The 56,314-nt window shown below is 64.4% G+C and carries 55 protein-coding genes and 1 pseudogene; 34 read left to right on the forward strand and 22 right to left on the reverse strand.

Annotated features, from left to right (window positions below; genetic code table 11):
* Window positions 1-227 precede the first annotated feature (227 nt).
* The 6 genes from ABID58_RS18840 to ABID58_RS18865 form a co-directional block, all read right to left on the reverse strand.
* Window positions 228-1,517: a M20/M25/M40 family metallo-hydrolase gene (locus ABID58_RS18840; protein WP_354033817.1), complete on the reverse strand. Its 1,290-nt coding sequence runs from the start codon at window positions 1,515-1,517 to the stop codon at window positions 228-230.
* 272 nt (window positions 1,518-1,789) lie between these two features.
* Window positions 1,790-3,445: a TRAP transporter large permease gene (locus tag ABID58_RS18845; protein WP_148753178.1), complete on the reverse strand. Its 1,656-nt coding sequence runs from the start codon at window positions 3,443-3,445 to the stop codon at window positions 1,790-1,792.
* Window positions 3,446-3,474: 29 nt separating this feature from the next.
* Window positions 3,475-4,056, reverse strand: coding sequence for a TRAP transporter small permease subunit (locus tag ABID58_RS18850; RefSeq protein WP_148753177.1), 582 nt, complete (start codon window positions 4,054-4,056; stop codon window positions 3,475-3,477).
* Window positions 4,057-4,228: 172 nt separating this feature from the next.
* Entirely contained in the window at window positions 4,229-5,263 is a 1,035-nt protein-coding gene (moaA, locus tag ABID58_RS18855; protein ID WP_354033819.1) for a GTP 3',8-cyclase MoaA, read from the reverse strand.
* Between the two features lie 150 nt (window positions 5,264-5,413).
* Window positions 5,414-5,896: a hypothetical protein gene (locus tag ABID58_RS18860; RefSeq protein WP_354033821.1), complete on the reverse strand. Its 483-nt coding sequence runs from the start codon at window positions 5,894-5,896 to the stop codon at window positions 5,414-5,416.
* Between the two features lie 132 nt (window positions 5,897-6,028).
* Complete coding sequence (locus tag ABID58_RS18865) at window positions 6,029-6,727, reverse strand: HAD-IA family hydrolase (RefSeq protein WP_354033823.1); 699 nt, start codon at window positions 6,725-6,727, stop codon at window positions 6,029-6,031.
* A gap of 166 nt (window positions 6,728-6,893) precedes the next feature.
* Between ABID58_RS18865 and rpiA the strand changes: the two genes are divergently transcribed.
* The 3 genes from rpiA (at window position 6,894) to gor (ending at window position 9,613) form a co-directional block, all read left to right on the forward strand.
* Complete coding sequence (gene rpiA, locus ABID58_RS18870) at window positions 6,894-7,619, forward strand: ribose-5-phosphate isomerase RpiA (protein ID WP_148753173.1); 726 nt, start codon at window positions 6,894-6,896, stop codon at window positions 7,617-7,619.
* A gap of 1 nt (window position 7,620) precedes the next feature.
* The gene (locus tag ABID58_RS18875) at window positions 7,621-8,133 is read left to right on the forward strand and encodes a DUF2059 domain-containing protein (protein ID WP_354033825.1); all 513 of its coding nucleotides are present in this window, start codon (window positions 7,621-7,623) and stop codon (window positions 8,131-8,133) included.
* A gap of 79 nt (window positions 8,134-8,212) precedes the next feature.
* Window positions 8,213-9,613, forward strand: coding sequence for a glutathione-disulfide reductase (gor, locus tag ABID58_RS18880; RefSeq protein ID WP_354033827.1), 1,401 nt, complete (start codon window positions 8,213-8,215; stop codon window positions 9,611-9,613).
* 50 nt (window positions 9,614-9,663) lie between these two features.
* Here the strand turns inward: gor and ABID58_RS18885 are convergent, their stop codons facing one another.
* From ABID58_RS18885 to ABID58_RS18895, 3 genes are all read right to left on the reverse strand, one after another.
* On the reverse strand, window positions 9,664-11,307 hold the full coding sequence (locus ABID58_RS18885; RefSeq protein ID WP_354033829.1) for a porin: 1,644 nt from the start codon (window positions 11,305-11,307) through the stop codon (window positions 9,664-9,666).
* A gap of 231 nt (window positions 11,308-11,538) precedes the next feature.
* Window positions 11,539-12,006 carry a hypothetical protein gene (locus ABID58_RS18890; protein ID WP_354033831.1) on the reverse strand — a complete coding sequence of 156 codons (468 nt, stop codon included), beginning with the start codon at window positions 12,004-12,006 and terminating at the stop codon, window positions 11,539-11,541.
* Window positions 12,007-12,137: 131 nt separating this feature from the next.
* On the reverse strand, window positions 12,138-13,277 hold the full coding sequence (locus ABID58_RS18895; RefSeq protein WP_354033832.1) for a hypothetical protein: 1,140 nt from the start codon (window positions 13,275-13,277) through the stop codon (window positions 12,138-12,140).
* Window positions 13,278-13,632: 355 nt separating this feature from the next.
* Between ABID58_RS18895 and ABID58_RS18900 the strand changes: the two genes are divergently transcribed.
* Entirely contained in the window at window positions 13,633-13,941 is a 309-nt protein-coding gene (locus ABID58_RS18900) for a hypothetical protein (RefSeq protein WP_354033833.1), read from the forward strand.
* A gap of 13 nt (window positions 13,942-13,954) precedes the next feature.
* Here ABID58_RS18900 and ABID58_RS18905 read toward each other — a convergent pair whose 3' ends face one another.
* Window positions 13,955-14,140 carry a hypothetical protein gene (locus ABID58_RS18905; RefSeq protein ID WP_148753167.1) on the reverse strand — a complete coding sequence of 62 codons (186 nt, stop codon included), beginning with the start codon at window positions 14,138-14,140 and terminating at the stop codon, window positions 13,955-13,957.
* 350 nt (window positions 14,141-14,490) lie between these two features.
* Here ABID58_RS18905 and nhaA point away from each other — a divergent pair, with 350 nt between their 5' ends.
* The gene (gene nhaA / locus ABID58_RS18910; protein WP_354033835.1) at window positions 14,491-15,726 is read left to right on the forward strand and encodes a Na+/H+ antiporter NhaA; all 1,236 of its coding nucleotides are present in this window, start codon (window positions 14,491-14,493) and stop codon (window positions 15,724-15,726) included.
* Here nhaA and ABID58_RS18915 read toward each other — a convergent pair.
* Both ABID58_RS18915 and pdxR read right to left on the reverse strand, forming a co-directional pair.
* The gene (locus ABID58_RS18915; protein WP_354033836.1) at window positions 15,723-16,349 is read right to left on the reverse strand and encodes an FMN-binding negative transcriptional regulator; all 627 of its coding nucleotides are present in this window, start codon (window positions 16,347-16,349) and stop codon (window positions 15,723-15,725) included. The two genes, nhaA and ABID58_RS18915, sit on opposite strands and share 4 nt — an antisense overlap.
* A 74-nt stretch (window positions 16,350-16,423) precedes the next feature.
* Entirely contained in the window at window positions 16,424-17,887 is a 1,464-nt protein-coding gene (gene pdxR, locus ABID58_RS18920; protein WP_354033837.1) for a MocR-like pyridoxine biosynthesis transcription factor PdxR, read from the reverse strand.
* Window positions 17,888-18,106: 219 nt separating this feature from the next.
* Here pdxR and ABID58_RS18925 point away from each other — a divergent pair, with 219 nt between their 5' ends.
* The 5 genes from ABID58_RS18925 (at window position 18,107) to ABID58_RS18945 (ending at window position 20,944) form a co-directional block, all read left to right on the forward strand.
* Window positions 18,107-18,487 carry a nuclear transport factor 2 family protein gene (locus ABID58_RS18925; protein ID WP_354033838.1) on the forward strand — a complete coding sequence of 127 codons (381 nt, stop codon included), beginning with the start codon at window positions 18,107-18,109 and terminating at the stop codon, window positions 18,485-18,487.
* A gap of 367 nt (window positions 18,488-18,854) precedes the next feature.
* Window positions 18,855-19,316 (forward strand): TerB family tellurite resistance protein, encoded by a 462-nt coding sequence (locus tag ABID58_RS18930; protein WP_354033840.1) that lies wholly within the window; start codon window positions 18,855-18,857, stop codon window positions 19,314-19,316.
* Window positions 19,317-19,318: 2 nt separating this feature from the next.
* Window positions 19,319-19,681 carry a hypothetical protein gene (locus ABID58_RS18935; RefSeq protein ID WP_187435061.1) on the forward strand — a complete coding sequence of 121 codons (363 nt, stop codon included), beginning with the start codon at window positions 19,319-19,321 and terminating at the stop codon, window positions 19,679-19,681.
* A complete protein-coding gene (locus tag ABID58_RS18940) occupies window positions 19,678-20,316 on the forward strand; it encodes a TerC family protein (protein WP_354033842.1) in 639 nt (212 codons plus the stop codon). The genes ABID58_RS18935 and ABID58_RS18940 overlap by 4 nt, the downstream gene beginning before the upstream one ends.
* A 43-nt stretch (window positions 20,317-20,359) precedes the next feature.
* Window positions 20,360-20,944, forward strand: a complete 585-nt coding sequence (locus ABID58_RS18945; protein WP_148753158.1) for a TIGR00645 family protein — start codon at window positions 20,360-20,362, stop codon at window positions 20,942-20,944.
* A 64-nt stretch (window positions 20,945-21,008) separates the two neighbouring features.
* Here the strand turns inward: ABID58_RS18945 and ABID58_RS18950 are convergent, their stop codons facing one another.
* Window positions 21,009-21,947 carry a LysR family transcriptional regulator gene (locus ABID58_RS18950; RefSeq protein WP_148753157.1) on the reverse strand — a complete coding sequence of 313 codons (939 nt, stop codon included), beginning with the start codon at window positions 21,945-21,947 and terminating at the stop codon, window positions 21,009-21,011.
* Between the two features lie 160 nt (window positions 21,948-22,107).
* On the opposite strand from ABID58_RS18950, the gene ABID58_RS18955 reads away from it, so the two are divergent.
* Window positions 22,108-22,680: a hypothetical protein gene (locus tag ABID58_RS18955; protein WP_354033843.1), complete on the forward strand. Its 573-nt coding sequence runs from the start codon at window positions 22,108-22,110 to the stop codon at window positions 22,678-22,680.
* 120 nt (window positions 22,681-22,800) lie between these two features.
* Here ABID58_RS18955 and ABID58_RS18960 read toward each other — a convergent pair whose 3' ends face one another.
* Both ABID58_RS18960 and ABID58_RS18965 read right to left on the reverse strand, forming a co-directional pair.
* Window positions 22,801-23,178, reverse strand: a complete 378-nt coding sequence (locus tag ABID58_RS18960) for a winged helix-turn-helix domain-containing protein (protein ID WP_354033844.1) — start codon at window positions 23,176-23,178, stop codon at window positions 22,801-22,803.
* Between the two features lie 74 nt (window positions 23,179-23,252).
* Window positions 23,253-24,335 carry a substrate-binding domain-containing protein gene (locus tag ABID58_RS18965; protein WP_354033846.1) on the reverse strand — a complete coding sequence of 361 codons (1,083 nt, stop codon included), beginning with the start codon at window positions 24,333-24,335 and terminating at the stop codon, window positions 23,253-23,255.
* A gap of 114 nt (window positions 24,336-24,449) precedes the next feature.
* Here ABID58_RS18965 and ABID58_RS18970 point away from each other — a divergent pair, with 114 nt between their 5' ends.
* Window positions 24,450-25,934 carry an aldehyde dehydrogenase family protein gene (locus tag ABID58_RS18970; RefSeq protein ID WP_354034080.1) on the forward strand — a complete coding sequence of 495 codons (1,485 nt, stop codon included), beginning with the start codon at window positions 24,450-24,452 and terminating at the stop codon, window positions 25,932-25,934.
* A gap of 189 nt (window positions 25,935-26,123) precedes the next feature.
* On the forward strand, window positions 26,124-26,387 hold the full coding sequence (locus ABID58_RS18975) for a hypothetical protein (RefSeq protein ID WP_354033848.1): 264 nt from the start codon (window positions 26,124-26,126) through the stop codon (window positions 26,385-26,387).
* An 8-nt stretch (window positions 26,388-26,395) separates the two neighbouring features.
* Here ABID58_RS18975 and ABID58_RS18980 read toward each other — a convergent pair whose 3' ends face one another.
* From ABID58_RS18980 to ABID58_RS18990, 3 genes are all read right to left on the reverse strand, one after another.
* Window positions 26,396-27,187, reverse strand: coding sequence for a COG4705 family protein (locus ABID58_RS18980; protein WP_354033850.1), 792 nt, complete (start codon window positions 27,185-27,187; stop codon window positions 26,396-26,398).
* Between the two features lie 18 nt (window positions 27,188-27,205).
* Window positions 27,206-27,544, reverse strand: a complete 339-nt coding sequence (locus tag ABID58_RS18985) for a hypothetical protein (protein ID WP_246230039.1) — start codon at window positions 27,542-27,544, stop codon at window positions 27,206-27,208.
* Between the two features lie 123 nt (window positions 27,545-27,667).
* Window positions 27,668-28,417, reverse strand: coding sequence for a COG4705 family protein (locus ABID58_RS18990; RefSeq protein WP_354034081.1), 750 nt, complete (start codon window positions 28,415-28,417; stop codon window positions 27,668-27,670).
* A 224-nt stretch (window positions 28,418-28,641) separates the two neighbouring features.
* Between ABID58_RS18990 and ABID58_RS18995 the strand changes: the two genes are divergently transcribed.
* Window positions 28,642-29,304 carry a response regulator transcription factor gene (locus ABID58_RS18995; RefSeq protein ID WP_148753150.1) on the forward strand — a complete coding sequence of 221 codons (663 nt, stop codon included), beginning with the start codon at window positions 28,642-28,644 and terminating at the stop codon, window positions 29,302-29,304.
* Between the two features lie 8 nt (window positions 29,305-29,312).
* Window positions 29,313-30,608, forward strand: a complete 1,296-nt coding sequence (locus ABID58_RS19000) for an ATP-binding protein (protein ID WP_354033851.1) — start codon at window positions 29,313-29,315, stop codon at window positions 30,606-30,608.
* A gap of 3 nt (window positions 30,609-30,611) precedes the next feature.
* Here ABID58_RS19000 and ABID58_RS19005 read toward each other — a convergent pair whose 3' ends face one another.
* Entirely contained in the window at window positions 30,612-31,508 is an 897-nt protein-coding gene (locus ABID58_RS19005; RefSeq protein WP_354033853.1) for an alpha/beta hydrolase family protein, read from the reverse strand.
* A gap of 181 nt (window positions 31,509-31,689) precedes the next feature.
* Between ABID58_RS19005 and ABID58_RS19010 the strand changes: the two genes are divergently transcribed.
* From ABID58_RS19010 to ABID58_RS19020, 3 genes are read left to right on the forward strand one after another with little or no spacing between them, the layout of a single operon-like run.
* Window positions 31,690-33,078, forward strand: coding sequence for a class II 3-deoxy-7-phosphoheptulonate synthase (locus tag ABID58_RS19010; protein ID WP_148753147.1), 1,389 nt, complete (start codon window positions 31,690-31,692; stop codon window positions 33,076-33,078).
* Between the two features lie 4 nt (window positions 33,079-33,082).
* Window positions 33,083-33,436, forward strand: a complete 354-nt coding sequence (locus ABID58_RS19015) for a diacylglycerol kinase (RefSeq protein ID WP_354033854.1) — start codon at window positions 33,083-33,085, stop codon at window positions 33,434-33,436.
* A gap of 24 nt (window positions 33,437-33,460) precedes the next feature.
* Entirely contained in the window at window positions 33,461-35,218 is a 1,758-nt protein-coding gene (locus ABID58_RS19020) for an NAD+ synthase (RefSeq protein ID WP_354033856.1), read from the forward strand.
* Between the two features lie 136 nt (window positions 35,219-35,354).
* On the opposite strand, the gene ABID58_RS19025 is transcribed toward ABID58_RS19020, so the two are convergent.
* Window positions 35,355-36,542, reverse strand: a complete 1,188-nt coding sequence (locus tag ABID58_RS19025) for a DUF2865 domain-containing protein (protein WP_354033857.1) — start codon at window positions 36,540-36,542, stop codon at window positions 35,355-35,357.
* A gap of 142 nt (window positions 36,543-36,684) precedes the next feature.
* Window positions 36,685-36,990 carry a hypothetical protein gene (locus ABID58_RS19030; RefSeq protein ID WP_148753143.1) on the reverse strand — a complete coding sequence of 102 codons (306 nt, stop codon included), beginning with the start codon at window positions 36,988-36,990 and terminating at the stop codon, window positions 36,685-36,687.
* Window positions 36,991-37,280: 290 nt separating this feature from the next.
* Between ABID58_RS19030 and cysS the strand changes: the two genes are divergently transcribed.
* The 4 genes from cysS to ABID58_RS19050 all read left to right on the forward strand — a co-directional run bounded on the left by cysS (window position 37,281) and on the right by ABID58_RS19050 (window position 41,284).
* On the forward strand, window positions 37,281-38,678 hold the full coding sequence (gene cysS, locus ABID58_RS19035; protein ID WP_354033858.1) for a cysteine--tRNA ligase: 1,398 nt from the start codon (window positions 37,281-37,283) through the stop codon (window positions 38,676-38,678).
* Complete coding sequence (locus ABID58_RS19040) at window positions 38,678-39,187, forward strand: GNAT family N-acetyltransferase (protein WP_354033860.1); 510 nt, start codon at window positions 38,678-38,680, stop codon at window positions 39,185-39,187. The genes cysS and ABID58_RS19040 overlap by 1 nt, the downstream gene beginning before the upstream one ends.
* A complete protein-coding gene (cimA, locus tag ABID58_RS19045) occupies window positions 39,184-40,782 on the forward strand; it encodes a citramalate synthase (RefSeq protein ID WP_354033861.1) in 1,599 nt (532 codons plus the stop codon). The genes ABID58_RS19040 and cimA overlap by 4 nt, the downstream gene beginning before the upstream one ends.
* A gap of 124 nt (window positions 40,783-40,906) precedes the next feature.
* Window positions 40,907-41,284, forward strand: coding sequence for a VOC family protein (locus tag ABID58_RS19050; protein ID WP_354033863.1), 378 nt, complete (start codon window positions 40,907-40,909; stop codon window positions 41,282-41,284).
* A gap of 3 nt (window positions 41,285-41,287) precedes the next feature.
* Here ABID58_RS19050 and ABID58_RS19055 read toward each other — a convergent pair whose 3' ends face one another.
* Window positions 41,288-41,893 carry an LOG family protein gene (locus ABID58_RS19055; protein WP_187435059.1) on the reverse strand — a complete coding sequence of 202 codons (606 nt, stop codon included), beginning with the start codon at window positions 41,891-41,893 and terminating at the stop codon, window positions 41,288-41,290.
* Window positions 41,894-42,093: 200 nt separating this feature from the next.
* Between ABID58_RS19055 and ABID58_RS19060 the strand changes: the two genes are divergently transcribed.
* The 12 genes and pseudogenes from ABID58_RS19060 (at window position 42,094) to ABID58_RS19115 (ending at window position 56,291) form a co-directional block, all read left to right on the forward strand.
* A complete protein-coding gene (locus ABID58_RS19060; protein ID WP_354033864.1) occupies window positions 42,094-44,049 on the forward strand; it encodes an ABCB family ABC transporter ATP-binding protein/permease in 1,956 nt (651 codons plus the stop codon).
* Window positions 44,050-44,106: 57 nt separating this feature from the next.
* Window positions 44,107-44,832 (forward strand): annotated as a pseudogene (locus ABID58_RS19065) (phosphatidylserine decarboxylase); the annotation flags it as partial.
* 87 nt (window positions 44,833-44,919) lie between these two features.
* A complete protein-coding gene (locus ABID58_RS19070; RefSeq protein ID WP_148753181.1) occupies window positions 44,920-45,801 on the forward strand; it encodes a CDP-alcohol phosphatidyltransferase family protein in 882 nt (293 codons plus the stop codon).
* Between the two features lie 120 nt (window positions 45,802-45,921).
* Window positions 45,922-46,641 carry an RraA family protein gene (locus ABID58_RS19075; RefSeq protein ID WP_354033866.1) on the forward strand — a complete coding sequence of 240 codons (720 nt, stop codon included), beginning with the start codon at window positions 45,922-45,924 and terminating at the stop codon, window positions 46,639-46,641.
* Between the two features lie 15 nt (window positions 46,642-46,656).
* Complete coding sequence (locus ABID58_RS19080; RefSeq protein ID WP_354033868.1) at window positions 46,657-47,481, forward strand: SDR family NAD(P)-dependent oxidoreductase; 825 nt, start codon at window positions 46,657-46,659, stop codon at window positions 47,479-47,481.
* A gap of 213 nt (window positions 47,482-47,694) precedes the next feature.
* Window positions 47,695-48,468, forward strand: a complete 774-nt coding sequence (locus ABID58_RS19085) for a motility protein A (RefSeq protein ID WP_148753133.1) — start codon at window positions 47,695-47,697, stop codon at window positions 48,466-48,468.
* 23 nt (window positions 48,469-48,491) lie between these two features.
* Window positions 48,492-49,319, forward strand: a complete 828-nt coding sequence (locus tag ABID58_RS19090; RefSeq protein WP_148753132.1) for an OmpA/MotB family protein — start codon at window positions 48,492-48,494, stop codon at window positions 49,317-49,319.
* Window positions 49,320-49,492: 173 nt separating this feature from the next.
* Window positions 49,493-51,391: a potassium transporter Kup gene (locus ABID58_RS19095; protein ID WP_148753131.1), complete on the forward strand. Its 1,899-nt coding sequence runs from the start codon at window positions 49,493-49,495 to the stop codon at window positions 51,389-51,391.
* 155 nt (window positions 51,392-51,546) lie between these two features.
* Window positions 51,547-53,475 (forward strand): potassium transporter Kup, encoded by a 1,929-nt coding sequence (locus ABID58_RS19100; RefSeq protein WP_354033870.1) that lies wholly within the window; start codon window positions 51,547-51,549, stop codon window positions 53,473-53,475.
* 171 nt (window positions 53,476-53,646) lie between these two features.
* Window positions 53,647-53,973, forward strand: coding sequence for a rhodanese-like domain-containing protein (locus tag ABID58_RS19105; protein ID WP_148753129.1), 327 nt, complete (start codon window positions 53,647-53,649; stop codon window positions 53,971-53,973).
* Window positions 53,974-53,980: 7 nt separating this feature from the next.
* Window positions 53,981-55,159: an aminotransferase gene (locus ABID58_RS19110; protein ID WP_354033872.1), complete on the forward strand. Its 1,179-nt coding sequence runs from the start codon at window positions 53,981-53,983 to the stop codon at window positions 55,157-55,159.
* A 7-nt stretch (window positions 55,160-55,166) separates the two neighbouring features.
* On the forward strand, window positions 55,167-56,291 hold the full coding sequence (locus ABID58_RS19115) for a polyamine ABC transporter substrate-binding protein (protein ID WP_354033874.1): 1,125 nt from the start codon (window positions 55,167-55,169) through the stop codon (window positions 56,289-56,291).
* The last annotated feature ends 23 nt before the right edge of the window (window positions 56,292-56,314 follow it).

Consider the following 56,314-nt stretch of genomic DNA (forward strand, 5'->3'; position numbering starts at 1 on the left):
CGGCGCTGCGCTAGCGCAGCGCCGGAGCCGACCAAATCATGAACAGTGTCACCCATCCATCCGGTCTGTTCTGTTACCAATCCATCCGCTGGACACGTCGCGCTAGCGGCGAGACGGGTGAGGGGTTCTCTCCGCGAGTCCCTCTCGCAGTTGAATTCGCCGATAGAACCCCTCATCCGGCGCTTTGCGCCACCTTCTCCCACAAGGGGAGAAGGAAGAAGGGGCGGCTATTTCAGCTTGCCGGTCGACAGATCCATGATCATGCGCGTGGTCAGATAGAGCCGCGGCACGATGGTATCGAGCTTCACATATTCGGCATCGTTGGAATGCGCGCCGAAGCCCGACAGGCCCATGCCTTCGACCACGGCGCCCTCGGTCTTGAGCGCGGCAAACGCGGCATCGGTGCCGCCGCCTGTCGCCTTCTCGTCGACCTTGAGGGGCATCCCGAGCTCCTGATAGATCGTCTTGCCGTAGGCCGCGACATGCCGCGAGGCGTCGTTGGCTTCCAGCGGCGGACGGCGCACCTCGAACTTCAGCTCGACCTTGGAATCGGGCAGCAGGCGATTCCTGATCTTGTCCTGCAGCGCCTTCTCCAGCTCGTCGAAATCGGCGACCTTGAGCGCGCGCGCATCGGCCTGGGCGGTGGCCTCGGCGGGGATCACGTTGCGGTTGGTGCCGGCCTTGGAGACGGTCCAGTTCAGCTTCAGGCCCTGCTCGGGCTTTGACAGGTCCTTCATCTGCAGCACCTGGTGCGAGAGCTCATAGAGCGCATTGATGCCGCCCTCCGGCCGCGCGCCCGCATGCGAGGACTTGCCGGTCACCGTGAGATAGGCCGAGCCGATGCCGCTGGTGGCGAGCCGCAGCGTGCCGTCGGTGCCGCCGCCCTCGAACGAGAACACGACGTCCTGATCGGCGGCGAATTTGGTGATGGTGCTGCGCCAGCCGGGCGAGGAGATCTCCTCGTCGCCATTGGTCAGCACGGTGAGCGTGCCGTAGTCTTTGAAGTTGAGCTTCTGCAGCATCGCCACGGTGTGGAGAATGAGGGCGACGCCTTGCTTGTCGTCGGCAATGCCGAGGCCGTAGGCCTTGTCGCCGTCGATGCGGAACGGCTGGTCCTTCAGCATGCCCTTCAGGTACACGGTGTCCATATGGGCGATCAGCATGATCTTCTTAGCTCCGGTGCCCTTGAAGACGGCGTGCACGGCCGGGCCGATCTTCTCCGGCGTGTCGTCGAGGCGATAGATGTCGGTGGGCTGCAGGATCTCCACCGTGCCGCCGATCTGCTTGAGCTGGTCGGCGACGCGGCCTGCGATCAGGTTCAGGCCCTCGACATCCTTGCTGCCGGATTCGATGCTGACGAGATCGCGCAGCGTGTCGAGCAGCGGCTGCTGCTCCTTCTGCGCCAGTGTATGGACATCCGCCACCGGCGCGGCATGCGCGACGGTTGCGGCGCATGCCAGCCAGAGCGACGCGATCAACGAACCAACGAACGATGGGGCAGGGAGCGATCGGAACATGCGCGGCGGTCCATTGTTGGAGGATGGCCCGGTATGCCTGCGTTTCCGGCGCTTGTCACGCCGCTGAGTGCGCGCCTCGTCCTTCGAGACGACCGCTTCGCGGTCTCCTCAGGATGAGGCTAAGCGGCATCGGTGCTCGTCAAAACTACGGCCGCACACCCGGTCCTCATCCTGAGGGCCCGCCAACGGCGGGCGTCTCGAAGGATGGCCACACGGGAATCGCTCCCATATGTGATTGCCCTGGAACGCAGAGGCCAGACGGTCCGCGTCAGCTACTTCTGTGGCTGGCCGAAATCGAGTGGCGGCAGATCGATTTGCGGGATCTCGATCTTGATGGTGTTCGGATCGACGGTCGACTGCACGCCCTTGTAGTGCATCACCATCGACGGGAACATGATCACCAGCACGACCATGATGACCTGGATCACCACGAATGGCACCGCGCCCCAATAGATCTGGCCGGTCGTGACCGGCTCCATGCGCTTGCCGGTGACGCGGTCATTATAGCGCTCCTTCGGCGCGACCGAGCGCAGATAGAACAATGCGAAGCCGAACGGCGGGTGCATGAACGAGGTCTGCATGTTCACGCCGAGAATGACGCCGAACCAGATCAGGTCGATGCCGAGATGCTCGGCGGCGGGGCCGAGCAAGGGGATTACAATGAAGGCGAGCTCGAAGAAGTCGAGGAAGAACGCCAGCACGAACACGAAGGCGTTGACGAAGAGCAGGAAACCGATCTGACCGCCGGGCAGCGAGGTCAGGAGATGCTCGACCCAGACGTGGCCGCTGACGCCGTAGAAGGTGAGCGAGAACACGCGCGCGCCGACCAGAATGAAAACGACGAAGGCAGACAGCTTGGCCGTCGATTCGGTGGCCTGGCGAACCAGGTCCCAGTTCAGCCGCCGCTTCGCGGCACCGAGAATCAGGGCGCCGGCGGCCCCCATCGCGCCGCCTTCTGTCGGGGTAGCGATGCCGATGAAGATCGTGCCCAGCACTAGGAAAATTAGGAACAGCGGCGGCACCATCACGAAGGTAGTCTGCTGCGCCATTTTCGAAAGGAAACGGAAGCCCGTGAGCTTGTCGATGATCCAGTTCACGACGGCGACGGCGAACGCGAAGATGATGCCGAAGAACATGCTCAGCACGACGAAGTCGGCGCCATGCGTCTCCGAATTCCGCATCATGAACCAGCCGAAGACGCAGCTCGCAAGGAACAGCACGCCGAGCGACGTCAGGCCGCGGCTGCCGCTGTCCTCCCGGAAGCCGATCGCCTCCTTCGGAAGACCCGGCACCGCTTTTGGAAAGATCAAGCTGACGAGAAAAGCGTAGCCGGCATAGAGGCCTGCGAGCACGAGACCCGGAATGAATGCACCCTCGTACATGTCGCCGACCGACTTGCCGAGCTGGTCAGCCATCACGATCAGAACGAGCGAAGGCGGGATGATCTGCGCCAGCGTGCCGGACGCGGCGATGATGCCGGTCGCAACGCGGCGGTCGTAGCCGTAGCGCAGCATGATCGGCAGCGAGATCAGGCCCATCGAGATCACCGATGCGGCGACCACGCCGGTCGTGGCCGCGAGCAGCGCGCCGACGAAAACGACGGCATAGGCGAGGCCGCCGCGGATGGTGCCGAACAATTGGCCGATCGTATCGAGCAGATCTTCGGCCATGCCGGAACGCTCCAGCACCAGCCCCATGAAAGTGAAGAACGGAATAGCTAGCAGCGTGTCGTTGTTCATTACGCCGTAGACGCGCTCGGGCAGGGCCTGGAGAAAGTCCGGATGGAATTGACCGAGCTCGATGCCGATCACGGCGTAGAACAGGCCTACGGCACCGAGTGAAAACGCCGCCGGATAGCCGAGCAGCAGCACGAACACCAGCGACGCAAACATGATCGGCGCCATATTGGCGATAATAAACGCGGTCATTGAATCTCCCTACGAAGGCCGCTCGCCAACTACTTTTTTTCGATCGCTTCAACGAGGTGCTCGACTTCGGCCTCCAGCGCCGAAATCTGCGACTCGTGCGGATCCGGAATCATGCCGCGCATGATGGCGACCCGTTTAATCACCTCGGAGATGGCCTGCACGAGCAGCAGCGCGAAGCCGATCATGACGAGTGACTTGGCCGGCCATTGCGGGAGGCCGCCGGCATTGCCTGATTGCTCGTTGATCTGGAACGAGCGCAGGAAGAAAGGCACGCCGGTGACAAGCATGACGACCGTCAGCGGGATCAGGAAGAACAGGTGTCCGATCACGTCAATGATGTTGCGAACCGGCTTCGGTAGCATGGCGTTGACGATATCGATCCGGATGTGCTCGTTGTCGAGCAGCGTCCAGGATGAGCACAGCAGGAACACGATGCTGAACAGGACCCACTGTAGCTCGAGCCAGGAATTGGACGAGGTGTCGAAGGCCTTGCGCACGATCGCATTTGCCGCCGAGATGATGACGGCGACCAGAATCAGCCAGGCTAGGCGCTTGCCGGTCCAGCGTGTAAACGCGTCGATCCTGCCGCTCAATTTCAGGAGCGCTGTCAATGATAGGTCCTCCCCGCTTGTGCCCCGGCCGTCTTGTCTGCGCCGACTCGGCGCGCTCGGCTTGTCTCGCCGCGCAGGCATGAGGCCGCCGCACAAAACCAGCGGGCGTGCCGTCCGTCAATTGGAAGTTTGCTGATAGTTAAGGGAAATTGCCCGGGCGTCGGCGGGTCAACTAGCCGCCGGTCACGCTCATGTGCCTGCTGACGCTGGGACGGTCGTGGCGGCGGTCGATGATGAAGTCGTGGCCCTTGGGCTTCAGCCCGATGGCGCGATCGATCGCAGCCGCAAGCAGCGTGTCGTCGTCGGATGCACGCAGAGGTTTGCGCAAATCGGAGGCATCCTCGTGGCCGAGACAGGTGTGCAGCGTGCCCGTGCAGGTGATGCGTACCCGGTTGCAGGATTCGCAGAAATTGTGGGTCATCGGCGTGATGAAGCCGAGCTTGCCGCCGGTCTCGGCGACACTGACGTAGCGCGCCGGGCCGCCGGTGCTTTCCGCGAGGTCCGTCAGCGTGAACTGCTGGGCGAGCCGCGCGCGCACCAGCGACAGCGGCAGATACTGGTCGATACGGCCCGAACCGATCTCGCCCATCGGCATGACCTCGATCAAGGTCAGCCCCATGCCCTTGCCGTGGGCCCAGCGCATCAGATCGGGGAGCTCGTCCTCGTTGAGGTTCTTCAGCGCCACCGCGTTGATCTTCACCGCGAGGCCAGCGGCGCGCGCGGCTTCGATACCCTCGTGCACCTTGTCGATCTCGCCCCAGCGCGTGATCTCGCGAAACTTCCTGGGATCGAGCGTGTCGAGCGAGACGTTGATGCGGCGAACGCCACAATCGGCGAGCTCCCGGGCATGTTTTGCGAGTTGCGTGCCGTTGGTGGTCAGCGTCAGCTCGCCCAGCGCGCCGCTGGCGAGATGGCGCGACAGCGAGCGCACCAGCGACATCACATTGCGCCGGACCAAGGGTTCGCCGCCGGTGAGCCGCAGCTTCTTCACGCCCTTGGCGATGAAAGCGGAACAGAGCCGGTCGAGTTCCTCGAGCGTCAGCAGGTCGGCCTTGGGCAGGAACGTCATGTCTTCCGACATGCAATAGAAGCAGCGCAGATCGCAGCGATCGGTGACGGAGACGCGCAGGTAAGTGATGGTCCGCCCGAACGGATCGGTCATCGCGCTCGAGAGCGCGGAGCGGGAGGTCGCGGGAGATCCGTTCATACCAACTGCCTTGCCAACTGCCTGGTCACTTACGGCGACGGACGCATCTTTGCTTCAGCGATGCTCCGGACGCAATCTAAGCATCGCGCAGGCAGAGGACAATCGGGTGGTATACATAGATTAACAACGCTTGGATCGACAACGCTTGGATTAACGCTTGCCCGCATTCGGATCGGGGAACGCAGAACCGGCTGCGGGCGCTGCAGCATCGGCCGGCGCCGCGGCGGGTGCGGCTGCGGCCGGTTTCGGCCTCTTCGGCCGGTGCGGCTTCTTCTTCGCGGGCTTGGGCGGCACCGCCGGCTGAAGCTCCGCGAACACCGGGTTTGGATCGGTGGTTACCGAGGCGGGCGTGGTGAAATCGCCGGGATTCTTGATCACGTTCACCGGCACGCTGGTCGGCTGGTACTTGTTGAAGACGTAGTCGACCGTGAACGGGGCCTCCGGCGCGGGAACCGAGACCGAGCAGGGGGTCTTGCAGCCCGGTCCGAGCGACGTCCTGGCGTCGGCCCCCGGGGGATTGGATTCGAGCCGGACCTGGACCGTTGGCGGTGCCGATTTGAACATGTCCCAAGACATCGAGGAGCAGCCACCCAGGCTCGCTCCTGCTAGCGCAATCGCGATGACACGACGCATGACCATCCACTTTACTGCGACGAACCGCCACATAACCCCGTCCGGACCTTAGGAGCGTCGCCTGAGGCAAGCAACCGGCGGAGCGCGCATAGTTAATAGATGGTTAACGCGGGGTTCCATGGAATAACCCAGCTATATCAGGGCCTTGCCTGGCGCCGAAACCATCATCAGGCTGTGGGCGGCGGCCGGCAGGTCGCGCATGTGATGGATCAGCCGGTCCGGCTTCAGCTCGGCGATTGGCACGTCCGTGTAGCCGAAACTGACCCCGATCACGGGCACCCCGGCACGCCGGGCGACGCCGACATCGGTCCCGGCGTCGCCGACCATGATGCTGGCTTTGACCTCGCCGCCGGCCCGCGCCACGGTCTCGCGGAAAATGGTCGGATCGGGCTTCTGGACCCCAAAAGTGTCCGCGCCGCAGATCGCCGCGAACCGCCGGCTCAGGTCGAGCTGGTCCAGGAGCCGCTTCGACAGCCATTCCAGCTTGTTGGTGCAGACCGCGAGACGATGGCCCTGGGCCGCAAACAGGTCGAGCGCGTCCAGCAGCCCCTCGAACGGCTGCGATTCGACCGCGATATGATCGGCGTAATAGGCGATGAAATCTGCCGTCATCCGGTCCATGTCGGCCGGCGTGACCGTGCGGCCCTCGGCCTCCAGGCCCCGCTCGATCAGCTTGCGGGCGCCGGCGCCGATCATGTTGCGGGCCGAGGCCATCGGCACCGGCGGCAGGCCTTCGCGGTCGAGCACGTGATTTAGCGCAGTGATCAGGTCGGGCGCCGTATCCACAAGCGTGCCGTCGAGATCGAAGACGAGGGTGTAGGGGGAGGTCATGGTCCCAGCGCTAACGGCCCGGCCGTACCGGCGCAAGGGGCGGGATCATAAGATCGGCTTATAGGCCTGTTCCCAGACCCTGTTCTCCGGGGAAAAACGAGGCTACATAGGCCCGCCGCGGCCGACGATACCTGCGGCACTCCTGATTTGAGAGGCGAGCCCAGACGTGAACATGGACCAGTTGAAGCGGCAGGCTGCGGCGCGCGCGTTGGAAGAGGTGCGTGACGGCATGCAGCTCGGCCTCGGCACCGGCTCGACCGCCAAGCATTTCGTCGAGCTGCTGGGCGAACGCGTCGCCGCCGGACTCAAGGTGATCGGCGTGCCGACCTCGGAGGCGACCCGCGCCGATGCGGAGCGTTGCGGCGTGCCGCTGACGACGCTGGATGAGATCGAGCATCTCGACATTACCGTCGACGGCGCCGACGAGATCGATCCCGAGCTCAACCTGATCAAGGGCGGTGGCGGTGCGCTGCTGCGTGAGAAGATCGTGGCGGCCGCCTCGGATCGCATGATCGTGATTGCCGACGACACCAAATGGGTGCCGACGCTCGGCGGCTTTCCGCTGCCCATCGAGGTCATTCCGTTCGGGCTCGGCGCGACGCGTCGGGCGATCGAGAAGGCATTTGCGGAATGCGGCGTTTCCGGGCAAATGGCGGTTCGCAAGGCCAAGGGCGGAGACAAGGATGGCCACGTTTTCGTCACCGATGGCGGCCACTGGATCGTCGATGCCCAGCTCGGACGTATTGTGGATCCGCCCAGCCTCGCCAGGGCGTTGAGCGCGATCCCCGGCGTGGTCGAGCATGGGTTGTTCATCGGCTTGGCCAGCTCGGCTGTTTTGGCGGGTGGCGAGGGAATTCGCGTGATTGAACGGCGAAAGCCGAAAGGAGACTAGAATGAAGAGTGTTTTGAAGATCGTGCCTGCTGCGTGCCTCGCCTTCGCGCTCGCACTGGGGGCAGCGCCTGCGATCGCGCAGCAGCCGGCAGCACCCTCTGCGGCGTCGATTGCGGCGGCGAGGGAGATTTTGACGCTGAAGAATGCCAGCGCGATGTACGCCAACGCCGTGCCCGGCATGGTGGAGAAGGTCAAGGGCACGCTGATCGGCCAGAACCTCAACTACCAGAAGGATCTCAACGAGCTCGCCCCGATCATCACCAAGCAGCTTGCCGGCCGCGAGCAGGAGATCGGCGATGGCATGGTGGGCGTCTATGCCGGCGAGTTCACCGAGCAGGAGCTGAAGGATCTCGTCGCGTTCTACAAGTCGCCGCTCGGCCAGAAGCTGATCACCAACGAGCCCAAGGCCATCAGCCTCAGCATGCAGGTCATGAACGCGTGGGCGCAGAACTTCTCCGAGGTCGTCGCGAGCGCGTTCCGCGCCGAGATGAAGAAGCGTGGCAAGGAAATGTGACAATACCTATCTGACAGGATAGCTGATCAGGAAGCCCCAAAGCGCGTCGCGGCTTGGGTTGAAGAGGTCGGAGTGGATAATGGCTGAATTCGACGTCGACCTCTTTGTCATCGGTGGCGGTTCGGGCGGCGTGCGTGCCGCCCGTATCGCGGCCAGCCACGGCGCCCGCGTGATGATCGCGGAAGAGTACCGCATGGGCGGCACCTGCGTGATCCGCGGCTGCGTGCCGAAGAAGCTCTTCGTGATCGGCTCGCATTTCCGTCAAGAGCTCGAGGATGCCGCCGGCTTCGGCTGGACCGTTCCGTCCGCCACCTTCGACTGGCCGACGCTGATTGCCAACAAGGACAAGGAAATCGCGCGGCTGGAGGCGGCCTACACGGCCAACGTCGAGAAGTCGGGCGCGCGGATCGTCAAGAGTCGGGCGCTGATCGAGGACAGGCACACCATTCGCCTGCTCGCAGACGACAGGAAGATCACCGCAAAATACATTCTGATCGCCACCGGTGGCGCGCCCAATCACGGCGCGGCGATCCCGGGCATCGAGCATGTGATCTCGTCCAACGAGGCATTTCATCTGAAGAAGCTTCCGAAGCGGATCGTGATCCAGGGCGGCGGCTATATCGCGCTGGAGTTCGCCGGCATCTTCGCCGGCTTCGGCTCCGACGTCACCGTGATCTATCGTGGTGACAACATTTTGCGCGGCTTCGACGAAGACGTCCGCGCGCATGTCCGCAGCGAGATGGAGAAGCAGGGCATCACCATTCTCACCGGCTGCACAGTGAACAGGGTCGATCGCCATTTCGATCGCAATGGCGAGGAATTCACCACGCATCTGTCGAACGGATCGAGCCTCGCGTCCGACCAGGTGATGTTCGCGATCGGCCGTCATCCGGCGGTGGCCAATCTCGGCCTGGAGAAGGCCGGCGTCGCCATCAACCCGAAGAATGGCGGTATCGCGGTCGATCATTTCTCGAAGAGCTCGGTCGACAGCATCTACGCGATCGGCGACGTCACCCATCGCCACAATTTGACGCCGGTCGCGATCCGCGAGGGCCATGCCTTTGCCGACACCGTGTTCGGCAAGCGTACGGTGCAGGTCGATCATTCCACCATCCCGACCGCGGTGTTCTCGCAGCCGGAGGTCGGCACCGTCGGCCTGACGGAAACCGAAGCGCGCGCGCAGTTCAGCCACGTCGACATCTACAAGACGACGTTCCGCCCGATCAAGGCGACGATGTCGGGCCGTGATACCCGCGTGCTGATGAAGCTCGTCGTCGATGGCTCGACCGACCGCGTGCTTGGCTGTCACATCGTCGGCGATGGTGCCGCCGAGGTCACGCAAGTCGTCGCGATTGCGGTGAAGATGAAGGCGACGAAAGCCGATTTCGACGCGACCATCGCGCTGCATCCGACCGCGGCCGAAGAGCTGGTGACGATGCGCACACCGACCGCGCGCCACGTGCGCCAGGCGGCGGAGTAGGCGCTCACGACGGGGAGCCGCGACCGGCTCCCCGCTGTCCGCTCTTCAGGTCAGAAGTCGAACGTCATGCCAGTGGTGACCGCTTCGGCCTTGTTGCCGGCAACGACGTTGTTGTTGGCGTCGCGTCCGCAAACGCCGTAGCCGTGTCCGCTGACGCCGAGGCAGTAATGTGCGCCGGGTCCGTTGCGGAGATAGCTGCCCACCAGGTACCAGCTCACGAACGGGCTGAAGTGATACTTCACGCCGAGTGCGTACTGGTCCGCGCTTGAGTCCACACTGTTGAGCGCGAAGTCGGCGGCACCGGCTGGAGCGGAGACCACGACCCCGGGGGTGGGATAGGCATTGAGGACGCCGGTGCCCGGCGAGCCAGGCGACGCATTGGCGTGAGCCCATGATGCGCTGACGTCCCATTTGTCGACCGTTTGGGTCGCGCTCACGAAGTAGCCGTCGCGCGAGCGCTCGTTGAAGGCGGCAACCGTGTGCTCGCGGCGCATGATCTCGTAGATGCCGTAGAGCTGCAGGCTTCCGATCATGTCGTTGAACTTATAGCCCGCGCCGACTTTCGCTGCCCATTCGTTGGCGATGCCGACTGCGCCCGCCGGCACGGTCAGAACGCCGCCGTTGCTCAGGGGTGTCACCGCCTCGTCGCCGGTTCGGTTGGTTCCTTCGTGGAATTCGTAGGCGGCGACCCCCGTGAACCCGGCCTGATTGTAGGTCAGCGACGCGCTGTAGAGATTGCCGTAGGAGCCGTCGGTGCAGCCTTCCGGCGCCGATGTCAGCGGGAAGCCCGAGCCGCTACCGCGCGACGATGTCGCAGGACAGTTGAAATCGCCGAGCGCAAAGTCGCTGTTGTCCCTCGCCGTGTTCTGTCCGGGCGACAGCATGACGGTGGCCTGGAAGCCGTTCCACACCGGCGATTCATACCAGATCGCATGCGCGGCGCGCCAATCGAACTCGGCGCGGAGGTCGCCGCCGGTGTTGCCCATGATCGAGTTGTAGTCGCCGAGCGTGGCCGAGAACGGATCGAACTTCGCCGTCGCCTTCTTGTAGGGCGTGTCCGCCTTGCCGGCCTTGATCGCGCCCCAGGGGCTTTCCATGCCGAGGAAGCTGTCGCGCGTGCCGAACGCCGCGCGTTCGGTCGGAACGGCCGCGACTTCCACAAGGGATTCGAACTGCGCGATGGCCGCCCATCCGGGATAGCCATAGGGATCGAGGTTGTGCCGCGCGCGAACGCCGAAATAGGTGAGGTTGCTGGAGACCCCGAATTTCGTCCCCTGGTCGTAGACGCCCGCATTGAAGATGTCGCCCGAGAGATCGACGTGGCCGTAGAGCGTCACGGTCGTGTTGTCCATGAACGGATTGGCGCCGGGCGCCTTGCTGTAGAGCGGAGCGCCGCCGATGCTGACGACGGTGTGTTCAGGCGCAGGCGCTGGTGAGGGCGCGACCGCCGCGTGCAGAACCGGATTGCCCTTCGGCGAGGCCGGGGCGACGGCTGTCACCGCGGTCTTCGACTCGCCGATGTGATTGACGCGTTCGCGAAGCTGCGTGTTCTCCTTCGCGAGCTTGGCGTTGCTGCGCTCGAGCGCATCGAGGCGCGCAATGACGTCATCCATGGTTGCAGCATTCAAGGGATGGCTAATTGTGGTTGCACAAAGTGCCGCAAAGCCTGTGCCGAGCAGAAAGGCCTTCCTCATCGTGTTTCCCCTCTATCGCCGCGGACTCTCAATGGGCCCGGGATAAAGCGGAAGCTAATGTATGCCAGATACCATATACAACCGGGCTGTTGTGGTTTAGCTCGCTTTCCGGCCCGACTGTGTCTGATCAGCAACTATTCCCGACAAAGCGTGTCGCGCGGCGATCTGCCGCATTGTGGTGCGCCGAACTGGTTCCTTGTCAAAAAGGCGAGCGGCTTCCGGCCCTTGGGGTCAATCGCCCCACGGCGTTTCGCCGCGCGCGAGACGGCTGGCGATGTCGGTCTGGAACACGGGTGGTCCGAACGCGAACCACTCATCGCTGATCTGGTAGACGAGCAGCCGTCTGTTCTCGGCGCAAAATCGCGTCAGCCAATCCAGCGCCTTCTTCTTTGGCTGCTCACCGACAGGCACCACGACGTCAACAGGCAAGCCGCGCCAGAAGAAATTGGCGGCCAGCATGATCATGCTGGATTGATCCGGCCGCATCCAATCCGGCAGCGGGCTCGATGCGACCAGCCAGCCGCAGATGAATTCGCGGCAGGGATGCTGCGGGCGCTCCGGATAGATCGAACAGCACCGGGCGATGCTGAAGGGGCACGGTTGCCCCTTGCGTACCTTGTGACCGCGCACCTCGATCTGCAGCCAGCCATCACAGCAGGCGGTGCAACTTCCGCAGGTTCTGGTGATTTCGGGGCTCACGGGCGAAGCTGGTGCTCCAGGCGCATCTCGATCGCCTATGAACTACCAGCAGCATTCGCGGAGGGGCAAGCTCTCTTCAGCAGACAAGACCTGCGGCGCAGAGAACCGGATGCGTTGCGTCGGCCTCGTGCCTACGCGTACAGATAGCCGACCGGCTTGCCTTCGGTGCGCAGGGGACGAATGTCCTTCTGCGTGATGATCTGACCGGCCAGGCCATCGATCTCGTCGCGTTGCGTCGGCGTCCAGCTGCGAAGATCGTTCATGCCTTTGAGCAGGCCGAGCCGCAGGACCTGGGTGTTTTCGCCGACGCCGACGAGGCTGATCGAATCCTTGCCCGCCGTCACGACATCGCCGGCTGCGAGCTCAAAGGTCTCGCCGGCCTTCTTCCTGAATTCGGCCGTGCCGCGAATGACGCGATAGATCACGACCTCGCCCTTGGCGAAGCAGTCGGCATCCGCGGCGATCGACGCGCTCTTCGGCAGAAGCGAGTGGCCGCGCGGGTCGGTTGCGATGATGTGGCCGGTGACGAGATGGCCGCTTGGAGTCTCGATCCCGATATCGCGCACATAGACCGGCAATGCGGATTTGATGGGGCCGTCGACGAGCGGCTTGAACAGTGCATCCAGTGCGAGGGGATCCTGAAGCCAGAAGCCTCCATCGGCCGGGCGATCGTGCAGAGGATGGTTCCAGGCCACGCGCGGCGTCTCGGCTTCGTCGATCTGATCCGGGCCGACGATGGTCGGATTCGGAAAGGTGGTGGGATCGGTGATGAAGGCTTCGAGGAATTTGCCGGAATAGCCCATCGAGATCGGATCCGGCACCACCGTCTGCGGCGTCTTCAAATTCTCTTCGGTCGACAGGCCCGACCAGGTGTAGAACAGCTGGCGATGCACGATCGCGCTTTGCAGCATCACCGCGCCCGGGCCGACATTATAGAAACGACCGTCATAGTCGAAGGTGAAGGCGCCCGAGGTGACCAGCACGAGCTGAAACCCGCCCGGCGGCAGATGCAGATGGAAGTCGGTGGGGCCGGTGTCGGGGCGGTAGATCGGCAGATTGGTCGCGACTTCGTGCAGCAGGAAGGTTTCGTTGTTGGCGTGAAAGCCTTCGTTGGCGCGGTTGTAGAGGGCTTGCGGACGATACGTCGCTTCGAACTTCGCATTCCGGTCGCGATCGATCGCCACAAAATCCCGGGTGTTGAGGCGGAGCGGCGCGCCATTCGGATGAGTGAGGCCGGTCGTCCTGAGATCGCCCGCAGCATGCACGTTCATGACGTTCTCCGCTCTGCGCCATTGCCAGCTTGCAATGTCACTGCGAATTTTGGGCCAGTTGGTTTGCGGATCAGCAAACGGGCCCGCGCGGTGACGCGGCGAGCCCGGCCAGGAAAAAATCCGGTGGTTGCACACTAGGTTAGATCGCCCGATTGGCTTGACCGTCCGGCGCAGCGTCAGCGCCTCGCGCTTCCAGGAGAGCGGCTCGAGCTGGCTAATTTGTCAGCAAGCCTCGCCAGTGTGCGGGCAGTTGTGCCTTCTGTGGATCGGGGGCGACGTCGCAATTCGTTAGGACGGCGATTGACAAGATGTTCATGTTTTGTTCTTATGCTGCGACCGAGATGGAGAGGCAGCCATGGACAACCGCATCAACGATATCCGCAGAACGATCAGAGCGCTCCGCGTCAGCATGCGCGAGGCTGAAGCGATCATGCATGAGCAGATCAATCGCGAGGAGGACTGCAGCTTCGTGGCGCAGGACCTCATCAAGATGCGCTTGGTCATGAGCGGGCTGGTGAAGGAGCGAACCGCGCTCGGCGACAACGAGCCGATCCTCGTCAACAGCTTCTTCATCCCGCGGCGCCGGCCGATGCGAAAGCCGGTCGCTGCTGCTGCCCCGACCGTCGCGTCTGTGTTCGGTCTACGCCTGGTGGCGAGGGCTTGACGCAGAGCGTGGCTCAATCAATGGAGTGCGGCGCGGCCCGATCCGGTTTGCCGGCCGGGCTGTCCGCCCACTTCGCCATCTCCATGGTCCGCGCGTCGATGCCCTCGCACCAGAAGCAGCTCGGCGTTGTCAGGCCCTGCTCGGACAGGATCGGGACCAGGCTGTGGCCGCAACCGGCGCACCAGGCGATGTCAGTCATGCATTCCCCTATGGCGTAGCAAGTTCAGAACAGACGTTTTCGTTGGCGAAGCTTGTGCGGAGCGGATGCTCCTGCGCGATCAAGCAATGCTCGGGCTCGATGACATGGGGTTCGAACGAGTTCGTCTCCGGTATGCGATCCAGCGGCACATGGAGTTCCCACCTGCAAAGTGTCGTGAGGAGCGCTAACCATCCGCACCGCGTCGGGGTTCCGGCCGTCGCTGACACGGATGGCACCGGGCGGGGGTTGCGTTAATCGCAGCACGATATAGAACGGGCCCGGGTGCTCGCTGCATTGGGGCAGCGACAGGTCAAGCGATGGTCGGGCCGCCACGCAGGATGCGTGCGCCCATGAACGATCAGCTGCCCGGCAGGCACCTGCCCAAATCCCCGTTTTTCGTCGAGCGAACGCTCACGGCGCTCCAGCAATTCCTGCATGTCGAGGCCGTCAGTGGCGTCGTGCTGCTGATAGCTGCGGTTGCCGCATTGCTCTGGGCCAACTCGCCATTCGCCCATTCGTATCACGACGTCTGGAACCTGCCGATTTCACTTCGCCTTGGCGAGCTCGGCTTTGTCAGACCTCTGGATTTCTGGATCAACGACGCGCTGATGACGGTCTTCTTCCTGGTCGTCGGCATGGAGGTCCGTCGTGAAATCCACGAGGGCGCGCTGAGCAGGTTCGATCAGGCCATTCTGCCGGTGCTGGCCGCCGTCGGCGGTGTCGTCGTCCCGGCGCTGATCTACCTGAGCTTCAATAACGTCGCGAACCGCATTCAAGGCTGGGCGATTCCAACTGCAACGGACATCGCTTTTGCAGTCGGTGTGCTCGCCCTGCTAGGACGATCAATCCCCGCCAATATCAGGGTCTTTCTGCTCGCTCTGGCCATCATCGACGACATCATCGCAGTTCTCATTATCGCGCTGTTCTACAGCAATGGACTCGATCTCAACGGCTTTGTTGTTGCATTGCTCGGTGTTCTCATGGCGCTGGGATTTCAACGGCTCGGCTTCGGCTCGGCCTTTGCCTACGTCCTGCCAGCCCTCCTCGTCTGGGCAGGGTTCCTTATGGCCGTCGTGCATCCGACGCTTGCGGGTGTCGTGCTCGGCTTGATTACGCCGGTCCGCTCGGCGGATCCCGAGACAGTGCCGCCCGTCATCCGCGTGGAGGCGGCGCTGCATCCCTGGGTCGCTTACGCAATCATGCCGCTGTTCGCGCTTGCCAATGCCGGCGTCGACCTCAAGAGCACCGAATTCACTGGCGGCGCGCAATTCGTGGCGCTCGGCATCGGGCTTGCGCTCTGCGCCGGAAAGCCGATCGGCGTGATCGGTGCGACCTGGCTTGCGGTGCGCGCGGGTGGATGCCGGCTGGCGCCGGGCGTATCCTGGGGCGGCGTCTGCCTCGTCGGGCTGCTGGCCGGCATCGGCTTCACGATGTCGATCTTCATCGCCATGCTCGCGTTTACCGACGAGAGGCTGCTTGACGCCGCGAAGTTCGGCGTGCTGCTCGGCTCGCTCATCTCCGTGACGCTCGGCCTCGGATGGGGCGCCGAATACGCCCAGCGGCTGCGCAAGCAGACCGGAGACTAGACCGGAAGCGGGATCAGGGCTGCGACCTCGCGATCACCAAGGTTCTCGCTCGCCGCGAGACCTTGCGCGACGCCGATGCGGTCGGCGTCGGGCCGGTTCTGGCTCATCTTGCGCTTGCCTTCGAACCGCACCACGGGGATGCGCACGCCGACGATCCCGCGCAGTTGCGCGGCGACGAAATCGGCAGGGGCATCACTGACCGCCCACGGCTTTGCACGCGCGCCTTCCTGCTTCTTGGTCAGCCGCGTCACGGCCTCGAGCAGGCGCTCCGGCTCCTGGAAGAATTCCACCGGGCCATAGGCATGCACGGCGATGTAATTCCAGGTCGGCACGACCTTTTCGGTCTCCTGCTTGGTCGCGTACCAGGACGGCGTCACATAGGCGTCGGGACCGCTGAAGATCGCGAGTGCATCGCCGATCGGCGGCAGCTTCCATTGCGGGTTGGCCTTCGCCAAGTGACCGTACAGCACGCCGTAATCCCCCTCGCTCTCGTCGAGGAACAGCGGCAAGGGCGTGGCGACCGGACCTTCGGTGGTGGCCGTGACCAGGCTCGCAAGGCGGGCGGCGCGGATGGTCGCGCGGATGCTCTCGATGTCGTCGATAAAGGCGGGGGGAATGTACATGGCGTGTCTCCGTTCTGACTGCAGAGATAGCCGCAATCTGGACTATAAGAAACTGCCAGTTTTATATGATTATATCAGTCCAGTTCGGCGACCGCCTGCGCCAGGAGCCTGCAGCCCCGTTCGATTTGCGCGGTGTCCAGCGCCGAATAACCCATGACAAGGCCGACCGACTTCCGTGCTCGGGAGCCGGCGAACAGCGCCGAAACTGGATAGATGCCGACGCCCTTGGCGCGGGCCGCGTTGATCAATGCATCCTCCCGCTTCTGCGGCACCTCGTCGAACCAGGCCACTACATGCAGGCCCGCGGCCGCGCCCTCGATCCTGATACGATCGCCGAAGCGGCGGCGAAGGGCGTCGAGCAGCGCCTGCTGCCGCTCGGCGTTGCGCCGGCGCACGCGCCTGACATGGCTGTCATATGCGCCGCTCTCCAGCATCGCCGCAAGCGCCTCCTGTTCGATCAGCGGCGTGTGCCGGTCCATGATCTGCTTGGCGGCGGCGAACAGGGATCGCAGCGCCTGCGGCACCACGAGATAGCCGATCCGCAAGGTCGGCGACAGCGTCTTCGAGACTGTGCCGAGATAGATCACGTTATCACTGTCTTCCAGCGCATGCAGCGGCGGGATCGGCTTGGTGTCGTAGCGGTACTCGCTGTCGTAATCGTCCTCGATCACGTAAGAGTCGTTCTTGCGCGCCCACGCCAGCAATTGATGCCGACGGCCGATCGGCATGACGCCGCCGAGCGGATATTGATGCGACGGCGTGACATAGGCGAGGCGGGCCGCGATGCCGTCGAGCCGCTCGGTCTGAAGGCCTTCGGCATCGACCGTGACAGGCACCGTGACCGCGCCGGTCGCCGCGAAGGTGTGCCGCGCCATCTGGTAGCCGGGATCCTCCATCACGAAGCGGTCGCCGGCATCGAGCAGCAGGCGCGCACAGATGTCGAGGCCCTGCTGCGAGCCGTTGACGACGACGATCTGGTCGACGTCGCAGCGGACGCTGCGCGATCGCCACAAATAACCTTGTAGCGCAGTCCGCAGCCGCAGCGCACCGCAGGGATCGTCATAGGCGAGCCGCTCGGGCTTGCGCGCCATGGCAGCCGTCACGGCCTTCTTCCATGCCAGCACCGGGAAGTCCGACGGCGACAGCTCGCCATAACGAAAGTTCGCGACAAGCCCGCACGGCGGCGCGGACCAGTGAGGCGGGTCCTGGCGCAGCCGCTCGCCGAAGGTCGAAAGCCGCGCCTTGCGCGTCGATGGCCGGGACGTCGCGCGCGTGCGTCCGCGCTCCACCACCGCGCGCGCCACGCGCGGCCGGGCGCCATGGCGCGTCTCGATAAAACCTTCGGCGGCGAGCTGCTCGTAGGCAATCGTGACGGTCGAGCGCGCCACGCCCATCTCGTCCGCGAGCGCCCGCGATGACGGCAGCAGGCCGTCAGTGCCGTAGACCAGCGACATGATCTGGTCGCGCAGCGCCTCGTAGATCTGGCGTGCGCCCATGCGGCGCGCGCGGCGGCCCGGATTGGTTCTCTTCTGCATCATCCACATTCCAGGCCGGCATTGGTACGGCCGACGAGGGTCGGAAATGTGGTTCTAATCCCGTTCGCCGGGCGTTTCGACGTAAGCCTTGCCGTAGGGATAAAAATTCTCCCTTGCGGCCCATTTTTGCACGTTAGTCGTTGTTAGACGTTGCGAGGCCGCCTTGCCGCGGTCTGTCTGCGCTCCGACCTAAAGAGCAGGAACCGCAAGAGGGAGATCTCGATGGACGATCAGGCGAGGCTGACGGCGCTCCAGCATCATTGGGACGCTTCGGACGCAAACGATTTCGAGGCCGAGCATGACATCTATCGCGAGGATGCCGTGCTCGATTATCCGCAGTCCGGCGAGCGAATTCGCGGCCGCCGCAAGATTCAGGAGAGCCGCTTCGTGCAGCCGAACAGAAAGCGCTTCACGGTCCGGCGGATCGTCGGCGGCGGTGATCTCTGGGTGAGCGAATTCATCCTGACCTATGACGGCGTGCCGTCCTACGTCGTCAGCATCATGGAATTCCGCGACGGATCAGTGGCGCACGAAACGCAATATTTCGGTGACCGGTTCGATCCGTCACCATCGCGCGCGCATCTTGTGGAGCGCGTCGGGTAGGACCGATGCTCGCGCCTACACTCCGTCATTGCGAGCGCAGCGAAGCAATCCAGACTCTTTCCGCGGAGGGATTCTGGATTGCTTCGCTGCGCTCGCAATGACGGCGCGGACGGAACCCCGATGCGGCTGCTGGTCGCACTCTTGTCGCCTTGATTCTGGCTCACCCGGCTTTATGTCTGGGGAGAACAAGAATCCGGGCCCCTCTGGCGAGGACGCTGACTGTGTCAGCAAAACCTCGCGATGTCGGATGACCTGTCCCGCGCGAATGCGATGGATCGGCCGATCGTCGGGCCCTCTTAAGTTCTCTCCGACCAAATCGTCCCCATCGAAGCTCCGCGCGGTCATTTCGCAAGATAACGGAGCGACGATGTCTGACGCCAACACTTCCAACTCGATCGAACTCGAGATCACCGAGCCGCGTAGCTTCAACGAGCAGGCTGCGGTGGCGCTGGTGATCGCCGGTGCGCTGGTCGCCGTGGCCGACCGGCGCGTGTCGCCGGTCGAGCGCGATGAGGTGATCCGCTTCATCAGGGAACGCGGCTTGGCGCCGCACATCAGCGAGGAGCGCCTGTTTTCGATGTTCGACGAGCTCGCCGAACGGCTCGAAGAGCCTGATTTCGCCAATGTGGTGATCGACACGCTGCGGCCGGTCTCGGACCAGTCGCTGTCCTCTCATCTTCTCGAACTGTCGGAGCGCGTCGCGGCCGCGGATGAGGACGTGCATCCGCACGAGGTGCAGGCGATCAAGCTGTTGCGCCTGCTGACGCTGGTGTTGCCGCGCGCGAAGCCGGTCGGGCCGGCTGCCGTCAGCGCCGCCGAGAAGGCGTGAGCATGAGTGCTGCTTCGGACGAGCAAAGGACGAGAGGCGAGGGCGCCAGCGGTCAACCGGCCGGTGGCGACCCGCGGCTTGACGCGCTGGTTCAGCGGCTGCCGCCGCGCCTTGCGAGCAGCGTCGACTATCTCCTGCAACCGTCCAGCCGCTGGGTCCGGATTCCCTCGGGCGCGCTGCTCGTCGTCGGTGGCGTGCTGTCCTTCCTGCCGGTGCTCGGCATCTGGATGCTGCCGCTCGGCCTCGCGCTGCTCGCCGAGGACGTGCCGGCGCTGCGTGCGTCACGCTCAAAGGTCTTCGACTGGATCGAGCGCCGCAAGCCGCACTGGCTGGATCCGTCCGTACCGAAAAATGATCGAACATGACTGAATTCATCACCCCCGACGCGCTAACCGCGCTGCTGCAGGTCGTCCTGATCGACCTCGTGCTCGCCGGCGACAATGCCGTCGTCATCGGTCTCGCGGCCGCAGGCCTTCCGGCCGATCAGCGCCGCCGCGCCATCGTCGTCGGGATCGTCGCCGCGACCGCACTGCGCATCGTCTTTGCCGGCGTCGCGACCCAGCTCCTGCAAGTGATCGGCCTGCTGCTCGCCGGCGGCGTGCTGCTGCTGTGGGTGTGCTGGAAGATGTGGCGCGAGCTGCGCGAGCAGGCTGCGCATGCGAACCGGCCCGCGTTCAGCCATGCCGGTGGGGCGACCGCCGCGCCGGCGCCGCGGAAAACGTTCGGGCAGGCTGCGCTGCAGATCGTCGCCGCCGACGTCTCGATGTCGCTCGACAACGTGCTCGCGGTCGCGGGTGCGGCGCGCGAGCACCCCTATATCCTCGTCTTCGGCCTGGTTCTGTCGGTCGCGCTGATGGGCGTCGCCGCCGACCTGCTCGGCCGCGTGCTCCAGAAGCAGCGCTGGATCGCCTATGTCGGCCTCGCCATCATCGTCTACGTCGCCATCGAGATGATCTATCGCGGCTCGCTCGAGCTCGCGCCGGTTATCGCAAGTCTCTAAGTCCTGCTTTCGTTTTCCTGCCTTTGTTTCCCGGGAGTGATCCATGTCGTCTGAACCCCAAGCAGCTTCGGTCGCGCCTTCGCCGCAGCCGCAAATCGGCCCGTTCGCCCAGCTGATCTTCGGCTCGCGCTGGCTGCAAGTGCCGCTCTATGTCGGCCTCATCATCGCGCAGGCCGTCTATGTGCTGCTGTTCCTGAAAGAGCTCTGGCACCTGGTTGCGCACTCGTTCGACGCCAGCGAGCAGCAGATCATGCTGATCGTGCTCGGGCTGATCGACGTCGTCATGATCTCGAACCTCCTGGTGATGGTGATCGTCGGCGGCTACGAGACGTTCGTGTCCCGGCTCAACCTGAGCGGCCATCCCGACGAGCCGGAATGGCTCAGTCACGTCAACGCCAGCGTGCTCAAGATCAAGCTGGCGATGGCGATCATCGGCATCTCCTCGATCTCGCTGCTCAGGACCTTCATCGAGGCAGGCAATCTCGGTACCACCCGCAGCAATTTCACCGAGACCGGCGTGATGTGGCAGGTGCTGATCCACCTGACCTTCATCATCTCCGCGATCGGCATCGCCTGGGTCGACCGCCTCAGCGAGAACGGACATCGCAAGGAGAACGGTCACGCTTGAAGGCGTGGCCCGGCCTGATCAGAGACGCTGGCTCCGTGCCAGCGGAAACGACAGCGGCGCTTCATCACGCTCCTTGCGGATAGGCCGCGTTCTCGCGCCGTTCGCGCTCGCCGAGCTCGCGTACGAGTTCCTGGAGGAAGGACTCGGTGAAGGCTGGCAGGGTGCGCTCGGCGCGGACATAGATGCCGAGATCCGACCACACCGGACTTCCCGCATTGTCGAGCGGCAGGAACACGAGCTGCGCGTCGCGCGACAGCCGGCCGATGCCGAGCTGGGTCTGGAAGGCGACGCCGACGCCGCGCGCGGCGAGCTCGCGCATCAGGTCGATTGAGTTGGCTTGGATCGCAGGCTCCGGCGTCTCGGAGAGCTGCGCGATCAAGGGCTGGAGCAGATGGTAGATCGACAGCTCCGGCAGCGCCTGGATGACGGGGAAGGCGAGGCATTGCTCCAGCGTCACCGTCTTGCGCCGCGCCAGCGGATGCTCGCGCGCAACGAGCGCGCCGAGGCGAAACCGTTTCAGCGCGACCTGCCGCAGGTCCGGAGGATGCCTGAGCGCGATGGCGATGCCGATATCGGCCTCGCCCCGGCGCAAGGCTTCGAGCACGTCGGACGATCCCATGATTTCTGCGGTGAAGCTGACGCGCCGGGCACGGGTCCGGTGCGAGGCGATCAGATCCGGCAACACCGACTCGGTGATGGACTCGATGCAGGCGATGCTGACAGTGCCGTGCCAGGCGCCGGACAGGGACGCCACGTCCGAGCGGAAACGGTCGAGGTCCTGGAGCACGTTCATGACGTGGCGGGCGAGCATCTCGCCGACCGTCGTCAGGGTCAGGCCGCGCGCATTCCGCTCGAACAGGGGCGATCCAACCTCTTGTTCAAGCTTGAGAATCTGGCGGCTGACGGCGGACGAGGCGACGTTCAGGAGGCGCGCTGCGGCGCGGATCGAGCCGGTGCGGCGGACGGCATGGAAGTATTGGATGGAAGGTGAGTGAAAGCGCATGGGACCCCCGGCGGCACTATAGCCGTTGCCGAAACGGCAGCAACATGTGCGAATTTCTCTGCCTTTTGAGAGCGCTGGTTTCACCCTAGTGTCATGTGCCGTCGGGCCCTTTCGGGCCCGCGCGGCGATGCGCCGCAACGATGCGGCAGGGGATTTTGGGGTGAACGAGAATATCGCTTGCGAGCTGGAGCACGGGCGGGACGCCCGTCTCGTCGATCGCCGCCGCGCTGCCGCCTATGTCGGCGTGACCGCCGGCCGCTTCGAGCAGCTGGTGCGCGACAATGTCGTGCCGCCGCCGGTCATGGTCGACAACAAGCGGCGTTGGCCGATCGCGTTGCTCGATGACGCCAGGGAAGCGGTCGGCAGCAACATGCCGTCGCCGCCGGCGGTGCGAGCCGATGTCGAAGCGCGGCCCTGCGATCGTGACGCCGCGCCGTCTTCGCGTGAGCTGCCCGATCCAGCCTGGTTCGAGCAGCGCGCGAGCTTCGTGCAGCGCGTCCGCCGCTCGCTGCTCTCGGGCAACGAGATCCGCTTGCTGCGCGAGTTCAAGCTGCTCGGGCAGAACCAGATCAGCATGTACGGCTACTATGGCAGCTTCGAAGCGCTGATGGTGCGCGGCCACATCGTCGAGACCGACCGCAAGCCGCCATCGAGCCGTCCGCTGGTGACCTACCGCCTGACGGCGCAGGGCGAGCAGCTGATCACGGCGCTGAAGGACGAGCCGGTCTTCTGACCGGACGTAATAGTTCGGAGTCTCGCAGGCTGTCGAAATGCGATTCGATGTCTGGCTGCGTGTCGACGGCCGAGACAACGTGCCACCACGCCTCCAGCGCGCTGCGCTCGCAACTGACCTCTACGAGGATTTTCGTGAACGTGCGATGTCGCTCTTGAGCGCTTCCAGATCCTTGTGCACCGCGCGTGCGGCGTCGCGCTCGATCCTCCGGTAGCGCGCCACAAGCTTTTCGCCGAACGGCGTCAGCATTGCGCCGCCGCCGTTCTTGCCGCCGGCCTGGGGCTCGACCGCGGCATGTCCGCAGATTCGGTTGATCTCGTCCACGAGATCCCAGGCGCGCTTGTACGACATGTCCATGGCGCGGCCGGCCCCGGAGATCGAGCCTTGCGCGCGGATCTGCTCCAGAAGCTCGATCTTGCCGGGCCCGATCCGATCCTCGCCGTCGAGGTCGATGCGAAGGCTCAGCTGGGGAAGGGATTTGGCGCTCGCGCGCGACATGATGATGTCTCTTGTGCTCTGGCTTGGCAGATTGCCACTCTTGTCCGTCGTGGACAAGGCGAGCGCGCCATGCGTCATCGCACCGCGTGCATCTCCAGAAACGCCTTCACGCCGGTCACGGTACCGGTATCCGATGGCACGTAGCCGGGCAGGGTGGCGACGGCGGCACGAAAATCGGCGCTGCGCATGATCTCGAGGATGCGTTGCATCGGCGCAGTCTCAAGGAAGGCGCGCTTGCAGACGAAGAAATAATCCTCGGTGAGGATGCGGATGAAGTCGAGGCCGAACTGGCGGGCGGCCGCCTCGACACCGAAGCTTGCATCGGCCATGCCGCTCGCGACATAGGCTGCGACCGCCGCATGGGTGAACTCGATCTGCTGCGCGCCGTTGATCCTGCTTTCGTCGATGCTATGCGCGGCGAGCAATTGGTCGAACAAGAGGCGCGTGCCGGAATCATGGTCGCGATTGACGAAGCGGACGTTGGGCCGGGTGAGGTCATCAAGCGAGGCGATCCGCCGCGGATTGCCGCGCGCGACCATCAGACCCATCTCGCGCGTCACAAAACTGATGATGCGGTCCTCGCGCGGATCGAGCCATTCGCGCGCGGCCTTGATGCCCTGGGCGCGTAGCGCGCCATGCGGCAGATGCAGGCCGGAGAGGTCGCAGGCGCCCTGCGCCAGCGAGACCAGCGAATGCTGATTGCTGACATAGCGTAGATCGACGCCGATGCCCGGCTCGCGATCGAGGAATTCGCGCAGCTTGGCGACCGCAAAGCCGTGGCTGGCATGGACGCGGATCACGGAGGGCCGCTGTTCGAGGAACGGCTTGATCTCGCTCGCGAGCTCCTGGGCCAGGTTTTCGAGCTGCGGTCCGAGCCGGGCCTGCATGCGCTCGCCGGCCCACACCAGCCGCTCGCCGAATGGCGTCAGCTTCGAGCCCTTGCCGCGCCGGGTTTCGACCAGGGGCGTGCCGAAGAACTCGGTCCACTGCTCGATCAGATTCCAGACGTGCCGGTAGGACAGCTGCGCATCGCTGGCCGCGCTCGTGATCTTCCCGGTCTTCCGGATCTCGTTGAGCACGCCGATCATGATGACGGCGGTGCGCGGACTGCCTTCATGGCGAAACCGCCAGACAGCCTCGATCTCGATCTGAAGCATCGGCTCTCCTTATGAATTACGCTTCATATGCGGGGCGTCCATCGGCACATCATATCATATTTAACTCCGGCCAATAGGCGCCTAGTCTGGCATACCAGAACCGGAGGAAATATGATGTCTGTTGCATATGACTTTGCCCACTCGCCGGCCAGCGAGTTCATGTCCCGGCCGCAGCATCTGCTCATCGACGGCCGCCGCGTCCCCGCGAGCTCAGGCCGCACCTTCAAATCTCTCAACCCCGCCACCGGGCGGGTCATCGCCACCATCGCCGAGGGCAACGAGGCCGATGTCGAGCACGCCGTGGCCGCCGCCCGCCGGGCCTTCGAAGGCCCGTGGCGCACGATGCGCGCCTCCGAGCGCGGCCAGATTCTGCTGCGCTGGGCGGACCTGCTCAAGCAGCACGCGGAACAAATCATCGAGCTCGAGTCGATCGACGCCGGCAAGCCGATCTCCGCGACGGCGCGCCAGGACTTCCCGGCTGCCGTCGACACGCTGATCTACTACGCCGGCTGGGCCGACAAGATCAGCGGTGACGTCGTGCCCGTGCGCGACGATGCCTTGACCTACACCGTGCGCGAGCCGGTCGGCGTGGTTGCGGCGATCGTGCCGTGGAATTTCCCGCTGATGATCGGCATGTGGAAGCTCGCACCTGCGCTGGCCTGCGGCTGCACCATCGTGATGAAGCCGGCCGAACTGACCTCGCTATCGGCGCTGCGCATTGCGGAGCTCGCGCTTGAAGCGGGCCTGCCGGCGGGCGTCTTCAACGTCGTCACCGGGCCCGGTCGCGTCGTCGGTGACGCGCTGGTCAATCATCCCGATGTCGACAAGGTCACCTTCACCGGCTCGCCCGGCGTGGGCCGTGGAATCATGAAGGCCGCGGCCAGCAACTTCAAGCGCGTCTCGCTCGAGCTCGGCGGCAAGTCGGCCAACGTCATTTTCGACGATGCGGATCTTGAAGCGGCTTCCAAGGCTGCGGCCTCCGGCATCTTCTTCAATGCCGGCCAGGTGTGCTCGGCCGGCTCCCGCGTGCTGGTGCAGGAGAAGGCCTATGACGAAGTCGTCGAACGCCTCGCCGCGCGCGCGAAGTCGATCAGAATCGGCGACCCGCTTGACCGCAAGACAGCGCTTGGTCCCGTGATCTCCGAGAAGCAGATGAGGTCGATCCTCGACTATGTCGATATCGGACGGGCAGAGGGCGCGACCCTCGTCACCGGTGGCGAGAAGGTCGGAGATCGCGGCTATTTCATCAGCCCAGCGGTATTCGCGAATGTCGAACACGAGATGCGGATCTCACAGGAGGAGATCTTTGGCCCCGTCGTCAGCGTCATCAAGTTCAGGGACGAGGCCGATGCTTTACGGATCGCTAACGGCACGGCCTACAGCCTCGCTGCCGGCGTCTGGAGCCGCGATATCGGCAAGCTGCAGCGTTTCGCCAAGCGGGCGCGCGCCGGCACGGTCTGGATGAACACCTATGGCTACACCGACGTGCGCCTGCCCTGGGGCGGCGAGCGCGACTCCGGCCTCGGCCGCGAGCACGGCACTGCTGCGCTCGACAATTTCACTGAGCCGAAGGCTGTCTGGATGAATTTGGCCGTCTGATACCTCCCGAGCGGCCAATCCTGGAGCCCGCCTGATCCGTCCGGTCAGGCGGGCTCTCTTTTCGGGGATCGATAAAAGTGTCTGCAATCCGCTCACGCGCGGCAAACCCTGCGGACAAGAACCGAAGCGGCTTAAACCTCCGCTTTGGAACCGACATGCATCCTGCCTGCAAAAGGTTGGGGCATCAGCATGTCAGTTCTCAAGGAGATCGTCGCTGCGGTCGCAGGAGTCTACGCGCTCCTGTTCGTCTGCGACGCAGTGTTCGGCGTCGGCGAGGCGCGCTTCGACGACGCCTATTACAGCGCCAGCTACTACGCGCCGAAACCGAAGGAATTCCGCTTTGCCAGCGACACGCCACCGGCGACCCGCGTCAGCGAAGCCTTCGCGCAGTTCTCGGCGGCCGAAGCCAGGCCGAACAAGCGCTACTCGTCGCTGACGACGATCATCCGGTAATCGATTTTTCAGGTTTGCTCCGCTGTTCGACTACCGCCTGGATGCTGTCCCGCGCGTTGAGGGATCAGCAGCAGGCAGCCCACCATGAACGCCGCGATCACGGCCGAGGCCAGCGGCCGGCTCAGCGCGAGGCCGCCATGATCGAGCGGCTTGTCGAGGAAGTCGCCGACGGTCGCACCCAGCGGTCGCGTCAGGATGAAGGCGGCCCAGAACAACGTGACGCGAGAGACGCGGGTCCAGAAATAGAGTGCGGCGATGACGGCAAGCCCGGTTGCGAAGATCAGCGCGCCGCCGCGATAGCCCATGTCGCCGGTATCCGCGATCCAGTCGCCGAGCGCGGTGCCGAGCGTCTGCGAGAAGGTGATCGCTCCCCAATAGAAGACCTCGACCCGCGGCGTGCTGACGCTGTTGACCGAGATCGTTCCCTCGGTGCGATACCAGAGGCCAAGCACCAGCACGAGGCAGGTGAGAAGGAGCGTCGCGCCGCCGGTATAGCCGATGCCGAGCGAGCGGTCGGCGAAGTCGGCCATCGTGGTGCCGAAGGTGGTCGAGGCCACGATGGTCGTCCAGTACAGTGATGGATGGAATTTGCGCGCGCGGATCTGTGCGGCGACCAGGACGATCATCGCCGCCAGGAACAGGCAGGTGCCCGCGAGATAACCCCAGTTCAGCGTCATTGTGACGGTGTCGCCGCCGGTCTCGCCGAGAGTCGTGGCGGCGATCTTGATGATCCAGAAGCCGAGTGTGACTTCAGGGACCTTGCTCTCGCTGACGAGGTTGCTCTTCGTGTAATCTTCCATGGTGTCCTCGTTGTCGTCTCAGGCCTTGGCGACGCTATCCATGATCGCGAGCAGATCGGCGATGGCCTGCTTGCATTTTGCAGCGTCCGGCGTGCCAGCGCGCAACGCCTCCAGCGCGCGATCGATCGCCTTGTCGACCGTGTGCCAGTCCGCCGCCGCACGCGGCTTCAATCCGGCTTCGGCCTCGTCCCATTTGGTCTCGAGATCCTTGATCCTTGTCTTGGCGCCGGGCAGGTCGCCCTTGTCGACCAGTGCGGCGACATCGACGACGATGCTGCGGAACGGCGTGAGATCGCCGAGCTTGGCGGTCGCGGCCTCCGCGAGCGGCACGAAGGTGAAGCGTTGGCTCGCATGCATGTTCGGTTCGCCCGTGAAGGTCGTCAGCAGGCAAACGACGACGGCGGGAATGAGTTTCATCATGTGGTTTCTCCTGGTGTGGCTCCTGCGTCCGTGCAGGCTGCGTTGAAACTGTGATTGGCGTTATTGCGCAGGACCGGCGCGGCGCGCGCCGTCGCCTTCGAACGTCACCCAGGCAACGAGGCCGACGATCACGGTGAGGAAGGCGATGCTGGTGTGGATCGTGCCGAGGCCCATGCCGCCATACTCGCGCGATTGTGACAGCAGATCGCCGAGCGAGGCGCCGAGCGGGCGAGTGAGGATGTAGGCGAGCCAGAAGGTGAGAACGGGATTGGCGCCGATGGTGTAGGAGAGGGCCACCGCCACGATCAGCGCGCCGAAGGCGACGACGCCGAGCTGAAAGCCGAGACCGAGTGCTTCGGTCGCAAGATCGCCGGCGGCGGTGCCGAGTGCGAAGGTGAACAGGATCGCGGTCCAGTAGAACAGCTCGCGTCGCGTCGTGACGATGCTGCGGATCGACAGTGTGCGTTCGACGCCGAACCAGACCGCAAAGGTCGCAGCCAGCGCGCAGGCGAAAACGGCGGTGCTGACATAAAGGCTGATCTCGAGCTTGTCTGTCAGCAGATCCGTGAGCTGCGTGCCGACGATACTGACGAGGACGACGGTGAGCCAGTAAATCCAGGGTACATAAGCGCGGCGGTTCAGTTGCAGCAGCAGCGCGGCAATCAGCAGGCCGGTCATGCAGATCGCGGTCAGGCTGGCGCCAAGGCCGACATGCACCGCGAGATAGTCGGCGCCGGTCTCGCCGACCGTGGTCGAGAGGATCTTGATGACCCAGAAGGTCGCGGTGACCTCCGGAACCTTGTTCAGCATCCGCCTTGCGCCAAAGCCTGAATGTTGCGACACGCCCAAATCTCCCAAAGCCGAAGTGATGTCGGAGCGTCGCGCAGGGGACTTAGCCCCGGCTTAGGGATGAGAAAATTCCGGGCAGGCTGGCCTTCGCCGCAATTTGGGCCTGCTGGCGTTTGCTAACTCTGCGCTAAGCCGGAATGGCCATGATCTTGACGGCCGGATGGCCAGCGGTTGAGGATCGAGTCTTGCGGGTTCTGCTGGTCGAGGACGACAGGATGATTGGCGCGGCGATCGAGCAGGCGCTGAAGGATGCCGCTTACGCCGTCGATTGGGTCAGGGACGGCGAGACCGCGCTGCTCGCCGCGGAAAGCGAATCCTACGAGGTGCTGCTGCTCGATCTCGGTCTGCCGAATACCGACGGCCGCGATATTTTGCGGCGGCTGCGTGCTGACGGCCGCAAGCTTCCCGTCATCATAGTGACGGCGCGCGATGCGCTTGACGACAGGATCGAAGGGCTCGATCTCGGCGCGGACGATTATCTCGTCAAGCCGTTCGAGATCCGCGAACTGCTGGCGCGGATGCGGGCGGTGCTTCGCCGTGAAGGCAGCGGTGCGCCCGCTGTGCTTGGCAACGGCAAGCTCAGTCTCGATCCTGCGACCCGCGAAGCCTCGCTCTACGGCCAGACGTCCATTCTGACCGCGCGCGAGTTCGCGCTGCTCCAGGCCTTGCTGACGCGGCCCGGGACTATCCTGTCGCGGAGCGAACTCGAGCGGCAGCTTTACGGCTGGAACGAGGAGGTCGAAAGCAATGCAGTCGAGTTCCTGATCCACTCCATCCGAAAGAAGCTCGGCACGGAGGCGATCCGTAACGTGCGCGGGATGGGATGGATGGTGGATCGGGGGCCATGACTAAGTCGTTGCGCGGCCGGCTGTTCATCAGCTTGACGACGATTGTCCTGCTGACAGGTCTTGTTGGGGGCGTGTTTGCGCACCGGTGGGCATTCGACGAAGCGATCGAGACCCAGGACTCCGTCCTGATCCAGATCGCAGATCTCGTTCAGGGCGGTGGTCTCACGGGAACTCAGGACCTCCATGGGGTCGATGAAGATTCCGAAGTCTGGTTGATGGAATTGGGCAAGGCGCCGCAAGGCACGCCCGAGCAGCGCCAGCTGTGGCGGCTTCAGGACGGGATGCGCGACGCGACGCGAAACGGAAAGCCGATCCGCGTGGTGTTGCGGACGCGGTCCGATGGCAGCCGCTTTGCAGTGGCCCAGAGCACGGGCGTTCGTGATGAGATCGCGGGCGACATGGCGTTCCGCACCGTGCTTCCGATTGCAGCGCTCATCCCCTGCCTGATGCTGGTGATCGCCTTCGTCATCGCGAGATCGCTGCGCCCGATGGTGCGTCTGGCAGACGAACTCGATGCCCGGCCCGCGGATGACATGACGGCGCTCCCGCTTCACGGCCTCCCGAGCGAACTCAACCCGTTCGTGTCCTCGATCAACGGCTTGCTGCGCCGCGTGCACGACATGATGGAGCAGCAGCGCAGGTTCGTCGCCGATGCTGCGCACGAACTGCGCACGCCGCTCACCGCGCTGAGCTTGCAGGCCGAAAATCTCGATCAAGTCGAACTGCCGCCGGCCGCGCGCGAGCGCCTTGCGGCGCTTCGGCAGGGCATGCGTCGCAGCAAGCATCTCCTGGAGCAGTTGCTGGCGCTGGCACGGCATGACGTAACGCCCTCCGACCGCGTCCAATGGGAGGTCGTGGAGCTCGATCGCATGGCGAGACGGGTGATCGCTGATCTGTTGCGGGAGGCGATCGGCCGCGGCGTCGATCTTGGCTTCGCACGAGCCGAGCCTGTACCGGTGCGCGGTGAGCCTATCATGCTCGCCGCCATGATCCGTAATCTCATCGACAACGCGCTCCGGTTCACGCCGGAAGGTGGCAGGATCGACGTGGCGATTTACCAGGACGACACGACGGCCGTGCTTCAAATCGAGGACACCGGGCCCGGCGTTTCCCCCGACGAGATCGGCCGGATTTTTGAGCCGTTCTTCCGTGGTCAGCGTCCGGAAGGCGATGGCGTCGGTCTCGGCCTCTCGATCGTGAAGCGGATCGTCGATCGGCTCGGTGGGACGATAGAAGCGGTGAACATGACGGAGGCTGGACGAACAGGGCTGCGGATCGTCGTCAAACTGCCCGCGGCCGCCTGACGATCACTCCCCCTGAATCCATTCCGCCAGGCCGCGCCACAGCGTGTCGCGGTGCTCGGTGCGGAAGAAACCGAAATGGCCGATCGCCTTGGCGCCGACGTCGGACGGCTTCACCGTCAGCACCTCCGGCTTGATCGCTGTGAAGCCTGCCGTGAGCAGCTCGACCGCCGGCCGCGTCGCCCAGGGATCGTCGGAGAAGCACAGCGCGCGCAGCTCGCCCTTGAATTTTGCGAAATTCGCCAGCGCCGGCAGTTTGGAATCGAACAGATAGCGCGGGCTCGAGACCCAGTCCGCCCATTGCAGGAAGACACCCTTGGGCAGATCCTCGCCGATGCCGACCCAGCCCGGCGCGTAGCCGAGTGCGTGGACCAGCGGAACGCCGACGAAATTCATGAATGCGAAGACGCGGTATTTCTCCGGCGACGTCATCAGCCGCCAGGTCGCGGCCTGCGAGGCCACGAACGCGGCGCGCGAGATGTCGGTGTTGTTCGCGATCAGCCCGAGCGCCTGGCCACCGAAGGAATGGCCGAAATAGGCAAGGGGGAGCGTGTTGTAACGCTCGCGCATCCAGCTCACCGCGGCGGTGATGTCGAGCGCGGCCCAGTCCGACATCGAGGCCTTGAAGCCGACCAGCGATTTCGGCTGGTTGTAGCCGACCATGGCCGGCAGGCGGGAGTCGCCGATGCCGCGATAGTCGTAAGTGAGGACCGCACAGCCGCGATGGGCGAGATAGGAGGCGAAGCCGCGATAGATTTTTCGCGGGACGGCGGTCGCCGAATTGATCAGGACGGCATGGCGCTTGGCGCCGCGCGGCAGGAACAGGGTGCCGGTCAGCGCATACCCGTCGGTCGCCGGGAAGCTGATCTCGTCGATGAAAACGTCGTCCAGTGCCGCGTCCATGGATCGAAGCTGTCTTGCCGGTTTCCTCTGCCACCCCCAGCAAATGCGAATTCGGCTTTGCCCGCAAGGGTTTGCATTGCGGAATGGATTTACAACTGGCGGTGTCGCGCCAGCCTGTGTATAAGGCGGCCCTCGCAACCCACAGATCAGGTTGCACTTTTTGCTTCACGGAGAGATTGCGATGTCCGAGCGGTGGACGCCCGAGTCCTGGCGCAGCAAGCCGGTGCTACAGGTGCCCGATTATCCCGACGCCAAGGCTTTGGCCGACGTCGAGGCGCAGCTTGCAACCTTTCCGCCGCTGGTGTTTGCCGGCGAGGCGCGCAATCTGAAGAAGGCGCTGGGGCGCGTTGCGGCCGGCGACGCCTTCCTGCTGCAGGGCGGCGATTGCGCCGAGAGCTTTGCCGAGCACGGCGCCAACAACATCCGCGACTTCTTCCGCGTGCTGCTGCAGATGGCGGTGGTGCTGACCTATGCCGGCGCGGTGCCGGTGGTGAAGGTCGGCCGCATCGCCGGCCAGTTTGCAAAACCGCGCTCGTCGCCGACCGAGAAGATCGACGGCGTCGAGCTGCCGAGCTATCGCGGCGACATCGTCAACGACATCGCCTTCACCAGGGAAGCGCGCGTGCCGGATCCGCAGCGCCAGCTGATGGCCTATCGCCAGTCGGCCGCGACGCTGAACCTGCTCCGCGCCTTCGCCACCGGCGGCTTCGCCAACCTCGGCAGCGTGCATCAGTGGATGCTCGGCTTCCTCAAGGACTCGCCGCAGTCCCGCCGCTACAAGGAACTGGCCGACCGCATCTCGGACGCGCTCAACTTCATGCGTGCCTGCGGCCTCGATCTCGAAAGCCATCCCGAGCTGCGCGCTACCGATTTCTACACCAGCCATGAGGCGCTGTTGCTCGGCTACGAGCAGGCCATGACCCGCGTTGATTCCACGACCGGCGACTGGTACGCGACCTCGGGCCACATGATCTGGATCGGCGACCGCACCCGCCAGCTCGATCACGGTCACATCGAATATTTCCGCGGCATCAAGAACCCGATCGGCCTGAAGTGCGGCCCGTCGCTCAAGCCCGACGAGCTGCTGAAGCTGATCGACGTGCTCAATCCTGACAACGAGCCGGGCCGGCTGACGCTGATCAACCGTTTCGGCTCCGACAAGGTCGCCGACCATCTGCCGGGCCTGATCCGCGCGGTGAAGCGCGAGGGCAGGGTGGTGGTCTGGTCGTGCGACCCCATGCACGGCAACACCATCACCTCGACGTCAGGCTACAAGACGCGGCCGTTCGACCGCGTGCTGTCGGAGGTGAAGTCGTTCTTCACGATCCACGCCGCGGAAGGCACCCACGCCGGCGGCGTGCATCTGGAGATGACCGGCCAGGACGTCACCGAGTGCATCGGCGGCGCCCGCGCCATCACGGACGAGGATCTCAACGACCGCTACCACACGGTTTGCGATCCCCGCCTCAATGCCGAGCAATCCATCGATATGGCTTTCCTGGTCGCCGAACTGCTGAAGCAGGAACGCGCCGGCAAGGTCAGGCCGATGCCGGCTGCAGCGGGGCTCTAAATCCTTGCTGCGGATCTGGAAGGCCACGATCAACTCCCGCAACGGTCTGGCCTTTGCGTTCCGCTCGGAGCAGGCCGTCCGCGAGGAGATCTTTGCGCTGCTCCTGTCGCTGCCGGTGGCGTGGTTCGTCGCCGCCAGCGCGACGCGCGCGGTCGAGCTGGTCTGCTCGGTCGCCTTCGTGCTGGTGGTCGAGTTGCTCAACACCGCGATCGAGAAGCTCGCCGATCGCCTGACCATGGATCACGACAAGCAGATCGGGCGGGTCAAGGACATGGGCTCGGCCGCGGTCGGCGTCGCGCTGCTGATGGCCGGCGCGTTCTGGATCATCGCGATCATCGAGCGTCTGGGATTCCTCTAGCCACGAAATTGGAGTGCGGTGGCCATGACCGAACGTCTCGACGCATTCGCGGTCACGCTCGCCCAGCTCAATCCGACCATGGGCGATATCGATGGCAATGCCGCGAAGGTTCGCTCGGCACGCGAGCGAGCGATCGCCGATGGTGCCGATCTGGTGCTGTTTCCGGAATTGTTCATCGCCGGTTATCCGCCGGAAGATCTGGTGCAGAAGCCGGCCTTCCAGGCCGCCTGCCGTTCCGTCATCGAAGCGCTAGCGCGCGAGACCGCCGACGGCGGCCCGGCGCTGCTGGTCGGCACGCCCTGGGTCGAGGACGGCAAGCTCTACAATGCCTGTGCGCTGCTCGACGGCGGGCGCATCGCCGCGTTGCGCTTCAAATGCAATCTGCCGAATTACGGTGTGTTCGACGAGAAGCGGCTGTTTGCGCGCGGGCCAGCTGCTGGTCCGGTCACCGTGCGCGGCGTGCGGATCGGCGTGCCGATCTGCGAGGACATCTGGCTGGAAGAGTCCGAGGACTACGAGAACGTGATCGAGACGCTGGCCGAGACCGGCGCCGAGATCATTCTGGTCCCGAACGGCTCGCCCTATGGCCGCGACAAGAACGATGTGCGTCTGTCGGTGGCGGTCGCGCGGGTCACCGAGAGCGGCCTGCCTCTGGTCTATCTCAACCAGGTCTGCGGCCAGGACGAGCTCGTGTTCGACGGCGCGTCTTTCGCGCTCAATGGCGATCTCTCGCTTGCCGCGCAACTGCCCGCGTTCGAGGAGAACGTCACGACGTTGCGCTTCATCAGAAACGGCGGCGATTGGCGTTGCACGGGTCCGATCGCGGAGCAGCCCGAGGGCGATAAGGCCGACTATGCCGCCTGCGTGCTGGGCTTGCGCGACTACGTTACCAAAAACGGCTTTCCCGGTGTGCTGCTCGGCATCTCGGGCGGCATCGATTCCGCACTCTGTGCGGCGATCGCGGTCGACGCACTCGGCGCCGACCAGGTGCACGGCGTGATGCTGCCTTATCGCTACACGGCGGCACACTCGATTGCCGATGCGGGCGAGCTCGCCGGCCATCTCGGCATCCGCTACGAGGTGTTGCCGATCGCGGAGGCGGTGAATGGTTTCGAGACCATTCTGTCCGGCATCTTCAAGAACCTGCCGCCCGATATCACCGAGGAAAACCTCCAGGCCCGGACCCGCGGCACGCTGCTGATGGCGATCTCCAACAAGACCGGGCTGATGGTGGTGACGACAGGCAACAAGTCGGAAATGTCGGTCGGCTATGCCACGCTCTATGGCGACATGAACGGCGGCTTCAATCCGATCAAGGACATCTACAAGACGCAGGTGTTCCGGCTGGCGGCGCTGCGCAATGCATGGAAGCCCGACGGAGCACTCGGACCGGCGGGCGAGGTGATCCCGCCCGATATCATCACACGACCGCCGACTGCGGAGCTGCGTGAGAACCAGACCGATCAGGACTCACTGCCGGCTTACGAGGTGCTCGACGCGATCCTGGAGCGTCTGGTCGAACGCGAGGAGCCACTCGACCAGATCATCGCCGCGGGCTTCGACCGCGAGACGGTGACCCGCATCGACCATCTTCTCAACGTCGCCGAATACAAGCGCCGCCAGGCCGCCCCCGGCGTGAAGGTGACGCGGAAGAACTTCGGCCGCGACCGCCGCTATCCCATCACCAACCGCTTTCGCGACAGAGGCGAGAAGTTGCCCGCGCCCGACGAGACGCTGGTCTCGCCCGGCAGCAAGGCGTCGATCGACGCGTTCGAGGGGTAGGCGATCCATTCCGCTGTCATCATCCGCGAAGGCGGATGATCCAGTACTCCGCGGCGGATGTTGTGAGAACCGGCCGGCGCTGCGGTGTACTGGATGCCCCGCATTCGCGGGGCATGACACTGAGTTTTGGAGCCGCTTACTTCTGCTGCTGCGGCAGGAAGCTCGGGCCGACCGAGCGGATCGGCTTGTTCTCCGACGTGGCCGCGGTGCTCGCATCCGCAGGCGGCGTGGCGGCCGGTGCCGTGGCCGTCGTCGGCGCAGGAGCTGCGCCCTTCTTGGCATTCGCCGGCGCGCCCTTGGTGAGCTGCCGCTGCTGCATCTTCTTGGCGCTCTCTTCGGTGACGATGATGTCACCCTGCTGCTCGGCGGCCGCCTTGTCGTCGGCCGATTTCAGCGCATCGGCCCAGGTCTGGCCCGCCGCTTTGCACGAGCAGGACGGGTTGAACTCGCTGCGGAATTTGAAGGCGGTCGGCAGCGCCGTGTAGGGCTGGCCGCTGATCGAGACCGCGGAGCTCATGTCCTCGCCGGGATTGCGGTGGGCGTAGAGCGCGGCTTCGGCCGCCGGGCACAGCGCCTTGCAGGTCCTCTCGTCATCGGGGAAGCGCGCTGGCACGGTCGCAAACGAGATCGGGAAATACGCGCCGTCGCAGGTGCGCACGCAGACGGTGCGGTAGGTGCCGGATTGCGGGCCGCCGAGATCGGAGGGCGGCGCGCCCGGCGGATTGTTGGCGTTATTGCCGCCGAACAGATTGCTCAGGAAGTTGCCGCCCTGCGACTGCACGGCGTTGGCGTATTGCGGGCCGCAATTGTTTTGCGTGAGCGCAATCAGCACCGAGCGGCGCTGGCTGTCGCGCTCAGGGCTGCCGCCGGCACCGCCGCCGCGCAGGCGTTCGAGATTGCCGGTGATCTGGTCGAGATTGGCACGCATCTGCTGGATCTGGGTGTTGACCGGACCGCATTGCGCCGACTGGCCGTTGAACAGCGAGAAGAAGCCGGAGGAATCGCAGCCCATGCGCTTGGCCTGCATGGTGACGCGGTCGAGCTCGGCTTGCTGGCGGGTCTGGGAATCCTGGTAGCGGCGGATCTGGTCGTCGCGCGCGGGATCGCCGCTCGCCCCACCGTTGAGCGCGGCGAGTTGTCCTTCGAGCCGCACGCACATCGGGTTCGGCCCGAGCCCGCCCTGGGTGGGCGGAGGCGGCGGTGCTCCGGGCGGGCCAGCCTGTGCAAAGGCGTCAGTGGCGAGCACGATCGCACTCAGAAGCACGGTGCAGGCAAGGAAGGAGCGGCGACGGGACAGAGACAAAAATTCAGGCATATCCGCCATTCTAGCGAGGTCACGGCCCCAAGTGACTTTTCAACGTGATTTGGGGGCCGAAGCGCGCCCTCCAATAGCCGCTTCCTGCGGCAGCGTCACGTCGTTTCAGGGGCGGTAAACGGGTCCTAAGGTCCGCCAGCTCCGAGCGAATTCAGCGCTGGCAGGTGATTGCGACATATTCGTCGCAATGGCCATGGGAGCAGTTTGCGCCGGATTTGGGGACAGAGCCGGTAATTTCGTCGGGATCGACCCGGCGGTAGCTTGATGCCTGTGCAAAGTCCCGTGACTGGCAGTAGGTGCGGGCGACCTGCGCGCCGCACTTCTCGCCCTTGGCCAGGCACTGGTCGACGCCGTAGCCGTCGGCCTGGTTGGCGATGATGAAGACGCGGGTCTCGGCGAAAGCGCTGGATGCCGCGAGAAGAGAGGCACAGGAGACAAGCGCGAGCAGGGATCGCATGGGTGCACCGGGGGCTGGGGGGACCACCGGGTTCCGAATTAAACCCAAAAGGTTAAGGATGACGAACCATCAAGGCGGTGCGGCCGCGCATTGCGGAAATAAAGCGGCATTTTCGCGGCTCTCTTGACGAAAGGCGCCTTCGTGGCCCATATGTCGCCGCATGAACGGTCTCCTCGCCATCTGCATTATTTGCCGCGAGATTACGAGCTAGCGATTCGCTGGCTGGAGCCGTCTTTTCTCAAAACCATTGAGAGCACTGGACGCCCGGCCAACAGCCGACGGGTATCCATATGGAATTGCGTCTTTACGATACGATGACGAAGGAGAAGCGCACCTTCGTGCCGCTTAAGCCAGAGAACGTCCGCATGTACGTCTGCGGACCGACCGTCTACGACTTCGCCCATATCGGCAACGCTCGCCCGGTGATCGTATTCGATATGCTGTTTCGGCTGCTCCGCCATCTCTATGGCGAGGCGCACGTGAAGTATGTCCGCAACATCACCGACGTCGACGACAAGATCAACGATCGCGCCGCGCGGGATTTTCCCGGCTTGCCGCTGAACGAGGCGATCCGCAAGGTCACCGAGCAGACCGGCAAGCAGTTTCACGCCGACGTCGATGCGCTCGGCGCGCTCCGGCCGAGCGTCGAGCCGCGCGCGACCGAGCATATCGGCGAGATGCGCGAGATCATCGAAAGGCTCATTGCCGGCGGCTTTGCCTACGCTGCCGAGGACCACGTGCTGTTCTCGCCGCAGGCGATGAACGCGGCCAATTCCACGCTGCCGCGCTATGGCGCGCTGTCGAAGCGGCCGCTCGACGAAATGATCGCCGGCGCGCGCGTCGACGTCGCTCCCTACAAAAAGGATTCGACCGACTTCGTGCTGTGGAAGCCGTCCAAGCCCGGCGAGCCGTCCTGGCCGTCGCCGGCCGGCATCGCCGCGCAGGGACGTCCGGGCTGGCACATCGAATGCTCGGCCATGGCCTGGAAGCATCTCGGCGAGCAGTTCGACATCCATGGCGGCGGCATCGATCTCGTGTTTCCGCACCACGAGAACGAGGTCGCGCAGACCTGCTGCGCCTTCCACCAGCAGCGCATGGCGAACTACTGGATGCACAACGGCTTCCTGCAGGTCGAGAGCGAGAAGATGTCGAAGAGCCTCGGCAACTTCATCACCATCCACGAGCTGCTCGCGGACTGGCCGGGTGAGGTGCTGCGCCTCAACATGCTGAAGACGCACTACACCTCGCCGATCGACTGGACCATGAAGTCGCTGGAGGAGAGCGCCAAGACGCTCAACGATTGGTATCGCTTTGCCGCTGACGTCGCGCCGTCAAAGCCGGCGGCATCCGTGCTCGAAGCCCTGCTCGACGACCTCAACACGCCGCAGGCGATCGCGGCGCTGCATGGTCTGCGCAATTCGTCCGATGCGGCGGGTCTTTCCGCGTCGCTGCGTCTGCTCGGCTTCCTGTCCGAGAGCGTGGCGCAATGGGAGGGCCGCAAGCGCCAGGCGAGCGGCGTCGATGCCGGCGAGATCGATCGCCTGATCGCGGAGCGCACGGCTGCGCGGGCGCGAAAAGACTTCAAGGAGTCCGATCGCATCCGCGACGAGCTCGCGGCCAAGGGCGTCGTCATTAAGGACGGCAAGGATTCCGACGGCAAGCCGGTGACGACCTGGGAGCTCGCGTGATGGCACAAGCGCATCCCAAACCCGGCTTGCGGCCGTTTTTGCCTGATGACGTTCCGATGCTGGCCGCGATCTTCGCCGCCAGCATCCAGGAGCTGACCGGCGACGACTACAGCGAGGCGCAGCAGGAAGCCTGGATGGCGGCGGCCGAGACCGAGGAGTTCGGCAAGCGGCTGGCGGCCGACCTGACGCTGATCGCCACGCTGGATGGCTCGCCCGTCGGTTTCGCCTCGCTGCGCGGCAAGGATCACATCCATATGCTCTACGTTCATCCGGCCGTGGCGGGGCAGGGCATTGCGACCATGCTGGTCGACGCGCTGGAAAAGCTCGCCGGCGGCCGTGGCGCGGAAAAATTGACGGTCGACGCCAGCGATACGGCAGAAGGCTTCTTCGCCAAGCGCGGTTATGTCGCCATGCAGCGCAATAGCATCACCGTCAACGACGAGTGGCTCGCCAACACCACCATGCAGAAAACGTTCGGCACCGGACCCGCATCGGGAGCGCTGCAATGAGCAAGGAGCGTCTGTATCTGTTCGACACCACGCTGCGCGACGGTGCGCAGACCAACGGCGTCGATTTCACGCTGACCGACAAGCAGGTCATCGCGGCGATGCTCGACGAGCTCGGCATCGACTATATCGAGGGTGGTTATCCCGGCGCCAATCCACTCGACACCGAATTTTTCGGCAGCAAGCCGAAGCTGAACCATGCGCGCTTCACCGCCTTCGGCATGACGCGGCGGGCAGGGCGCTCGGTCTCCAACGACCCCGGCGTCGCCGGGCTTCTGGAAGCGAAGGCGGACGCGATCTGCTTCGTGGCAAAGTCCTCGGCGTATCAGGTGCGCGTCGCGCTGGAGACGACGAACGAGGAAAATCTCGCCTCGATCCGCGACAGCGTCGCAGCCGCGAAGGCCGCGGGCCGCGAGGTGATGCTCGACTGTGAGCATTTCTTCGACGGCTACAAGGAAGATGCGAGTTTTGCGCTCGCCTGCGCCAAGGCCGCCTATGAGGCCGGCGCGCGCTGGGTGGTGTTGTGCGACACCAACGGCGGCACCATGCCGAACGAGATCGAAGCCATCGTCACCGAGGTCACAAAACACGTCCCCGGCGACCATCTCGGCATCCACGCCCATAACGACACCGAGCAGGCGGTGGCGAATTCGCTCGCCGCGGTGCGTGCCGGGGCGCGGCAGATCCAGGGCACGCTGAACGGACTCGGCGAGCGCTGCGGCAACGCCAACCTCTGCTCGCTGATTCCGACCTTGAAGCTGAAGCGGGAATTCGCCGACGCCTTCGAGATCTCGGTCACGCCGGAGAAATTGGCGACGCTCGTCAAGGTCTCGCGCACGCTCGACGACATGCTCAACCGCGTGCCCAATCGCCATGCCGCCTATGTCGGCGAGAGCGCCTTCGTCACCAAGACCGGCATTCACGCCTCCGCCGTGATGAAGGATCCGCAGACCTACGAGCATGTGTTGCCGGAGACCGTCGGCAATCACCGCAAGGTGCTGGTGTCCGACCAGGCCGGCCGCTCCAACGTCATGGCCGAGCTCGACCGCGCCGGCATCGCTTACGAGAAGCGAGATCCGAAGCTGACGCGACTGGTCGAGGAATTGAAAGAGCGGGAGGCTGCCGGCTACGCCTATGAATCCGCCAACGCCTCGTTCGATCTGCTGGCGCGCCGCACGCTCGGAAAAGTGCCGCAATATTTCGAGGTCGAGCAGTTCGATGTCAATGTCGAGCAGCGCTACAACGCGCTTGGCGAGCGCGTCACGGTCGCCTTGGCCGTGGTGAAGGTCGACGTTGCAGGCGAGCATCTGATCTCGGCAGCCGAGGGCAACGGCCCGGTGAATGCGCTCGACGTCGCGTTGCGCAAGGATCTCGGAAAATACCAGAAGTACATCGAGGGCCTGACGCTGATCGATTACCGCGTGCGTATCCTCAACGGCGGCACCGGTGCGGTGACGCGCGTCCTGATCGAGAGCGAGGACGAGACCGGCGATCGCTGGACCACGGTCGGCGTGTCCCCGAACATCATCGATGCATCGTTTCAGGCGCTGATGGATTCGGTGATCTACAAGCTCGTGAAGTCGGGCGCGCCGGCGTAGGGCGCGGCGGCGCTACAAACGCCGTCATTGCGAGCGTAGCGAAGCAATCCAGACTGTCACCGCGGAAAGACTCTGGATTGCTTCGCTTCGCTCGCAATGACGAGGAGAGAGGGGAGCGCTAGCAATGATCGACCACATCTCCGTCGGCGTCAGCGATATCGTGCGCTCCGCCGCATTCTATGAAGCCACGCTCGCCGCCCTCGGCCTCACCTGCCTCGTCACGCGGCCGCGCACGGTCGGCTTCGGCAAGGCCTATCCCGAGTTCTGGATCAATCTGCGCGAGGCCATGCCGCCTGTGCCGCCGGAGAGCGGCGTGCACATCTGCCTGCGGGCGAAGACGACGGCCGAGGTCGATGCATTCCACGCTGCCGCGCTTGCGACAGGCGGCGCATCGGATGGCGCGCCGGGCATTCGCCCGCACGACCGCGTGCGCTACTACGCAGCCTTCGTCCTTGATCCCGACGGCAACCGGATCGAGGCGGTGACGTTTCCGAGCGAGTGAGGCTTAAAGCTTGCGCGCCACTTCCGGGGCGAGCTGCTTTTCCGCCTCGGCGAGCTGGGCCACGGCGGCCTTCAGCTTCGGCAAGATGTCCTCGACGCGATCGGCCTTGAGGATATCGACCGAGAGGCCGGCGCGGATGAACTCGGTCTGGCGCATATGCGACAGCAGCGAGAACAGCGGCTCCCAGAAATTGTCGAAATTGGCGAGCAGCACCGGCTTGGCGTGACGGCCGAGTTGCTTCCAGGTCAGCTGCTCGACCAGCTCCTCCAGCGTGCCGACGCCGCCCGGCAGCGCCACGAAGGCGTCGGAGCGCTCGAACATCAGCCGCTTGCGCTCGTGCATGTCGGGGGTGACGATCATTTCCTGCACGCGGGTCAGCGCATTCTCGCGCTTTCGCAGGAATTCGGGAATGATGCCGGTGACGGTGCCGCCGTGATCGAGCACGGAGGTCGCGACCGAGCCCATCAGGCCAAGCGAGCCGCCGCCATAAACCAGGCGGATGTTGCTCTCGGCGAGCGCCTTGCCGAACGCCTTGGCGCCTTCGGTGAAGTGGGGATTGGTTCCGGGACCGGAGCCGCAATAGACACAGACGGTTTTGATCGTGCTCATTGGCGCCATGATGCATTGCAGCGAATGGGCGTCAAGCCCAATCGGTGATTCGGACCGCCCGCAAATCTACCGGTAAATGGCGACAAACAATCGAAGATTCGCCATCTGGCGGGGTGCGCTGGCCCCCGGAAGCTTCTATATGACGAGCGAAAACAGTTAATCGCAACGCGCCCGCATCCGGCGGGCCTTCAGGTTTCTTGATGAGCCCACCTCATTCGCCAGACGTCCCCGACGTGCCTGATCCCTCAGGCGGACCGCTGGAGCGGGCCACCCTGATAGGCACACTGGCGCATCTGTGGCCCTACATCTGGCCGGGCGACCGCGTCGACCTGAAGATGCGGGTGGTCTGGTCGATGGTGCTGCTGCTCGCCGCCAAGCTGATCACGTTGACGGTGCCGTTCAGCTTCAAATGGGCGACGGATGCGTTGACTGGCGCTAACACCGCGCCGGTGCAGCCTGACAATTGGCACCTCTGGGTGATCGCCTCGCCATTGCTGCTGACCGCGAGCTACGGCGTCATGCGCATCGTGATGGCGGTGCTGACGCAATGGCGCGACGGCATTTTCGCGCGCGTCGCCATGCACGCGGTGCGCAAGCTCGCCACCATCACCTTCGTCCACATGCACGAGCTGTCGCTGCGATTCCATCTCGAGCGCAAGACCGGCGGCCTGACGCGCGTGCTCGAGCGCGGCCGCGAGGGCATCGAGGTCATCGTGCGCATGGTGATCCTGCAGCTGATCCCGACCATCGTCGAGGTCTCGCTGCTGCTGGCCGTGCTGCTGTGGCAGTTCGACTGGCGCTACGTGGTCGCAACCCTGATCACCGTCACGGTCTACATGTATTACACCTACGTCGCTACCGAATGGCGGATCGGCATCCGGCGCAAGATGAACGATTCCGACACCGAGGCGAACACCAAGGCGATCGACTCGCTGCTCAACTATGAGACCGTCAAATATTTCAGCGCCGAGGCGCGAGAGGCGCAGCGCTACGACCGTTCGGTGGCGCGCTACGAGGAGTCGAGCGTCCACGCCTACACTTCGTTGGCCGTGCTCAATACCGGGCAAGCCGTGATCTTCACGCTGGGCCTGACCGCGACCATGCTGATGTGCGCGATCGGCGTGCGCAACGGCACCAACACGGTCGGCGATTTCGTGTTGGTCAACGCCATGATGATCCAGCTCTACCAACCCCTGAACTTCATGGGCATGGTCTATCGCGAGATCAAGCAGGCGATCATCGACATCGAGAAGATGTTCGGCGTGATCGGCCGCGAGGCCGAGATCAAGGATGAGCCCGGCGCGCGGCCGCTGGTCGTCTCCGCCGGTACGGTGCGCTTCGAGGACGTGCGATTTGCCTATGAGCCGGCGCGCCCGATCCTGAAAGGCATCAGCTTCGAGGTGCCGGCCGGCAAGACGGTCGCGATCGTCGGCCCGTCAGGTGCCGGCAAGTCGACCATCTCGCGGCTGCTGTTCCGCCTCTACGACATCTCCGGCGGAAAGATCCTGATCGACGGCCAGGACATCCGCGAGGTCACGCAGGCGAGCTTGCGCGCCTCCATCGGCATGGTGCCGCAGGATACGGTGCTGTTCAACGACACCATCCGCTACAACATCCGCTACGGCCGCTGGGACGCTGGCGATGCCGAGGTCGAGGAGGCGGCGCGGCTGGCGCAGATCGACCATTTCATTCGCATGGCGCCGATGGGCTACGAGACCCAGGTCGGCGAGCGCGGGCTGAAGCTGTCGGGCGGCGAGAAGCAGCGCGTCGCGATCGCGCGCACGGTGTTGAAGGCGCCGCCGATCCTGGTGCTGGACGAGGCGACCTCGGCGCTCGACACCCACACCGAACACGAGATCCAGGGCGCGCTCGACCGCGTGGCCAAGAACCGCACCTCGCTCGTCATTGCCCACCGGCTCTCGACCATTGTCGGTGCCGACGAGATTATCGTGCTGGACCAGGGCCGCATCGCCGAGCGCGGTACCCATGCCAGCCTGCTCGCACAGGGCGGTCTCTACGCCAGCATGTGGAACAGGCAGCGCGAAGCCGAGGCTGCACGCGAGAAACTGGCCCGGATGGCCGACCGCAGCGAGGCGCCCAACCGGGAGCCGCCGGCGGTCGAGGACGCCCTCACGGCGCAAGCGGCCGCGGAGTGAGCTTGTCTCCGGTCCCAACTCTGGCCTAAACAACCCCGGTGCGCGAGACGACCCGCGCCATCAACCCCTGAGCGGCAGATAGCGATGTCCATTCTCGATTCGATCCAGCGTCAGATCCCGCCGATCCACAAGGAGGGCTATCCCTTCATCGGCGGCTTTGCGCTGGCAAGCCTCGTCCTGTTCTGGCTGTGGTCGCCGCTAGGCTGGATTGGCACCATCCTCACCGTATGGTGCGCGCTGTTCTTCCGCGATCCGGTGCGCGTGACGCCGGTGCGCGACGGGCTCGTGGTGTCGCCGGCCGATGGCCGTGTCTCGATGATCACCATGGCGCTGCCGCCGGCCGAGCTCGGGCTCGGCGACCGTCCGCTGCCGCGCGTCTCGGTCTTCATGAGCGTGTTCAACTGCCATGTGAACCGCAGTCCGATCGCGGGCAGGGTGGACCGCATCGCCTATCGGCCGGGCCTCTTCATCAATGCCGAGCTCGACAAGGCGAGCGAGGACAATGAGCGCAATTCGCTGGTGATCTCGACGCCGCAGGGCCGTATCGGCGTGATCCAGATCGCAGGCCTCATCGCCAAGCGCATCGTGTGCTTTGTTAGGGAAGGGCAGGCGGTCGGCGCCGGTGAGCGCTTCGGCCTGATCCGGTTCGGCTCGCGGCTCGACGTCTACCTGCCAGTCGGCACCAAGGCGCTGGTCTCGGAAGGGCAGACGGCGATCGCCGGCGAGACCATCCTGGCCGATCTCACCGGAGACGACCCGAACCGCTCCTATCGCGCCAATTAACCAAGAAGCCGCTGTCGGGGGCCTTCCGCCGCAATGGCGGAGGGGGAAATGGCTTGCTATATCTCGCCTGCAGGTGAGGACGCGCCAATGACGCCCTACGACTACAGAGATCCCGATGTTCGCCGCCGGCGGTTCCGCCCGATCCCGGTGCGGATGCTGGTGCCCAACGTCATCACGCTGCTGGCGATCTGCGCCGGCCTGACCTCGATCCGGCTCTCGATCGAGGGGCGTATGTCGCTCGCCGTCTACGCCATCGTGTTCGCGGCCGCGCTCGACGGCATCGACGGCCGCGTCGCGCGCCTGATCAAGGGGCAGTCCAAATTCGGTGCCGAGCTCGACAGCCTTGCCGACTTCGTCAATTTCGGCGTCGCCCCCGGCCTGATGCTGTACTTCTGGCAGCTGCACGAGCTCGGCAATGCCGGCTGGATCGCCGCCATGGTGTTTGCGATCTCCGGCGGCTTGCGGCTCGCGCGCTTCAACGCCACCATGGACGATCCGAACAAGCCCGCTTTCGCCGCCAATTTTTTCACCGGCGTGCCCGCGCCGGCCGGCGCTATCACCGTGCTGCTGCCGATCTACGTCGCCTTCCTCGATCTCGGTCGCGCACCGGCGGCGGTGACCGCGGCCTATACGCTCCTGATTGCCTTCCTGATGGTCTCGCGCCTGCCGGTGTTCTCCGGCAAGACCAAGCGGATGCGCGTGCCGCCGGAGCTGGTGCTGCCGGCGTTCGTCGCGGTGATCTTCTTCATCGCGCTTGTGATCGCCTATCCCTGGCACGTGCTCTCGATCGGCACGGTACTCTATCTGCTTGGCCTGCCGCTCGGCTACAAATCCTATCGCGACCAGGCGCGTGCGATGGAAGCCATCGCCCCTGCGGGGAGCGAGGTCTCGTCGCCGCCCTCGGCGCCGACAATGGCGAGCCTGTCCGAGCCGCCGCACGACGACGACCGGCCCGGACGGCTGCACTGAGCGATCGCGCGCGGATATCTGCCATGAGTGCGCCCGAGTTGGGTTGAGACCCGATCTCGGCTATATCGCCCTGTGACGGCGGCATCGCGTCAATCAGCCGCCAATCTGGGAGATAACGCCGTGACCAATACCGCGACCGGGCCGCTGCCCGCTTCCGTCCTCGAAGCGCTGGGCCGCTACGACACGCCGACGATCTGCAACGCCATGGAGATCGTGGCGCCCGAGCGCCGCCTGATCGGCTACACCACCAAGCACCTGGTCTGCCCGTTCCCGGATTTGCCGCCGATCGTCGGCTACGCCCGCACCGTCGCAATCCGCTCGGTGTTGAAATCGTCGCTGCCGGCCGAAGAACAGTCGAAGCGCCGCATCGAATATTACGAATATGTCGGCACCGGCCACGGGCCGCGCGTCGCGGTGATCCAGGACATCGACGGTCCCGACGCCGGCTACGGCGCGTTCTGGGGCGAGGTGCAGAGCAACGTGCACAAGGCGCTCGGTTGCCTCGGCGTCGTCACCGACGGCTCGATCCGCGACATCCCGCAATGGGCCCCGGGCTTCCAGGCGCTCGCGGGCTCGATCGGCCCGTCGCATGCATGGGTGCACGCGGAGAGTTTTGGCGGCGAGGTGCGCGTCGCCGGCATGACCGTGAAGTCCGACGATCTGATCCACGCCGACCAGCATGGCGCCATCGTGATCCCGCTCGATATCGCCGCGAAGCTTCCCGAGGCCGCCGAACTCTGCGGCCGCCGCGAGACGCCGATCCTCGAGATCGCACGCAGCCCGGACTTCTCCCTGGAGAAGCTCAAGGCCGCGCTGAAGCGCTCGGCGGAGATCCACTAATCTCGGAGTAGCTCCATGGACATGCGCGGCAAGACGGTTCTGATCACAGGCTCGACCGATGGTGTCGGGCGCTATGTCGCAAGCCGCCTTGCCGCCGAGGGCGCACGCGTTCTGATCCATGGCCGGAGTGACGAGCGTGCAAAATCACTGATCGACGAGATCGTGAAGGCCGGCCACACTGCGCCGACTTTCTATCAAGCCGATCTGTCGTCGATGGCAGGTACGCGCGCGCTCGCCGACGCCGTGACGCGCGATCATCAGCGTCTCGACGTCTTCGTCAGCAATGCCGGCATCGGCTCGCAGAACGGCGGTCCGCAGCGTCAGGAGAGCCGCGACGGTCACGAACTGCGCTTTGCCGTGAACTATCTCTCGGGTTTTCTGCTCGTCCATCTGCTGCTGCCGTTGCTGAAAATCGCCCCGCCCTCGCGCATCGTCAATGTCGCGTCGCTCGGCCAGCATCCGATCGATTTCGACGACGTCATGATCACGAAGGGCTACAGCGGCTCGCGCGCCTATGCGCAGAGCAAGCTGTCGCAGATTATGTTCACCATCGATCTCGCGGCCGAGCTCAAGGACGTCGGCATCACCGTGAATTCGTTGCATCCGGCGACCTATATGAACACCACGATGGTACGCGCCGGCGGCATCACGCCGATGTTGACGGTGGAGCAAGGTGGTGCTGCCATCCTGCATCTGGTCCAGGGCGACGATGTCGCGGGCAAGAGCGGCCTGTTCTTCAACGGCATGAACGAGGCGCGCGCCAATCCGCAGGCCTATGACGCCGATGCGCGCAGGCGCCTGCGCGCGCTCAGCCTGGAGCTGACAGGACTGTCGTCCTGACGCGCCTCATTCATGGTTAGCAGAACGTTGAGATTGGTGTCGCAGAACGGCAAAGCCGCCGTCATTTCCGCGCACCGCGCCGCTCCGTCGCATCGGCTGAACTTAACCTTTACGCGGCTTTAAGGGCGGGTCTTTAGGGTTTCCGATGCGGTTCGGGGTTGGACCGCGCCACCGGCCAGGACGGCCGTTGTTGCGTTCGCTTTGGAGACTCCCATGGATATTATGACGGGCGCCGGCCTCTTGGCGGGCATGATCGTCATCGCGACGATGGTGTTTCTCGGCGGCGATCTGCACATGTTCATCAGCGATCATGCGATGATCATCATCTTCGGAGGATCGGCCGCAGCGACCATGATCCGCTTTCCGCTCTCGGCGCTGATGCACGGCCTGCCGCTTGGCGCCAAGTTCGCCTTCACGATGAGCCGTCTGTCGGCCCATGATCTCGTCGACGAGCTCGCCCGCATCGCCGAGATCGCGCGCAAGCAGGGCCCGGTCGGCCTGGAAAAGGTCGAGACCGACGAGCCGTTCCTCGCCAAGGGCATCCGCTACGTCGCCGACGGCTACGATCTCGATTTCATCAGGGATAATCTGGAGCGCGATCGCGACAATTTCCTGTTGCATCTCAACGAAGGCAGCAAGATCTACCGCGCCGTCGGCGACTGCGCGCCTGCATTCGGCATGATCGGGACGCTGATCGGCATGGTGCAGATGTTTTCGAACATGTCGGATCCCTCGAAGCTCGGCCCGTTCATGGCGACCGCCCTGCTGGCAACTCTGTATGGTGCGTTGGTCGCGAACCTGCTCTGCCTGCCGATCGCTGATAAGCTGCATGGCAAGCTGATCGACGAGGAAACCAATCGCACGCTGATCATCGACGGCATTCTGATGATTCGCGACTCCAAGAGCCCGACTTTGGTGCGCGAAATGCTTCTGGCCTATCTGCCCGAGAAGCACCGCCACGCCGAAGGCGAGCCGGTTCCGGCGTAACGCCGGACGTCGGGACCTGACCGATGGCAAAGAAGAAACGCGAAGAAGCACATGGCGGCCATGGCTGGTTCGTGACGTTTGCGGATCTGATGGCGTTGCTGCTGGCGTTTTTCGTGATGCTGGTCGCATTCTCCACCCAGGACGCCAACAAGCTGAAGATCGTCGCAGGCTCCATGCGCGAGGCCTTCGGCGTCCAGAGCGAAGCGCGCTACGCCGGCATCATCGAATCCGACGGCCTGCCGACCCGTGCGCGGCTGAAGAACGTCGACCACATCCAGCCTGAGGAGGCCTCCAACACGCCGACGCCGGACCAGGAGGATCGCGACAAGACGTCCGGCGCCAAGATCAAGGTCGACCGCAACTTCGCGCTCGCCGCGGCTTCGCTGCGACAGGCCTTGCAGGACCTGCCGGAGCTGACCGAGATGTCCAAGCACATCATGTTCGAGGAGACCAAGCAGGGCCTCAATCTCGAGATCGTCGACCAGGACGGCCGCTCGATGTTCGCTGACGGCTCCAAGGTGCCCTACGACCGCACCCGCCGCCTGATCGAGAAGCTCGCGGTGCCCCTCAAGGCGACCCCTTTGCGCGTCTCGATCGCCGGCCACACCGCGGCCGGCTTCGTGCCGACCCGCAGCGACTACGGTGCCTTCGACCTGTCGGCTGACCGCGCCAATGCCGTGCGCCAGATCCTCGAACGCGAGGGCCTGCCGCCGTCGCATATCTTCGCCGTCTCCGGCAAGGCGGACACGCAGCCGCTGTTCCCGGACGATCCGTCGCTGGCGGCGAACCGCCGCGTCACCATCACCTTGATGCGTGAGGATCCGCCGCTGCCGCCGAACTTGAAGCCCTAAACCTCTTGCGCTACCATTTTACCTGAGGCTATTCGTCGCGAAGACGACGAACGTGGCCGCGCCGTTACAGCATCTCGCTCCGCGCCTGCTATGGTGGGGGGCCGATTGACAGGCGCGCCGGAAGCTTCAAAAGGCGCCGGATCAATTCCAGGGACGAAGCGTTTTCCACCCTCATGACGGCGAGCATCACATCGACCGAGACCCAGGAAGGGCCGGTCACCTCCGGCTTTTGGTCCCTCACGCTCGGGAGCATCGGTGTCGTCTTCGGCGACATCGGCACCTCGCCACTTTACGCGTTCCACGAGGCGGTCAGGGGCGCGGCCCATGGCGAGCCGGTGACGCGGATCATGGTGCTCGGCGTGCTCTCGCTGATCCTGTGGGCGCTTCTGATCGTCGTCACCGCCAAATATGTCCTGCTGCTGCTGCGGGCCGACAATAACGGGGAGGGCGGCACGCTCTCGCTGATGGCGCTCGGCCAACGCGCGCTGGGGCGGCGGAGCTGGTTCCTGCTCGCGCTCGGCGTGGTCGGCGCCTCCATGTTCATCGGCGATTCCATGATCACGCCGGCGATCTCGGTACTGTCGGCGGTCGACGGCCTCAAGCTCGCGACGCCGGCGTTCGAGCACTATGTCGTGCCGCTGACGGTGCTGATCCTGGTGCTGCTGTTCGCGGTCCAGAGCAAGGGGACCGCGCTGGTGGCCTCGGCCTTCGGGCCGGTGATGGTCATCTGGTTCACCGTCCTGGCGGTGCTGGGCGTCATTCACATCGCCGACGATCCGTCCGTGCTGGCCGCGATCAATCCCTATTATGCGTTCCAATTCCTGCTGTCGCACGGCACGATCGGTCTGGTGACGCTCGGCGCGGTCTTCCTCGCCGTAACCGGTGGCGAAGCGCTCTATGCCGACCTCGGCCATTTCGGCCGCAAGCCGATCCAGTCGGCCTGGATGTTCTTCGTGCTGCCGTCGCTGCTGATCAATTATTTCGGGCAGGGCGCACTGGTGCTGTCCGATCCAAGCGCGATCGAGCATTCGTTCTATCGCATGGTGCCGGAGCATCTGTTGCTGCCGCTGGTCGGCCTTGCAACCGCGGCCACCGTGATCGCGAGCCAGGCGGTGATCACCGGCGCCTATTCGCTGGTCTATCAGGCGGTGCAGCTCGGCCTCCTGCCGCGCTTCGAGGTGCGCTATACGTCCGAGTCGCATGCCGGCCAGATCTATCTGCCGCGCGTCAACCGGCTGCTGCTGATTGGCGTGATGCTGCTGGTGCTCTTGTTCCACACGCCCAGCAATCTGGCTTCGGCCTATGGCATCGCAGTCTCCACCACCATGGTCGCCGATGGCATCATGGGTTTTGTGGTGATCTGGAAATTGTGGAACTGGCGCGCCGCGACGGCTGCGGTCGTGATCCTGCCCTTCGTCATGGTCGACATGACCTTCTTCAGCGCCAACCTGCTGAAGCTGCTCGAAGGCGCCTGGGTGCCGCTGCTGTTCGGTGCGGCGATGGCAGGGACGATCTGGACCTGGCGGCGCGGCTCGGGAATTCTGATCCAGAAGACGCGCCGGATCGAGGTGCCGCTGGACGATCTGATCCGCAGCCTGGAGAAGCGGCCGCCGCACATCGTCAAGGGCACGGCGGTGTTTTTGACCAGCGATCCCGCCTTCGTGCCGACCGCGCTCCTGCACAATCTCAAGCACAACAAGGTGCTGCACGAGCACAACGTGATCCTGACCATCGAAACCGCGCACACGCCGCGGGTCGATCTCTCCGAGCGCTTCAAGATGGAGAAGATCAGCGAGAAGTTCTCCAAGGTCCGGCTGCGCTTCGGCTTCATGGAGCAGCCGAACGTGCCCAAGGCGCTCGCGATTGCGCGCAAGCAGGGCTGGCAGTTCGACATCATGTCGACGTCGTTCTTCGTGTCTCGGCGCTCGCTGAAGGCGTCGGCGCAGTCGGGCATGCCGCTCTGGCAGGATCACCTGTTCATCGCGCTCAGCCGCTCAGCCAACGATGCCACCGACTATTTCCAGATTCCGACCGGGCGGGTGGTTGAAGTCGGAACCCAAGTCACCATTTGAGCCTTCCATAGGGACGCAATTGGCGGACCCATGCGGATTTGCATGCCAAGGGCCCAAAATCGGGCTAGGCTATGCCACCAGCGCAGGACTATAAGCCGCGCGCGCTCCTCCGCCATTGTGCAGTGAAGCATTTTTAGAGGCCACCAGGCTCTCCCATGACAAGTGACGTAGCAGTTCCCGCCCCGGAAACGGCGGCGGCCAATGGGCATGGCGACGCCCACACTACCGCCGGTTTCGGCGCGCTGACGCTCGGCAGCATCGGCGTGGTCTACGGCGACATCGGCACCAGCCCGCTCTACGCGTTCCGCGAGGCGGTGATGGCGGCCTCGGGCGCGGAAGGCGCGCCAACGTCGGCGGCTGTTCTCGGCGTGGTGTCCCTGATCCTGTGGGCGCTGATCGTCGTGGTGACGCTCAAATACGTCGTGATCCTGCTCCGTGCCGACAACAACGGCGAGGGCGGCACGCTGGCCTTGATGGCGCTGGCCCAGCGCGCTGTCGGCACCGGCGGGGCGACCATCGTCCTGCTCGGCATCATCTCCGGCGCCTTGTTCTACGGCGATGCCGTGATCACGCCGGCGGTCTCGGTGCTGTCGGCCCTCGAAGGCATGAAGGACGTCACGCTGCGGTTCGAGCCCTATATCGTTCCGCTGACCGTGGTGATCCTGGTCGTCCTGTTCGCCGTGCAATCGCGCGGCACCGCCCGCGTTGCGGCGTTCTTCGGACCCGTGATGTGCGTCTGGTTCGCGGTGATCGCGGTCGCGGCGATCCATCCGATCATCGAGCAGCCGCAGGTGCTGTTGGCGCTGAACCCGTTCTATGCGGTGTCCTTCATGTTCCACCACGGCATCATCGGCTTCGTGACGCTGGGTGCCGTGTTCCTGGCCGTTACAGGCGCCGAGGCGCTCTATGCCGATCTCGGCCATTTCGGCAAGCGGCCGATCCAGACCGCCTGGCTCTTCATCGTGCTGCCGTCGCTGGCGCTGAATTATCTGGGGCAGGGCGCTCTCGTCCTCGGCGATCCCGGCGCGATCGAGAGCCCGTTCTTCCAGCTCTTCCCGCAAGGCATTATTCGCGGCTGCATGGTCGTGCTGGCCACGGCCGCCACCGTCATCGCGAGCCAGGCCGTTATCACCGGCGCCTATTCGCTGACGCGGCAGGCGATCCAGCTCGGGCTGCTGCCCCGATTCGAAATTCGCCATACCTCTGAAGCTCATTCCGGCCAGATCTTCATCCCGCGCATCAACCAGCTGCTGCTGGTCGCGGTGATCATGATGGTGCTGCTGTTCCGCTCCTCCAGCGCGCTCGCCTCCGCCTACGGTATCTCCGTGACCGGCACGATGGTCGTCACGGGGATGATGGGATTTGTGGTGATCTGGAAGGCCTGGAAGTGGTCGCCGTGGTCGGCGGCCGCCCTGATCGCGCCGTTCCTGTTCCTCGACCTGACCTTCCTGGCCGCCAATTTGCTCAAGGTGTTCGAGGGCGGCTGGGTGCCGCTGGCGCTCGGCGCACTCATGATCCTCATGATGTACACGTGGCGCCGCGGCAGCCGGCTGCTGTTCGAGAAGTCGCGAAAGCTTGAATTCCCGCTCGCCGACCTCGTGGCGATGCTGGAGAAGCGGCCGCCGCAGCGGGTGCCCGGTACCGCCGTATTCCTGACCAGCGACCCCCTGAGCGCACCGACCGCGCTGATGCACAGTCTGAAACACTACAAAGTGCTTCACGAGAAGAATGTCATTCTCACCATCGAGACCGCGCAGACCCCTCGCATCGATCCGGCCGAGCGCGTCAAGCTGGAGCCGATCAGCCCGACCTTCTCCAAGGTGACGCTGAAGTTCGGCTTCATGGAATCGCCCAACGTGCCGAAGGCGCTGGCGATCGCCCGCAAGCTCGGCTGGCAGTTCGACATCATGTCGACCTCGTTCTTCCTGTCGCGGAGGGCGCTCAAGCCCGCCGCCCATTCCGGCATGCCGCGTTGGCAGGACCGGCTGTTCATCTCGCTCAGCCGCTCCGCCAACGATGCCACCGACTATTTCCAGATCCCGAGCGGCCGCGTGGTCGAGGTCGGTACGCAGGTCACGATCTAGGCTGGCGATGATGGGCCGGGATTCAAAGCGCACTTCAAGTCGCTGCAATTTAGCTTTAACTTGCGCAAGGCAGCTCAAGCCTTTGTAGCGCTTGATTTTCGGTGTCTGAGAGGCGAGGTTGCCCGCCGGCCGGGATCGCCCCGGCGGCGCCCTGCGACGTTGGAGGATGATGTGGCAAATCAAGTACAGGATCTGACCCCGGACGAAGTCTCCAAGGGTGTCGCGGAAGGGCGCTATCTTCTCGTCGACGTCCGTGAGCCGAACGAGGTCGAGGCCGAGGCCTACCCTTACGGCGTGGTCGTGCCGCTCTCGACCTTCGATCCCAAGACGATCCCGGATCCGCAGGGCAAAGAGGTCGTGTTTGCCTGCCGCTCGGGCAAGCGCTCGGTCACGGCCTCGCTGGCGGCGCAGGCGGCGGGCCTGGCTTACGACAAACATCTGGCCGGCGGCATGCTCGGCTGGAAGGCGGCGGGCCTTCCCAGCAAGGTCGGTGGCTAACGACGCGATGACCAAGAGCTCTTCGCTGAACAAGGTCTTCGCCGATCTTCCCGTCACCATCTTCGAGGCGATGTCGCAGGCCGCGCGCGACAACAACGCCATCAATCTCGGCCAGGGCTTTCCTGACGATCCCGGCCCCGAGGACATCCGCCGCGCCGCCGCCGACGCCTCGCTCAACGGCTACAACCAGTATCCGTCGATGATGGGCATCCCGGAGCTGCGCCAGGCGATCGCGACCCATTACGGCCATTGGCACAACCTCAAGCTCGATCCGATGAGCGAGGTGATGGTGACCTCCGGCGGCACCGAGGCGCTGACCTCGGCGATCCTGTCGGTGGTGCAGCCCGGCGACGAGGTGGTCTGCTTCCAGCCGGTCTATGATTCCTATCTGCCGATCATCCGCCAGGCCGGCGGCATTCCGCGGCTCGTGCGCCTTGAGCCTCCGCATTGGCGGCTGAATGAGGACATGCTGAAAAGCGTCTTCAATTCAAAGACCAAGGCGGTGCTGTTCAACAATCCCCTGAATCCCTCCGCGGTGGTCTATCCGCGCGAGGACCTCGAGCTCTTGGCGCGCTACTGCCAGGAGTTCGACGTCATTGCGATCTGCGACGAGGTCTGGGAGCACGTCACTTTCGACGAGCACAAGCACATCCCGCTGATCACCATCCCCGGCATGCGCGACCGCACCATCAAGGTCGGCTCGGCCGGCAAGATCTTCTCGCTGACCGGCTGGAAGATCGGCTTCGTCTGCGCGGCGCCGCCGCTGTTGCGCGTCGCCGCCAAGGTGCACCAGTTCCTGACGTTCACGACGGCGCCGAACCTCCAGGCCGCCGTCGCCTATGGCCTCGGCAAGCCCGACGAGTATTTCCTGTCGATGCGCCAGGATCTGGCCCGGAGCAGGGACCGCCTGACCAAGGGGCTGGAGAGCCTCGGCTTCCCCGTGCTGAAGTCGCAGGGCACCTACTTCCTCACCGTCGACCTGTCGCCGCTCGGGCTCAACGAGAGCGATGCCGAGTTCTGCTGGCGCATCGTCAGGGATTACAAGGTCGCCGCGATTCCGGTCTCGGCGTTCTACGAGCAGGACCCGGTGACATCGGTGGTCCGCTTCTGCTTTGCCAAGAAGGACCAGACGCTCGACACCGCGCTGGATCGGCTGTCGGACGCGGTACGCGGACGCAAGAGGTAGACCTAAGATGACGAACGTCGGCCGTGTCGGGCTTTGCCTTGGCTTTGCAATCGCCGCAGCGCTGACATTGCTCTCGCCTCCGGCGGGAGCCGAGGAGCGGGTCGTCAACTTCTACAACTGGTCGAACTACATGGCGCCTGACGTCCTTGAGGCCTTCACCAAGGAGACCGGCATCAAGGTGGTCTACGACACGTTCGATGCCAACGAGACGCTGGAGACGCGCCTGATGGCCGGCAAGTCCGGCTACGACGTCGTGGTGCCCACCGCCTATTTCCTGCAGCGCCAGATCAAGGCGAACATCTTCCAGAAGCTCGACAAGTCGAAGCTGCCGAACCTCGCCAACGCCTGGCCGATGGTGACCAGGAATCTGGCGACCTACGATCCCGGCAACGAGTTTGCCGTGAACTACATGTGGGGCACGACGGGGATCGGCTACAACGTCGCCAAGGTGAAGCAGATCCTCGGGCCCGACGCCAGGATCGACAGCTGGGACATCGTCTTCAAGCCGGAGAACCTCGCGAAGTTCAGAGACTGCGGCGTGCACATGCTCGACTCCGCCGACGACATCTTTCCGGCGGCGCTGAGCTATCTCGGGCTTGATCCGAACTCGACCAAGCAGGCTGATCTGGAGAAAGCCGCCGATGTCGTCGCCAAGGTTCGCCCGTCGGTTCGAAAATTTCACTCATCCGAATATCTGAGCGCACTCGCCACCGGCGAGATCTGTTTCGTTGTCGGCTGGTCCGGCGACATCATGCAGGCGCGCGCCCGCGCCGCCGAAGCCAGGAAAGACAATAGCAGCGGCATCGAGATCGGCTATGCGATCCCGAAGGAGGGCGCGCAGATGTTCTTCGACAATCTCGCGATCCCCGCGGATGCGAAGAACGTCGGGGAAGCCTACGAGCTGATCAACTATCTCTATCGCCCGGATGTCGCCGCCAAGAACTCGGACTTTTTGTCTTATGCCAACGGCAACCTCGCCAGCCAGAAGCTGGTCGATCCGAAAATCTTGAACGACAAAAATATCTATCCGGACGACGCGACGCTCGCAAAGCTGTTCGTCATCACCGCCCGCGACCCGGCGACCCAGCGCATCATCAACCGGCTCTGGACCAAGGTGAAGACGGGGCGGTGAGGGGGCCGCAACCGTCGTTGCGA

The sequence above is a fragment of the Bradyrhizobium sp. S3.2.6 genome (assembly GCF_040546885.1).
GTDB classification, from domain to species: domain Bacteria; phylum Pseudomonadota; class Alphaproteobacteria; order Rhizobiales; family Xanthobacteraceae; genus Bradyrhizobium; species Bradyrhizobium cytisi.

Coding starts and splice junctions, on each gene's coding strand:
- ABID58_RS18840 (WP_354033817.1), bottom strand. CDS start 1,517: ATGTTCCGATCGCTCCCTGCCCCATCGTTCGTTGGTTCGTTGATCGCG.
- ABID58_RS18845 (WP_148753178.1), bottom strand. CDS start 3,445: ATGACCGCGTTTATTATCGCCAATATGGCGCCGATCATGTTTGCGTCG.
- moaA (WP_354033819.1), bottom strand. CDS start 5,263: ATGAACGGATCTCCCGCGACCTCCCGCTCCGCGCTCTCGAGCGCGATG.
- ABID58_RS18860 (WP_354033821.1), bottom strand. CDS start 5,896: ATGCGTCGTGTCATCGCGATTGCGCTAGCAGGAGCGAGCCTGGGTGGC.
- ABID58_RS18865 (WP_354033823.1), bottom strand. CDS start 6,727: ATGACCTCCCCCTACACCCTCGTCTTCGATCTCGACGGCACGCTTGTG.
- ABID58_RS18875 (WP_354033825.1), top strand. CDS start 7,621: ATGAAGAGTGTTTTGAAGATCGTGCCTGCTGCGTGCCTCGCCTTCGCG.
- gor (WP_354033827.1), top strand. CDS start 8,213: ATGGCTGAATTCGACGTCGACCTCTTTGTCATCGGTGGCGGTTCGGGC.
- ABID58_RS18885 (WP_354033829.1), bottom strand. CDS start 11,307: ATGAGGAAGGCCTTTCTGCTCGGCACAGGCTTTGCGGCACTTTGTGCA.
- ABID58_RS18895 (WP_354033832.1), bottom strand. CDS start 13,277: ATGAACGTGCATGCTGCGGGCGATCTCAGGACGACCGGCCTCACTCAT.
- ABID58_RS18900 (WP_354033833.1), top strand. CDS start 13,633: ATGGACAACCGCATCAACGATATCCGCAGAACGATCAGAGCGCTCCGC.
- ABID58_RS18905 (WP_148753167.1), bottom strand. CDS start 14,140: ATGACTGACATCGCCTGGTGCGCCGGTTGCGGCCACAGCCTGGTCCCG.
- nhaA (WP_354033835.1), top strand. CDS start 14,491: ATGAACGATCAGCTGCCCGGCAGGCACCTGCCCAAATCCCCGTTTTTC.
- ABID58_RS18915 (WP_354033836.1), bottom strand. CDS start 16,349: ATGTACATTCCCCCCGCCTTTATCGACGACATCGAGAGCATCCGCGCG.
- pdxR (WP_354033837.1), bottom strand. CDS start 17,887: ATGATGCAGAAGAGAACCAATCCGGGCCGCCGCGCGCGCCGCATGGGC.
- ABID58_RS18925 (WP_354033838.1), top strand. CDS start 18,107: ATGGACGATCAGGCGAGGCTGACGGCGCTCCAGCATCATTGGGACGCT.
- ABID58_RS18930 (WP_354033840.1), top strand. CDS start 18,855: ATGTCTGACGCCAACACTTCCAACTCGATCGAACTCGAGATCACCGAG.
- ABID58_RS18935 (WP_187435061.1), top strand. CDS start 19,319: ATGAGTGCTGCTTCGGACGAGCAAAGGACGAGAGGCGAGGGCGCCAGC.
- ABID58_RS18940 (WP_354033842.1), top strand. CDS start 19,678: ATGACTGAATTCATCACCCCCGACGCGCTAACCGCGCTGCTGCAGGTC.
- ABID58_RS18945 (WP_148753158.1), top strand. CDS start 20,360: ATGTCGTCTGAACCCCAAGCAGCTTCGGTCGCGCCTTCGCCGCAGCCG.
- ABID58_RS18950 (WP_148753157.1), bottom strand. CDS start 21,947: ATGCGCTTTCACTCACCTTCCATCCAATACTTCCATGCCGTCCGCCGC.
- ABID58_RS18960 (WP_354033844.1), bottom strand. CDS start 23,178: ATGTCGCGCGCGAGCGCCAAATCCCTTCCCCAGCTGAGCCTTCGCATC.
- ABID58_RS18965 (WP_354033846.1), bottom strand. CDS start 24,335: ATGCTTCAGATCGAGATCGAGGCTGTCTGGCGGTTTCGCCATGAAGGC.
- ABID58_RS18970 (WP_354034080.1), top strand. CDS start 24,450: ATGTCTGTTGCATATGACTTTGCCCACTCGCCGGCCAGCGAGTTCATG.
- ABID58_RS18975 (WP_354033848.1), top strand. CDS start 26,124: ATGTCAGTTCTCAAGGAGATCGTCGCTGCGGTCGCAGGAGTCTACGCG.
- ABID58_RS18980 (WP_354033850.1), bottom strand. CDS start 27,187: ATGGAAGATTACACGAAGAGCAACCTCGTCAGCGAGAGCAAGGTCCCT.
- ABID58_RS18985 (WP_246230039.1), bottom strand. CDS start 27,544: ATGCATGCGAGCCAACGCTTCACCTTCGTGCCGCTCGCGGAGGCCGCG.
- ABID58_RS18990 (WP_354034081.1), bottom strand. CDS start 28,417: ATGCTGAACAAGGTTCCGGAGGTCACCGCGACCTTCTGGGTCATCAAG.
- ABID58_RS19005 (WP_354033853.1), bottom strand. CDS start 31,508: ATGGACGCGGCACTGGACGACGTTTTCATCGACGAGATCAGCTTCCCG.
- ABID58_RS19010 (WP_148753147.1), top strand. CDS start 31,690: ATGTCCGAGCGGTGGACGCCCGAGTCCTGGCGCAGCAAGCCGGTGCTA.
- ABID58_RS19020 (WP_354033856.1), top strand. CDS start 33,461: ATGACCGAACGTCTCGACGCATTCGCGGTCACGCTCGCCCAGCTCAAT.
- ABID58_RS19025 (WP_354033857.1), bottom strand. CDS start 36,542: ATGGCGGATATGCCTGAATTTTTGTCTCTGTCCCGTCGCCGCTCCTTC.
- ABID58_RS19030 (WP_148753143.1), bottom strand. CDS start 36,990: ATGCGATCCCTGCTCGCGCTTGTCTCCTGTGCCTCTCTTCTCGCGGCA.
- cysS (WP_354033858.1), top strand. CDS start 37,281: ATGGAATTGCGTCTTTACGATACGATGACGAAGGAGAAGCGCACCTTC.
- ABID58_RS19040 (WP_354033860.1), top strand. CDS start 38,678: ATGGCACAAGCGCATCCCAAACCCGGCTTGCGGCCGTTTTTGCCTGAT.
- cimA (WP_354033861.1), top strand. CDS start 39,184: ATGAGCAAGGAGCGTCTGTATCTGTTCGACACCACGCTGCGCGACGGT.
- ABID58_RS19050 (WP_354033863.1), top strand. CDS start 40,907: ATGATCGACCACATCTCCGTCGGCGTCAGCGATATCGTGCGCTCCGCC.
- ABID58_RS19055 (WP_187435059.1), bottom strand. CDS start 41,893: ATGAGCACGATCAAAACCGTCTGTGTCTATTGCGGCTCCGGTCCCGGA.
- ABID58_RS19060 (WP_354033864.1), top strand. CDS start 42,094: ATGAGCCCACCTCATTCGCCAGACGTCCCCGACGTGCCTGATCCCTCA.
- ABID58_RS19070 (WP_148753181.1), top strand. CDS start 44,920: ATGACGCCCTACGACTACAGAGATCCCGATGTTCGCCGCCGGCGGTTC.
- ABID58_RS19080 (WP_354033868.1), top strand. CDS start 46,657: ATGGACATGCGCGGCAAGACGGTTCTGATCACAGGCTCGACCGATGGT.
- ABID58_RS19085 (WP_148753133.1), top strand. CDS start 47,695: ATGGATATTATGACGGGCGCCGGCCTCTTGGCGGGCATGATCGTCATC.
- ABID58_RS19090 (WP_148753132.1), top strand. CDS start 48,492: ATGGCAAAGAAGAAACGCGAAGAAGCACATGGCGGCCATGGCTGGTTC.
- ABID58_RS19095 (WP_148753131.1), top strand. CDS start 49,493: ATGACGGCGAGCATCACATCGACCGAGACCCAGGAAGGGCCGGTCACC.
- ABID58_RS19100 (WP_354033870.1), top strand. CDS start 51,547: ATGACAAGTGACGTAGCAGTTCCCGCCCCGGAAACGGCGGCGGCCAAT.
- ABID58_RS19110 (WP_354033872.1), top strand. CDS start 53,981: ATGACCAAGAGCTCTTCGCTGAACAAGGTCTTCGCCGATCTTCCCGTC.
- ABID58_RS19115 (WP_354033874.1), top strand. CDS start 55,167: ATGACGAACGTCGGCCGTGTCGGGCTTTGCCTTGGCTTTGCAATCGCC.